We start from the raw sequence: 57,671 nt of genomic DNA on the forward strand, positions 1-57,671 counted from the left end.
CGCTGACCCTGGAGCGTGCTGCCCGTGTGAACGCTGACCACATCGAAAAGATCACCAACGGTGAAGTCAAGGGCAAGACCGGTTCGCTGACTGCACTGCCCGTGATCGAAACGCAGGCTGGCGACGTGTCCGCGTTCGTGCCGACCAACGTGATCTCGATTACCGACGGCCAGATCTTCCTGGAAACCGACCTGTTCAACGCTGGTGTTCGCCCCGCTATCAACGCCGGTATCTCGGTGTCGCGTGTGGGTGGTGCTGCGCAGACCAAGGTCATCAAGAAGCTGTCCGGTGGTATTCGTACCGACCTGGCCCAGTACCGTGAACTGGCTGCGTTCGCGCAGTTCGCTTCCGACCTGGACGAAGCGACCCGCAAGCAGCTCGAGCGCGGCCGCCGCGTGACCGAACTGCTCAAGCAGCCGCAATACCAGCCGCTGCAAGTGTGGCAGCTGGCCGCGTCGCTGTACGCAGCCAACAACGGCTTCCTCGACAACGTGGACGTGAAGGACATCCTGGCTTTCGAAAAGGGCCTGCACGACACGCTGAAGACGAAGTACGCCGATCTCATCAACCGCATCGAAGATACGAAGGATCTGTCGAAGGATGATGAGGCCGCCCTGCGTGCCGCGATCGAGGATTTCAAGAAGTCCGCCGCGTTCTAACCGCGTCATTCCTGGAGCTGACCACGCTTAGCCTGCGTGGTCAGGTCTGAACGGAGAGAGTGAAATGGCCGGAACAAAAGAAATCCGCACCAAGATCAAGAGCGTGCAAAACACGCGCAAGATCACCAAGGCGATGGAAATGGTCGCCGCATCCAAGATGCGCAAGGCGCAGGAACGGATGCGCGCTGCCCGCCCGTACGCCGAGAAGATCCGCAACGTGGCCGCGCACATGGCGCAGGCCAATCCGGAGTACAAGCACCCGTTCATGGTGGAGCGCGAAGTCAAGCGTGCCGGCCTGATCGTGGTGACGACGGACAAGGGCCTGTGTGGTGGCTTGAACACCAACGTGCTGCGTGCCGTCACCAACCAGTTGCGCGATCTGCAGAACAAGGGCATCGAGACGCAAGCTACCGCCATCGGTACCAAGGGTACGCAGTTCCTGGGCCGCATCGGCGCAAAGGTTGTGTCCAATGTCATGCATCTGGGCGACACGCCGCATCTGGAAAAGCTGATCGGCGCGATCAAGGTCCAGCTCGACGCGTTCAACGCGGGCGAGATCGACGCTGTGTATCTCGCATACACCCGCTTCATCAACACGATGAAGCAGGAGCCGGTGGTCGAGCAACTGCTGCCGCTGACCGCTGACAAGCTGACGCAGAGCGACGCCGAAAAGCAAGCCTACTCGTGGGACTACATCTACGAGCCGGACGCGCAGACGGTGGTCGACGAGCTGCTGATCCGCTATGTCGAGGCGCTGGTGTACCAGGCGGTGGCCGAGAACATGGCCTCCGAGCAATCGGCCCGGATGGTGGCGATGAAGGCGGCTTCGGACAACGCGAAGAACGTGATCGGCGAACTGCAACTGGTCTACAACAAGACCCGTCAGGCAGCGATCACGAAGGAACTGTCCGAAATCGTCAGCGGCGCAGCGGCAGTCTGATAGCCACGGCAAAGAATCAAGTTATTGGAGATACAAATGAGTATCGCAAACGGAAATATCGTGCAGTGCATCGGCGCCGTGGTGGACATTCAGTTCCCGCGTGACGCGATGCCGAAGGTTTACGACGCTCTGGTGCTGGATGACAGCAACGACGCATCGTTCGCCGAGAAGGGCCTGACCTTCGAAGTGCAACAACAGCTGGGCGACGGCGTGGTGCGTACCATTGCGCTGGGTTCGTCCGACGGTCTGCGCCGCGGCATGCGCGTGGCCACCACCGGCGCGCCGATCTCGGTGCCGGTCGGTCACGGCACGCTGGGCCGCATCATGGACGTGTTGGGTCGTCCGATTGACGAAGCCGGCCCGATCGCCTGCGACGAAAAGCGCGCGATTCACCAAAAGGCCCCGAAGTTCGACGAACTGTCGCCGTCGGTGGACCTGCTGGAAACCGGCATCAAGGTGATCGACCTGGTCTGCCCGTTTGCCAAGGGCGGTAAGGTGGGTCTGTTCGGTGGCGCCGGCGTCGGCAAGACCGTGAACATGATGGAGCTGATCAACAACATCGCCAAGCAGCACTCGGGCTTGTCGGTGTTTGCTGGCGTGGGCGAGCGTACCCGTGAGGGCAACGACTTCTACCACGAAATGAAGGACTCCAACGTGCTCGACAAGGTGGCCATGGTGTTCGGCCAGATGAACGAGCCGCCGGGCAACCGTCTGCGCGTGGCGCTGACCGGCCTGACGATGGCCGAGCGTTTCCGTGACGAAGGCCGTGACATCCTGTTCTTCGTCGACAACATCTACCGCTACACGCTGGCCGGTACCGAAGTGTCGGCACTCCTGGGCCGTATGCCTTCCGCCGTGGGCTATCAGCCGACGCTGGCTGAAGAAATGGGCAAGCTGCAGGAGCGTATTACGTCGACCAAGACCGGCTCGATCACGTCGATCCAGGCCGTGTACGTGCCTGCCGATGACTTGACCGACCCGTCGCCGGCTACGACCTTCCTGCACCTGGACTCGACCGTCGTGCTGTCGCGTGACATCGCTGCACTGGGTATCTACCCCGCAGTTGATCCGCTCGACTCGACTTCGCGCCAGCTCGACCCGCAAGTGGTCGGCCAGGAGCACTATGAAGTCGCCGACCGCGTGAAGAAGACGCTGCAGCGCTACAAGGAACTGCGCGACATCATCGCGATTCTGGGCATGGACGAACTGTCGCCGGAAGACAAGCTGGCTGTGGGCCGCGCCCGTAAGATCCAGCGTTTCCTGTCGCAGCCGTTCCACGTGGCAGAAGTGTTCACGGGTTCGCCGGGCAAGTACGTGCCGCTGAAGGAAACCATCCGCGGCTTCAAGATGCTGGTGGACGGCGAGTGCGATCACCTGCCGGAACAGGCGTTCTACATGGTCGGCTCGATCGACGAAGCCTTCGAGAAGGCCAAGAAGCTCCAGTAAGAGCAACGTCTGGCCCTGTGCGTAAGCCGGGGCCAGTACTGGCTTTCTGACATTCTCCGAAAGCCGCTTTTCTGAGCAAAGGAATCGAGATGGCAACCATTCATGTAGACGTCGTCAGCGCTGAGCACGAGATCTTTTCGGGCAATGCCAAGTTCGTGGCACTGCCGGGCGAGGCTGGTGAGCTGGGCATTCTGCCTGGTCACACACCGCTGATCACGCGCATCAAGCCGGGCGCCGTGCGCATCGAGAAGGAAGACGGCGGCGAAGAGTTCGTGTTCGTTGCCGGTGGCATTCTCGAAGTGCAGCCGAAGAAGGTGACCGTGCTGGCCGATACCGCAATCCGCGGTCACGACCTGGACGAAGCCAAGGCGAACGAAGCCAAGCGTGCGGCCGAAGAGGCGCTGCAGAACCAAAGCAGCGACATCGATCTGGCCCGTGCACAAGGTGAACTGGCGGTCGCCGCTGCGCAGTTGGCAGCAATCGCCCGCCTGCGTCGCAAGCGCTAAGGCAGTGTGTACCGGTTGGAGTCATCGACCGGTCCAGACGAAAAAGCAGCCCCGAAAGGGCTGCTTTTTTTTTCGCCCGTCCACGGTAACGGGCGGGCGTCAACGGTGCTCGCCTTCGTGTTTTTCGTCACCGCGGTTGCCACTCTGCGGATGCGGCTGGCCCTCATGGTGTTCCTGCCGCGGCGGTTGCGCCTGGGGTTGCGGTTGAGGCGGTCGGGCTTCTGGCGGACGCTGTTGAGGCTGTGGCTGCGGCGGGTGGAATTCCGGCGCGCGCGGCTGGGGTTGTGGTTGCGATGGGCGCATCTCCACAACGTGTGGTTGCGGCGCCGGACGCGGGGCTTCCGTGCGTGGCACAGGCGGACGCTGCTCGGGCTCGGGGCGTGCGTGCATCTGCGGCGGCTCGTTGTGCGGGCGCTCTTGCATCGTCGGGGCCGGATTGCCGGTAAAGCGATTCGGCTCTTGGCCTCCGCGCTGCGGTTGAGGTTGAGTTTGGGGTGCCGGCGTGGTGGCCTGCGGCGGTTGCGGGCGTGGCTCGAAGGCGCGGCGTTCGTCACGCGGTGTACCCGGTGCGCCCTCGTGTTGTGGTGGGCGGGTCGTCATCCCGGCCGGGCCTTGCGGTGCCTGTCCGGCTTGCGGTTGCCCCGGGCGCTCCTGCGGTGCGGCTGCGCCGGGCAGCGGGCGCGGGCGATTGATCGCGCCGGGCGCCATCAGCGCCTGCGGAGCGGTGCCCGGCTGAGCGCCGTGCGGTGCCTGTGCACCTTGAGGGTTCGGCGAACCCATCAGTCCCTGCGGACTATTCGGACCACTCGGACCGCGCTGTTCCTGTGGACGACCCGGTTCGTTGCCGGTGCGTGCAGGCCCATTGGACGTGGCGCGAGTTAAACGTAGACCCGCTGCCTGCGCAGCTGCTGGCACGGGCGGCATTGCCGCGTTGGGCTGGCCGCGCACCGGTGCAACGCGCGCGCCTGCGCTACCGCCGGTCCATGCGGGGCCGGCGCCGGGCAGTGTGCCGCCTTGCGAGTGGAAACGCTCGGCCAACGCGTCATGCCCGCCAGCGGGCACCTGCGGCGCGCGTACGGCAATGGCTTGACGCGAGAACACTTGGGCCGGCGGCAACGGATGCGCGCCATTGGCTGCGGCTGCGCCCACCAGGCTTGCCTTCACCGGTGCCAGCGCTGGGGTCGATACGATCTGCGCGTGCGCAAGCTGCGCTCGCATCTGCTCAGGGCGCAGCGTCGTCATCGCGGGGCCGACCGGCTGACCGCTTACGAACGTCTTGGCGGGTACGGCCGTCAGCGCAGCTGGGTTGTTGGCGTTGACGTACGTGACCCGGTTCACGTTGGTCACGTTGTTGTGGATGATGGTCTTATTGACCGTGATGTTGTTCACCACCACCGTTTTGTTGATGTTGGTGACGTAGGTGGGGCTGGCGGCATACACGGGGCGATACGCCTCGCCCGGCGCCAGCGGGAACCACGCGACGCCCGGCGAGCCAATCGAGATGTTGATCCCCCAGCTGACACCGCCGCCCCCGCCTCCGCCCACAAAGCCGACCAGCGCTGGTGCATATACCGGGCGCGGTACCACCGGCCCCGGGACCCAGCACCACGTCGCGCCGACATAGGCCCAGCGGCCATAGTGGAACGGCGCGAAACCCCACGGCTGATCGTCGACCCAGGTCCAGCCCCATGGCGCAACCCACGCCCAGTGGCCCGTGCGGTAGGGCGCCCAGCCGGCTGGTATCGCGCTCGGCACCCATACGGCGCCGTAGCCGTCTTCCTCGCGCCATGAGCCGTAGCCGTCCAGAGCTTCGTAGCCGGTCATTTCGCGGCCGACGTAGCGGGCTGAGATGGAGGCGTCTTCGCGAGCGTCGCGCGATTCCGCCCAGCGGTCGAAGCCGTCGCGGCCGGGGTTGTCCACACCGCCGGCCTCGGCCAAGTCCGTGCCGCCAAAGCGGATCTGCTGACCCGCGCCCAGCGGGGTCGAGCGGTCGTCGCCGTAGGCCGTGCCCTGACCGTGCCAGACGGTCACGGTGGTGCTGGAGCCATCAGGTGCCACGTCGAGGCGGTACTCGCCCGGCGCCTGCGGTCTGAACGCGAGGTTGGGCGTATCGATCTCGATGGTCTGGTCAGGCGGCAATGCCCGCACGCGTACCGACAACGCGCCTTGCGTCAGCTTGACTTGCGTGTTGCGATCATCCAGGTCGACCAGCGTGGCACCGGTGTTTTGCCCCAGGCGCAGGGCGGTGGAGCCAACGTGCAGCTCGCTGCGGCTGCCCTGATCGGACCACAGGCGGTCGCCGGTCGTGAAGGGGCGGTTGAGTGTGGCGCCGGCCCAGTCGTCGGAACCGGCAGGCGCGAAGCTGACCGCGCCAGAGAAATCGGACAGCCGCGCCACACGCGAGGCAGGATCGGCTGCCAGCGCAGCTTGTGAGCCGCACACCAGCAACACCGCAGCAACACCAACGGCACGCAGGACATGCGGCAATCGCAGGCCGGCCAGACGTACAGCACGACGGGAAGGAGCGGACATGATGAGCCCTCGTTTTTATGGCGGCATGCGCCGCGTGGATGTCTCCATTAAACGCTGCGGCGGCCGTCATGCCGACTTGGCTTTGTAAGAGCGTGTTTCGCGGAGGGGCGTCAGAAAGCGCTCCGGACAGAACGTCGGGCGCGTAAATTGCGCAGGCAAAAAAAAAGCGCGCGGGCCGGGGAGCGCCGCGCGGACGGGAAATCCCTTCGAGGGGTCAATTCGAAAGGAGGGGTAACTTGGCATTGCCGTGGTGCCCGTGCGCGGATGTCGGGTGGGATGCCCGTCTGGCGCACAACAATTGGACACAACTGCAAGGTGCGAAGGGCATTGTGGGCGACGAGGTAGGCCTCGGACGTAACAAAATGTGTCGGATTGCAATCGAATGCAAGTGTTGCAAACGATGCCGTGGCGTGATGCCAAAGACGCTTAAAGAGGCGTTTGCGGGAACGTCTGCTGCACCTGCTCAGTCCCACCAGTTTGTCTCGATGGCCGGCAAACCGCATGGAGCGCGGGCCTTCAAGGCGTGGCTAAGGCTAGGGTGCCGGTTTCAAGGAGGGAGGCATGCAGCAGCATGCGGCGGGTCGGGCAGCGCTGGCGTCGGTGGGCGCTGGCGTTTTTGTTACCTTGATGGGGGCAGTTGGCGGGGCGGGCGCTGCACATGCGGCCACGGAAGCGCCTTCGACAGCACCTCAGGCGCCATCAAGTGCGCCTGCCGCCTCCACACCTGTTGCGTCTGCGCCAACGGCGGCCCTTGCCAAATCCAGGATGCCGCGCGAACGCCACGCCGGCACGTTTTGGCAAGGCGCGGTCGGCAATGGTGCCGAAAGCCCGGGCTGGAATGTCTGGCTGAACGTGTATGAACCCGCGCCCGCCGACCAAGACAAGGATAAGGACCCCATCGCCGACACGCTCACTGGCGAGGCCTACGACGACCGCCCTCAAGGGCGCACGCTGTGGACCATCGAAGGCCGCAATGCGCCAGAGCGCCGCTTCATTTGGCGCGAACGCTCCGAGGCCACGGACGGCAGCGGCCGACCGATCGCACGCGAGGGCGGTACGCTCTCCGGTGCTTTCTCGGCGGACGGCAGCAGCGCCACCGGTACGTGGAGCGACGGCGGCCGCAGCCAGCCCTTCACGCTCAAGCGCATGGCGCGCTATCGCGAAGTCACCGGCACGGCAGGCCAGGCCACCCTCACCGAGCGTTATCCGGTGATGGGCGATGCGGCCATCGACACGCTGGTGCAATCGTTACGCGTCAACCGCTGCGATCAATACGACACCGAATGCGTTGTCCGCATCAGTGCCATCAGCGTGGGCGACACCGTAAGCCTGTTGCGCATGGTGTGGGCCTATAGCGGCGGCGCACACGGCAACTACGGCTTCACCGCCGGCAACTGGCGGCGCGGTGCGCAGGGCTTCCAACCCATCACCCTGGCCGACTTGCTGAACCCGACGCCGGCGTGCCTCCAAAGCTTCAACGCGCAGATCGTCGATGCGCTCAAGCGCGAAGGCGCACCCGATGCCGCACGCGGCGCGCTCAAGGAGAAGGACCTGCGCAACGCCACGTTTCCGTTTACGCTGCAAGGCAACCGCATCGTCGTGCACTACGGGCCGTATGAGGTGGGCCCATATGCATCGGGCGCATTTCGTGCGGCGGTGCGTGTGGATGATCTCGGGGCCGTGTGTAAGCGGCCCACTACCTGAATCGACTGCTGACCATGTCTGCCAATCCTTCCTACCTCGACGAACAAGCCACCATGCGCCGGCTGCTGTCGGGCAAGACCATTGCCGTAGTCGGGCTGTCGCCGCGCTCCACGCGGCCCAGCTATGACGTGGCGCGCTACCTGCAACAGGCCGGCTATCGCATCGTGCCCGTCAACCCGCAACACGCCGGGGAAGATGTACTCGGTGAGCCCTGCTACGCCACGCTCGCTGAGGCGGCGACCACACTCGCGGCTGCCGGCCAGCGCATCGACCTTGTCGATATCTTCCGCCGCGCCGAACACGTGCTGCCCGTCGTGCAGGAAGCGATTGCTGTGGGCGTGGGCGGCATCTGGGTGCAGCTTGGCATCGTCAACGATGAAGCGATGGCGTTGGCGCGTGCCGCTGGCATTCCGGCCGTGCAGGACCGCTGTACCAAGATCGAGCACTGGCGGCTCGACATCGGGCAGCGCAACTAGCCTCGCCCGTCACGACTGTTGACGGTCGGCAGCAGGCGTTGCTCCTAGGCTTTTGGCTCCCCCACTGTTACAGGAGCCCTTATGTTTTTTCGACATCGGATCTTGGCCGGAGCATTGGCGGCCGCGTCATCATTGGCCATGGCGGAAGGCCGCTTGAGCGTGCACGTGCTGGATCAGCAGACAGGCACGCCCGCAGCCGCGGTGCGCGTCACGCTGGAAGCGCGCACAGATGGCGCTTGGCGCATCATCGGCAGCGGCACGACGGATGCAGATGGACGCATCAAAGCGCTGGAGTCGACCGGCCAACCTTTTGCCGCCGGTGACTACCGCGTGACCTTCCACACCGGCGATTACTACAGCGCACGCCACACGCCCACGTTCTTCCCCGAAGTGCCGGTAGTCTTTCAGGTACAGGATGCCGCGCAGCACTATCACATTCCGCTGCTGCTGAGCCCCTTCGGGTTCTCGACGTATCGCGGTAGCTGACGCGCTACACTTCGGCGGTCATTGAACCTTGCACGCTTCTCCGCATCATGGCCGTCGATCCGCACATCCTGCAGTTCTATCAACGTATTGCCGAACGCTTTGGCGCCTTGCCACCACCGGAAGACCCGCCGGCGCAGCGTGCGCGTTTCGAGGCGATTGCAGCGCTGTCGAACCATCCTGATCCCGAGGGCGTGGAGGTCTCCGACCTGAGCTTGCCGTTGCCGGGTCGCACGCTCGATGCGAGCGTCTTCCGGCCCAAGCACGTGGTCAAGCCGCGCCTGCTGGTGTGGTTTCACGGGGGAGGGTGGGTGGTCGGCGCACCGCGTACCACGCATCGTCTGCTGGCTGCATTGCTTGCGCAGGACACGGGCTGCGCTGTCGTCAGCGTGGATTACCGCCTGGCGCCGGAGCACCCGTTCCCCATTCCGGCCGACGATGCACGCGATGCGCTGGCCTATCTCGCAGCGCAGCGCGAGCAGTTCGGTTTCGATCCCGCATTCCTCGCAGTAGGTGGTGACAGCGCGGGCGGTCACCTTGCAGCACAGGCCACGCAGGTGGTGCGCCCGGGGCTCGTCAGTGCGCAGTTGCTCGTGTATCCCGTCACCACGCCGGCATTCGGCAGCGAAAGCTATAACGCCTTCGCGCAAGGTCCGGGTCTCACGCGTGACGAAATGCGTTGGTATTGGACGCAGTTCATCGGCGCCGAAGCGCTGGCCAAACTGCCGTCTGAGCACGATCCGCGCGTCGACCTGATGGCGCAGCCGCCGGCGCACACGCCGCCCGATACGGTCGTCATCGTGGCCGCGCACGACGTGCTGCGGGATGACGGTCTGCGCTACGCCGATTACCTCGTCGAGCACGGCGCCCAGGTCGTCACCATCGAGGCGTCCGGCATGACGCACGGCTTTGCGCGCATGCAGTTCGAGGCCGAACGCGCACGCGAATGGATGCGCCGTGCGGCGCACGCCTTCGTGGGGATGATCAGCGAGGAATAAGCGAGCGCGGCAAGAAGTACGCCGAGGATCAGCGCGGCGGTGTGCGGCGCGGGCGGAACGCCGCCATCACGCGCCGCGTGACGAACAGCGAGAGGTAATCCTGCACGCGGGCATCGGCGGCCAGCATGCGTAGCGTTTCCTGATATTGAGCACGGACAAGATCGGCAGGTGCGCCGGTGTCGTGTGCGATTTTGTCGATCTGCTCGTCCTGGTCTGCGATGGCGGTGCCCATGGTTGCTTCCCGTCGTGGCGTTGGCAGTGGCGCGCGCGCCTGACTGGCGCGGCGAGTGACCACTATAGGTAACGGGTCGGAACAATCCAGCCTTGTTGCAAAGCTTTCAGCCGGCCGCTTGCCTCGCGTCAAAACCGGTGCGACTGCCTATGCAGAGACTGCACCGGCAAGCCTCATTTGCCCCAGTTTGCGGGCATGCTCTGCAGGCCGATGGCGGTACCGGACGCATCGGTCACGCGCGCCAGTTCACGATACGCAATGGCCTGCACGCGCTCGGGCAACGGCACAAACTTCGCACGCGCGGCGAGTTCGTCACCGTGGAAATAGCCCCACGTCAAAAACTTCAACGCGGCCAGCGTGCGCGGGCCTGAAGGGCTCACGGCCGGCACCACGATGAAGGTGCCCATGGTGATGGGCCACGTATCTGCGCCGGGCAGGTTGACTAGCGGTGCGGTGAAGTCGCCCTTGCGGTTCCACGCGCTCTGCACCACGGCTTCGCGGAAGCCGCTCACCTGCGCGCTGACGAAGCGGCCTGCAGCGTTGCGCAACTGCACGGCGTTGAGGTCGTTGTCGAGCACGTAGTTGTAGTCGACATAGCCGATGGCGCCGGGCGTGGCCTGCACGGTCTTGACGACGTCGCCACTGCCCTTGGCGGCAAGCGTATCCGCCGGCCAAGCGATGGTCGATTTGGTGCCGTAGGCCGTCTTCCATTCCGGGCTGACCGCGCTCAGATAATCGGTGAAGTGGTACGTGGTGCCCGAACCGTCCGCGCGCACCACGGGGCGGATCTTCAGCTTGGGCAGCGTCACGCCGGGGTTGAGCGCGCGCACTTCGGGCGCGTCCCAGCTTTCCACCTTGCCGAGGAAGATGTGCGCGAGCACTTCACCCGTCAGCTTGAGCTGCCCGCGCGCCACGCCCGGCACGTTGATGAACGGTACCGCGCCCGTCACCACAGACGGCACGCATACCAGGCCTGCCTTGGCGGCATCGGCGCTCGACAGCGGCACGTCAGACGCGCCGAAATCCACCGACCCCGCGCGAATACGTTTGAGCCCCTCGCCTGAGCCTACCGCGTCATAACTGAGCGTGACACCCGACGCCGCGGCATACCCCGCTGACCAGACGCGATACACCGGCGCGGCGGCGGTCGACCCCGCCCCGCGCACTTGCGCCTGGGCGAGAACGGGCAGGCCCGCAGCGGCAACCGCCAGGGCAACAACAACGTGCTTGAACATGGAAAGACGGGCGAACAGCGGTGGGAACGAAGCTGGCGATTGTAGCGATGCCTGCGTGACAACACCGGGTGTCGGGCCTATGTGGGATCTCTATTACAGGGGCGGGCGTTGTAATTCGTTCCGCAAACGTTGGGTAGATTGGAGTCGTCAGACATTTCCAATATAGTGGAAATATGGAAGAAGCCGACGTCATCCGTGCCCTTGCAGCACTCGCACACAATCTACGCCTGCGCGTGTTCCGCCTGCTCGTCGTCGCCGGCCCTGCGGGGCTGACGCCTGGGGCGATGGCCGAGCAGCTTGACGTGCCCGGCGCGACGCTCTCATTCCACCTGAAGGGGCTGATGCACGCGCAGCTCGTGACGCAGGAGCGCGACGGCCGCAACCTTATCTACCGCGCCGCGTTCGATCACATGCAGGGCGTGCTGACTTTCCTGACCGAAAACTGTTGCCAGGGCGAGCCGTGCGGCGTAGACGGCGCCGCCTGCCCGTGCTGACGGTGCACCCATGACCACCAACGTTCTGATCCTCTGTACCCACAACTCCGCGCGCAGCGTGCTGGCCGAGGGCATGCTGAACCACTGGGCGCAGCAGTTGGGCAAAGACGTGCGCGCGTACAGCGCCGGCAGTGCACCCAGCGGCCGCCTGAACCCGTTCGCGCTGGAGGCGCTCGCCAATGCCGGCGTCGACACCACGGGCTATCACAGCAAAAGCTGGGACGCGTTCGCGGCCGAGGGGGCACCGCCGATGCGCATCGTCATCACCGTCTGCGACAGCGCGGCCGCTGAGGCCTGCCCGTACTGGCCCGGCAGTCCCGTGAAGGTGCATTGGGGCTACCCCGATCCGTCCAACGCATTGGGTGGCGATGCGGGTAAGCGCCAGGCCTTTGAGCTGACGCGTCAGGCCATCGGCTATCGGATGCTGCAACTGCTGATGCTGCCGCTCGACACGCTGAGCCATGCCGAGCTGCAGGCCCATCTCGAACGCATTGCGCGCAGCTGAACACCATGGCGGATTGGCGCAACCGATGGCTTGCCGAAATGCTGGGTACGGCCTTGCTGCTCGCAGTCGTCATCGGCTCGGGGATCATGGCCGAGCGGTTGGCGGGCGGGAACGCCGGGCTGGCGCTGCTGGCCAACACAGCGGCCACGGTGTGCGGACTCTATGTGCTGATCGAAGTGTTCGGGCCCGTGAGCGGGGCGCATTTCAACCCCGTGGTGTCGGCCGTGATGGCAGTGCGGGGCGAGTTGCCGGGTGGCGTGCTTGTGCTCTACATCACGGCACAGTTGGTAGGCGCGGTGCTGGGTGCTTGGCTGGCGCACGCCATGTTCGACATGACGCTGCTGCAGTTTTCCGCCAAGGTGCGCAGCGGCCTCGGCCAGTGGATTGCCGAAGCCGTGGCGACCGCTGGCCTGGTGCTGGTGATCGTGCGTGCGCCGAACGGGCGTGCCGCTTCGCTGGTGGCCGCGTATATCGGCGCGGCGTACTGGTTCACGGCTTCTACGTCGTTTGCCAACCCGGCGGCGGCGTTCGGGCGCATGTTCAGCGATAGCTTTGCCGGCATCGCCCCGGCGAGCGTGCCGGGCTTCATCGTCGCCGAGTGTGTTGGCGCAGCCATCGGGCTGGGCGTGCACGTCGCGCTGCAGCCGCGCAAGGGCGGCCGCGCCCAGCCCAACATCATCGAACGTTCAGGCGACTGAACTGGCGGCGTCTTCCTTCACCAAGCCTTCCGCGCGCAACGCGGCTTGCACGGCCGGGCGCGCCGCCACGCGCTCCATATAAGCCAGCACGTTCGGGTACGCCGTCATGGGCAGCGACAGGACGTTCGCCCAGTTCAGCACGGTGAAAGCGTAGGCATCCGCCACGCTGTAGTCGCCGGCCAGATAGGGCTGCTTGGCGAGGCGCGCGTCGAGCTCCGCAAAGCGCTTGGCGAGCTTGTCCTTGGCGCCCTGGCGGGTGGCCTCGGGCGTGTCCTTGTACCAGAGCGGCCCAAAACCCTTGTGCAGCTCGGTGCTGACAAAGGTCAGCCATTCGATCACCGACATACGGTGCGTGCTGCCGGTCCGGCCGATCAGCGCTTGTGCGGGGTCGAGGTCAGCCACGTATTGCAGCAGTGCGGCACCTTCGGTGTGGCGCGAACCATCGTCCAGCTCCAGCAGCGGCACATAGCCACGCGGCGAGATCGTGTAGTAATCCGTGCCGTCAGCAGTGCGGTGCTGGGCCAGGTTGACGGCGGTCAGGTCAAACTGCGCGCCCACTTCACGCAGGGCGATGTGCACGGCCAGCGAGCATGCGCCGGCGGAGTAGTAGAGCTTCATAGTCGTTTGATCTCCAGGTTGGAACAGCCACTGCGCACGCGGGCAGCAGCGGCATTGGCGACACTGTAGGATTGCGTTCACGCCAATGGAATAAGCATCAAGGAAAGTCATGCTTGCACAAACGCAATACCGCCTGAGCGCGGCCGACCTAGAGGTGGTGCTGGCGATGGCGCGTACCGGCACGCTGGCGGCAGCGGGGGAACGGCTGGGCGTGGATGCGTCTACGGTGTTCCGCGCGGTGCAACGCATCGAGCGCGGGCTCGGGCAACGGCTGTTCGCACGCTCGCGCACGGGGTATCTCGCCAACGAACTGGCGCTGTCGCTGGCCGAACGCGCGGAGCAAGTGGAGGCCGCGTTAGAGTCGGCACGGACGGTGGTCAATGCGGCGCCCGATCAGGTTTCGGGCACGGTGCGCATCACCACCACCGACACCATCCTGGTGGGCTTGGTCGCCCCCGCGCTACAGGCCCTGCACGCCGTGCACCCAAACCTCGCCTATGACTTGCGCGCCAGCAATGAACTGGCCAGCCTCACGCGCCGCGACGCCGATATCGCCGTACGTGCCACGCGGCGCCCGCCGCAGCATCTGGTCGGCAAGCACCTGGGCTCCATTCGCGTGGGGCTGTATGCGGGGCAGGGGAGTGGCATGACCCTCGCCGACGTGGAAGCGGGCCGCACGCCGTGGCTGGCCATTGACGACGCAATTCCCGATCACCCCTCCGTGGCTTGGCGCAAGCGGCATTTCCCCAAGGCCATGCCCACGTATTTTTTGAACAGCCTGCAGATCGTGGCCGAGATGGTGGCGATGGGCATGGGGGTCGGCATCCTGCCCTTGCTGATGGGCCGGGCGTGCCCCGACCTGATGTTGTTGCGCGATTTGCACGATGCCAACCAGTCGGAACTGTGGCTGCTGACCCATCCGGAGTCCCGCCACCTGCGGCGGGTGGCGGTGGTGTACGGGCATCTGGCGCAGACGCTGCGCCTGCCGTGATCGCAACCCAGCGACCCGGCTGGCGGCCGCTGGCTTACTTGATGAAGAAGACCGTTTCGACGACGTCGTTAATCAGTACGAAGTCGGTCGTCGTAATGTCGTCGAAGTAATACGTGTAGGTGGTCTTGGTGCCGAACGTTCCGGTCTTGACGGGGTTGCCCAGCATTTTGGTGAGCGTGACGACGTCATCGCCGATATGGACGCCACCCACACTGCCTTTGAACGGCGCATCGACACGGTAGGTGGTGACGCGGTCTTTCTCGAAGAACACCCAGATGCCCTTGGTCTTGAGGCGCAGTTGCTTCTTCTTGGGCAAGTTCGGAATGGATTGATCCATCTGTTCGGGGTCCAGCGCCGTGCCAAGCGCGCGTTTGACGTCCTCGACGGAGTCGCCCAGCTTGATGGGCAGATCGGTCACCGTGGGCGCAGCGAATACCGTGCCGTGGCAGGTGAAGAGCAGGGCGGCTACTGTGGCGGCACAGCGCAATGAGCGTCGGATAGACATCAGCATGGTGTGGGCGGGTATGAGAACGCGTGGATCGTGAAAGCAACGGTCGAGGCTAGCAGAAAGCCGTAGAGCTGCCTCGTGCCCCGAAGAGGGGGTGTCACGAAGACGCAACGGCGCGTTCGCCCGCATCGGGTGACGCGCTTTCGGGCGCGCCGGTGGCCAGCGCAGCGCGGCGGCGCAGGTCTTCCGTTGTCTCGCCATTGCCGTCGGGCCGCCAGCCCGGCGGGCGCAGCAGATAGCCGAACACTTCAGCGGCCGAGCGCGCCGTCTTCAGGTCCTGCCAGAGCGCGCGCCAGTGCGCGAACTCGATCGTCAGCAGGTTGTACGTACGCATCGGGCGGACAAGGCCGTAGCGGCAGGGCACGTCGTTGCGTTCGGGGATGTAGGTGCCGAACAGCCGGTCGAAGAGGATGAGCACGCCGCCGTAGTTGCCATCGAGGTATTCGAGGTTGGCAGCGTGGTGGACGCGGTGCGCCGACGGCGTGTTCAGGACCCACTCCAGCGGCCCGAGGCGTGGAATCCAGGTGGCGTGAATCCAGAACTGGTACAGCAGGTTCAGCGACAGCAGCATCAGCACGATGCGCGGCGGCATGCCTAGCAGCGGCGCCAGCGCGAAGAAGGCGAGGGTGCCAGTCAGCTTGCCCGTCCACCCGAAGCGGTAGGCGGCGGACAGGTTCAGATCATTCGGCGAGTGGTGGATGGCGTGCGTGCACCAGAACCAGCGCACGCGGTGCGCGGCGCGGTGGTACCAGTAGTAGCAGAACTCTTGGCCGAGAAAGCAGGCAGCCCAGCCGGTCCAGTGGTCCATCGGCAGCGTCCACAGGCGGTGCTGGTAGATCCATTCCAGGCCCTGCGTCCAGAACGCCAGCGGCAGCAGCCAGCGCAGTGGGTACTCGCGTACGAGGAAATCGACCGCCGATATGCCGGCGGCCTTCCAATCGTAGCCGGCCCCGCCGTTTCTCAATGAGAGCACGATCGCCTCGGCCAGCGATGACACCAGCACGATGACAACGGCGATCTTGAGGATGGTCAGCAGCACGGCCATGGCGCTGGGCTCCGGTGAGGGGTGCCGGCGACGGTACTGCAAACGGTGCCAAGGCGGCAATTGGGAGCAATGCCGGTGTGCGTTACAGCGTATTCACCGCGCCCAGGCGTTGTTCCGGTTGTGCAGAAAGACATGCACACCGCCACTCTTGTCTTGCGCCACGCCCGCGCTGCCCCATGGGTAGTTCGTCAGCCCGCCGGGGTCCTGGCCCAGCTTGCGGGTAATCCAGCGGCGGTGCCGTTGTTCCACCACGTCGATGTCGTCGTATGAAGCGGCCTGCTCCAGTTGAAAGAACACGCCGACGAGCGCGCCGCATTCGAACCGCAGGCTAACGGTTACGGGTGCGGCGGCGTCCAGCGCGGTCATGGTGGCGAACTGGCAAGGCACCTCCTTGCCGCAGACGCTTACCAGTCGGACAGGCCCAACGGCAAAGCGGCTCGGAAGTGCCTCGGCACGTGTTTCGGGGGTGATGCGCAAATCGGCGAGTCCGACTTCGCCGTTGGTCGGGTCAATGTGGAGGGCGTCGTGCATGAGCGTGGTTTGGCAAAAGCGAAGGGCCTAGCCATCAGCGGGTAGGTTCTTGTTATAGCAGCACCCCCTCGGAAGGGCGGGTTTCACCGGCTCAAGTTCGCCCAGCCGATGCCGTAGCAGCTTGAGTGGCCCCGACAGCCGGCAACCAATCTGGAGGGCGCTACGGTCATACCCGTACGCAGACTGATTCACGCAGGACGTTCACCTAAGAAGAATCATGATTTCCTCGCTCCGCACCCGCATCCTCCTGATCTCATCGGCCACCGTGGTTGGCGCCCTGGCCCTGTCCGGCGCCGCCACGTATTCCATTGTGCGCAGCAACACGATGGAATCGATTGACCAGAACCTTGCCGCCATCGCCAGCGGCAACACCCTCGCCATCGACAAATGGGTGGCTGCCAAGGCCCAGGCCGTCAAGGCCACCGCCGAGGTGATCGAACACGGCGACCCGCAAGGCTTCGGCAAACACATGGGGAATGCCAACGGCTTTCCCATCATCACGGTCGGGTGGACGGACAAGTCGTTCATCTCCACCAGCGCCACCACACCCAAGGACTACGACCCGACCGCCCGCCCCTGGTACAAGCAGGCCATTGCTGCGGGCAAGCTGCTTGTCACCAAGCCGTATGGCGACGTGTCGACGGGGGTGCCGTACGTGTCGTTTGCCGCGCCGCTCATGAAGGGCGGCGAGGCCGCCGGCGCGCTGTCGGGCGCCGTGCCGCTCGATGGTGTGCGCGAGGTGGTGTCCGCCGTGCACCCCACGCCGTCGAGTCTGGCCTTCGTGGTCGCCAAGGACGGCCAGGTGATCGCCCACCCCGACGCCAAACTGATGCTCAAGCCGGCCACCGACGTGGCGGCCGCGCTCAACGCCGATGCGCTCGCCAAGCTGGCCACTGCCACCGCACCGCTTGAGCTTGAACTCGCGGGTGCGCCCAAGCTGCTCAAGGCCCAGGCCGTGCAGGGCACCGACTGGTATCTGGTGATTGCGCTGGACAAGGCCGAAGCCACCGCCGGTTTGCGCAACGTCGTCAAGGCGCTGGCCGTGGCCATGGTGCTGCTGACGCTGGCCGCCGTGGGCATTGCCGCGTTCTTCACGTCGCAATCGTTTCGCCGCCTGTCGCAGGTGCGCGATGCGATGGACACCATCGGCGCCGGCGGCGGTGATCTCACGCATCGCCTGCCCGTGGTCGGCAACGACGAGGTGGCGCAGATCAGCGCCTCGTTCAACACCTTCATCGACAAGATCGGCGAGGTGCTGCTGGAAGTGCGCGCCAGTGTGGACAGCATGAAGTCGGCCACCGGCGAGATCGAGATGGGCAACCGTGACCTGTCCAACCGCACCGAAGTTTCGGCGAGCAACTTGCAGGAAACCTCCGCCGCGCTCACCGAGCTGACCACCAGCGTGAAGAACTCCGCCGACGCGGCCGTGCAAGCCACGCGCTTGGCCAGTGCAGCCAGCGAGGCCGCCACGCGCGGCGGCGAGGTGGTCTCCAGCGCCGTGAGCACGATGGATGAGATCGGCAAGTCCTCCGCGCGCATCACCGAGATCATCGGCGTGATCGACAGCATCGCGTTCCAGACCAACATCCTCGCGCTGAACGCTGCGGTGGAAGCCGCCCGCGCCGGCGAGAACGGTCGCGGCTTTGCCGTGGTGGCCGGCGAGGTGCGCACGCTGGCCCAACGCAGCGCCACTGCCGCACGCGAGATCAAGGACCTGATCCAGGCCTCGGAAGCCAGCGTGCAGACCGGCGCGCAGCGCGTGCAGGCTGCCGGCGCGACGATGCAGGAAATCGTGCAGGGCATCGAGCGCGTCGCGCGCATCATCGGTGAGATCGACGGTGCGATGCACGAGCAGAGCGCCGGCATCAGCCAGATCGACCGCAGCGTCGCCGAGATGGACCAGGCCACGCAGCAGAACGCCGCGCTGGTGGAGCAGTCGACCGCCGCATCGGCGATGCTCAATGAGCAGGCGCAGGGCCTGGCGCGCACGGTGGGCTTGTTCAAGCTGCGCGCGAACTAAAACCGCTAGCGCAGTACCCCTCTTCATCACGCCCGGGCCGGGTGCTCCTTTGCCTAGAATGGAGCCCCGGCAACGTTCCCCGCGCCTCTTCCTTTCGGCGGACGTTGCCTGACCTCAACGCTCCGCCCGTATGCCCAATGTGCTGATCCTCGGTGGACGCGCGCCTGTCGCGCTCGACCACGCCCGCCGTTTTGCCCACCAGGGGTGGACGGTCTGCATTGCCGACAGCATTCCGTGCCAGATCAGCGGGGCGTCCAAGGCGGTGACGGCGACGTTGCGCCTGGCTCCGCCGCGCTATGCGCCAGCGCAATTTGTGGCGGACCTTGCGCGCATCGTGCGTGAGCACCGCATCGATCTGGTGGTGCCGACGTGCGAGGAAGTCTTCTACGTGTCGCGCTACCGGCATCACTTGCCGGCGCACGCGCGCGTGCTGGCCGAAGATTTCGACAAACTGCGCGCGGTGCACAGCAAATGGCAGTTCCTTGAACTTGCGCAGGATTGCGGCGCCGATGTGCCAGTCTCCGCGCGCGTGCAGTCGCTGGACGAAGCGCGCGCCTGGGCAGCCGGTCGGCCCGTGGTGCTCAAGCCGGAGTTCTCACGCTTTGGCGTGCATGTGCGCCTGTATCGCAACGGCATCCCCGACGATGCGCCGCCGCTGCCTGATCTGGGCGCGTGGGTGGTGCAAACGCTGGTCACGGGGCAGGAGTTCTGCTCGTACAGCGTGGCCGATCGCGGCCGGCTGGTGGCGCATGCGCTGTATCGCCCGGATTGGCGGATGTCGAGCAGTGCCAGCTTCTACTTCGCGCCCGCACGCATCGATGCCGTGCGCCACTTCGTCGCCAACTTTGCGCGCAAGCTCGAGTTCACGGGGCAGCTTTCGTTCGACTGGATCCAGCAGGCCGATGGCCGCGTGAGCCCGCTGGAATGCAACCCGCGCGCGACCAGCGGTAGCCATCTGTTTGGCCCGGACGATGCGTTGCCCGCCGCACTGGCCGGCACGCTGGAGGGCTGCATCGAGCCCTCGCCCGGCGCGCCGCGCATGGCGGCTGCGGTCATGGCGTCGGTGGGGCTGTTTGAGGCACTACGCCGCGGCAAGCTGAACCAATGGCGCCACGACTGGCATGCCGCCACCGACGTCCTCGGCACGCCGGGCGACCGCGGTCCGCTGTGGGGCGGCGTGCGCAATCTCGCTGCGTATGCGCGCTTGGCCATCGCCCAGGGCTGCAACATGCGCGAAGCTGCCACGCAGGACATCGAATGGGACGGCCAGGAGCTGCCCGAGGTATGAACGCGCCTGGCGCCGTGCCGCATGCGTGTTTTGCCGACAAGGCGGGTGCGTTCTTGCACGTGCATCGCGGGCAGGCATCGCGGCCGTTCGTTGCCAATCTCGTCACACAGGTCGATGTGGTGGAAGCGGGCGGCTTGCCGTTGCCAGTGACCATCAATGGCACCGATGACCGCCCCGGTCATGACGATAGCGCCTGGATCTGCTCGCCCAACACCACGTACGGCCGCTATGCGGTGGAAGAATCCGAGCGCTTGATGCCGCGCATGCTCCGGCCGCTCTTGCGTGGTGCGATTGGCTTGGCCGATGCGTGGATGCGGCATGCGCAGTTGGATCGCGCCGTTGCCGTCAACAACTGGCTGGTGAGCACGAACCTGTATCCATCGGCGGCAGCGTTTGACCTCGAAGCGCTGGTGCGCACATGCCAAGCACGCTGGCCGGATCGCGCGATCTGGCTGCGCTCGCTCAACACGTTGCAGCATGCCGACTGGCTGCGTGCTACCGCTGCTGCGGGCTTCGACCTGATCCCCACGCGGCAGGTCTACGTGTTCCGCGATCTGCGCGACACACTCCAGCATCAGAATCTGCGGCGCGACCTGCGCTGGCTCGACAAGACGCCGCTGACCTTCGTGTCGCACGACGCCTTTACCGACGCCGATTTCGTGCAAGCCGAGCGGCTGTATGCGCAGCTGTATCTCGACAAATATTCCGCGTTGAACCCGCGCTACACGGCGGCGTTCCTGCGGGCCTGGCATGCGGCGAGGCTGCTCGACTGCGCGGGCTTTCGGGATGCGCAGGGCGTGCTGCGCGCGGTGGTCGGCGTGTTCGGGCAGGGGCCGCTGCTGACGGCGCCCATCGTCGGTTACGACACGACGTGGCCGCAGTCTGCCGGCCTGTATCGCCTGCTGATGGCACACGTGCTGCGCCTGACGATGACGCGTCACGCCGAGTTGAACCTCAGCGCCGGCGCCGCCCACTTCAAGCGCCTGCGCGGTGGCGTGCCGGCCATCGAGATGAGTGCCGTCTACACGCAGCACTTGCCGTCTGCCACGCGCCGCGCGATCGGCGTGTTGCGTAGCCTCACCACCCGGATCGGGGTACCGATCATGCAACGCTTTCAGCTATGACTGCCGCTGTTTGGAACCCCACGCTGCTGCGCGGTTGGTATCCCGTGGCCGAGGCGCACCGCCTGCGTGACACGCCGATGCGTGTGATGCTGTTTGGCCGAGCTGTGGTGCTGGCCCGTTTGCCATCCGGCAAGCTGCTCGCGCTGGACGATCGCTGCCCACATCGGCAGGTGCCGTTGTCGGATGGCGCGCTTGTGGGCGAGACGCTGCAATGTAAGTACCACGGCTGGACGTTCGGGGCCGACGGCCGGTGCACCGCCATACCCGGTCTGTGCCCGAGCGCCGCTGTACCCACCGTGCAGGTCAGTGCATGGCACGTCTTTGAGCACGACGGGCTGATCTGGTTGAGTGCGCGGCCACCCGGCGAAGCCGGCTCTGCTGCGCTTCCCCCGTTCCTGAGTCGCCTGCCAACCGGCAGCCGGCGCTTTCTGTGGAGCAGGCTCTGGCTGGCACGCCCGGCAGATGCGTTGGAAAATTTTCTCGACCCGCTGCACACACATCTCGTGCATCCGGGCCTCGTGCGCAGCCACGGCGCGCGCCAGCCGGTAACGGTTGCCATCACGCAATCCGCCGAGGGCCTGCAGGTGGACTACACCGGCCAGCCGCAGCAAAGCGGGTTGCTGTACCGGTTGTTCGAATCGCCCCGCACGGTGGAATGCGCACACTTCGGCATCGCCACCCCCGCGACGGCCCAGATCGAGTACCGCTATGCCAACGGCAGCGCGCTGGTTTTCACGCTGCATTTCACGCCCGAAGACGAGATGCGCACGCGCGTGTTCGCCACGCTGCATGTAGAGAACCGCTGGGCGCCGGCCTGGGCGGTGCGCTGGTTCGTGTGGCCGTTTCTCTATCGCGTGGCAGAGCAGGACCGCCGCATCGTCGAAGCCCAGGCCGCGAACAGCGTGCGCTTTGGGCGGCAGGATGGCATCTCCACCGAACTGGACCTGGTGCGGCCGATGCTCGATGCGGTGTGGATGCCGAATGGCGAACCGGTGAGGGCAGGGCAGCGGGTCGTGCAGATGTGGCTGTAGCGCCGGAACTGGCTTACCTCGACCGCCCGTCGAAGTGCGTCACGGGCACGCTGTCCAGATCGATGTCTTCCAGGCAGCGCACGTTCACTGCAATCATCGGCGTGCCATCGGGCATGGCACCTTCGGCATACGGATGGATGCCGCAAGTCGGGCAGAAGCGGTGGTTGATCACGTGCTTGTGGAAAACGTAGGTGCTGGCGTTGCCCTCGGGTGTGAGTAGCCTCACCTTGTCGCGCGGCACGAACCACAGCAGCGACCCCTTGCGCTGGCAGATCGAGCAATTGCACGCCATGGCGCTGTCCGGATGGCCCTCGACCTCGAAGGCGATGTGTCCGCAGTGGCAGCTTCCCTTGTGTGTCATGCCGGTCTCCTGTTCGGGCGGGGATGGGTGCCATCCACTATAGGCAAGCCACAGGGCGACGGACGACGCGCTCTTGGGAGTCGCCCTAGTCTCCGCGCCCGCGCACCGATGCGACAATCGCCGCCATTGCGCCACACCGGAGGAGATGCCATGCGCCACCATCGTTCTGTTGCTGTCTTGCGGGCGGTTTGCTTTGCCGCCGGCTTCCGGGGATGTGTCGGTGCGTTTGCGCAAGCGTCGGCGCCGGTGGCTGTGCCCGCCACACCAGCCGCACCGCCTCTTGCAGCGCAGCTCATCAACATGGGCAGCATGACGCCGGACGAAATCGGCCCCGTCATCGCCGAGATGGGCACGCTGCGCACCAAGACGCTGGTGAGCACCACCAGCGGCACGGTGGGCATCCAGGTGGGCACCGTGGCCAAGCACACGCATACCTATTCGGACGAGATCCAGTACGTCATGTCCGGCACGGCCACTGTCTGGCTGGACAACGGCCCGCGCGAGGTCAGGGCGGGCGATCTGCTGGTCATTCCGCATGGCGTGGTGCACGGCACCCTGACCACCAGCACGGACTTCAAGGCCATGGCGATCAAGCTGCCACCGCAGCGCGCGGGCGATACGCACAAGGTGCCGTGACACGCGTAGGCGCTTGGTCTGGATCAGGGCGGGGTGAAAACGCCTTCCCTTACAATGGCGCCCTCATCCAGAGTCCTCCGCCATGTCCGCACCGCTCGCCAACGACACCTTCCTGCGCGCTCTGCGCCGCCAGCCGACCGACTACACACCGCTGTGGCTGATGCGCCAGGCGGGCCGTTACCTGCCCGAGTACAACGCCACGCGCGCGCGCGCCGGCAGCTTCCTCGGCCTGGCCAAGTCGCCGGCGTATGCAACGGAAGTGACGCTGCAGCCGCTGGACCGCTATCCGCTGGATGCCGCCATCCTGTTCTCCGACATCCTGACCGTGCCCGACGCCATGGGCCTGGGCCTGTCGTTCGCGCAGGGCGAGGGCCCGCGCTTTGCCAAGCCGGTCCGTACCGAGGCTGACGTGGCGGCGCTGTCGGTGCCGGACATGTCGCAATTGCAATACGTGTTTGATGCCGTGGCCGAAATCCGCCGCGCGCTGGTGCAGGACGGCCGCCAGCGCGTGCCGCTGATCGGCTTCTCGGGCAGCCCGTGGACGCTGGCCTGCTACATGGTCGAAGGCGCCGGCTCGGACGACTTCCGCACCGTCAAGTCGATGCTGTACGCGCGCCCGGACCTGATGCACCGCATCCTGGAGATCAACGCCCAGGCCGTGATCGATTACCTGAACGCGCAAATCGATGCCGGCGCGCAGGCCGTGATGGTGTTTGACACCTGGGGCGGCGCGCTGGCCGATGGCATCTATCACCAGTTCTCGCTGGCCTACATGCAGCGTGTGGTGCAAGGCATCCGCGCCGGGGCCGACGGCCAGCGCGTTCCGGTCGTCCTGTTTACCAAGGGCGGCGGCCTGTGGCTCGAAGCTATGGCCGAAACCGGCGCCGATGCGCTGGGCGTGGACTGGACCGTCAACCTGCAGTTGGCGCGCCAGCGCACGGGTGGCCGCGTTGCCCTGCAGGGCAACCTGGACCCGACCGTGCTGTTCGCCGAGCCCGAAGCGATCCGTACCCAGGTGCGCCGTGTGCTGGATGACTACGCTGCCGGCGGCGGCAGCGACGGCCACATCTTCAACCTCGGCCACGGCATTTCGCAGTTCACGCCGCCCGAAGCGGTGACGGTGCTGGTGGACGAGGTGCACAACTACAGCCGCGCGTTGCGCGCCAACACCAAGTCACAGATCAATGCTGCAGTGCGATAGCGTTTGAATCGACCTGCTACGGTGCGTGCAGCCGACGGCACGAGTGGAATCGTCGCCGCTTTGGTGCAGTTAGGGTGAGTGGCCACTCGCGTGCGGGTGGCCCAAGCTGGCCCAGAACCCCTGTCAAGCGATTTATTTCGCACGTTTTTGTGCAGACTTAAGCTGTCAAGACTTGACTTATGCACAAAGCTGTCCCGGCTGGTTTTTTTCGCGGCGCAGCAGCAGATGCTTCGCGCACACATCGCATAAGTGTTTGATTTTTTTGAGATAAACGCGAACGCGCAGAAATCGCGGAAGCCAGAAAACCGCTGTGTTGACGGCCTTCCACGAGCAGAATCGGCGACTTTTCAACAAAGTTATCCACAGCCTGTGTGGACAGATCAAAAATGCGCCATCGATCAGGGCGCCAAGACGCAAACCTCAAGTAATACTTGAGCATTGGCGGCCGGTGGAGTCACTGCGCTGGCAAGGGGCGACGGGCCAGCCGCTTTTTTCAGGTGCACGATAGATCGCCGCAACGCAACAAACTCTTTGCAATTCAACCGTTTGCGCTCCGCATGACCACCACCCACGTCGACGCCGCGTTCTCCGATGCCAAAGCGTCGGCCGCCATCGCGCGCGTGGTGATCGATACACCGCTCGATGCCGTGTTCGACTACCGGTGCGGCCCGACCTTGCCGCTGGCTGTGCCCGGACAACTCGTCGTCGTGCCGTTCGGCAATCGCCGCGTGGTGGCGCTGGTCGTGGAAACCGCGGCCACCACGGAGGTGCCGCAAGACAAGCTGCGTGATATCGAACGCGTACTCGATTGGGTGCCGCCGCTCGATGCCGAATGGCGCGCGCTGGCCGAGTTTGCTGCGGGCTACTACCACCGGGCGCTTGGCGAAGTGACCTTGCCGGCGCTGCCGCCGCTGTGGCGCACGCCCGGCAGCTGGGACAACCTCGCCCGGCAGGCCACCGAAACCGTCTACGTGATGGTTGAAACGGCGCGGGCGGCGTTGCTGGACAGCGTTCCGAAGCGGGCCACTGGCGCTATGCGCTTGGCCGAAGCGCTGACTGGCGACGGTGAGTTGTCCACCAGCGCTGCCGTTGCCCTACACGGGCAGGCGGTGGCCAAGCTGCGCGACTGGGCCGCCGTCGGTTGGCTACGCGCCGAACTGCGGCCGAAGGTGCTCCTGCCGCAGCCGCTTGAATTGCCCGAACCGTCCGTCGCGCCCGCCCTGAATGCCGAGCAGGCCACCGCCGTCGCGGCCATCGCGCAGGGTGGGGCGAGTGGCACGTTCAGCCCATTCCTGCTCTACGGCGTGACCGGCAGCGGCAAGACCGAGGTCTATCTGCACGCCATCGCCGATGCCCTGGCGCGCGACCCCGCCGCGCAGGTGCTGATGCTGGTGCCCGAGATCAACCTCACGCCGCAGCTCGAAGCGCGCATCGCCGCGCGTTTTCCGGGCGTACCCATGGCCGCGCTGCACAGCGGCCTAGCTGAGCAACCGCGTGCGCTGAACTGGCTGGCCGCCCATCGGGGCGAGGCGCGCATTGTGCTCGGCACACGGCTGGCGATGCTGGCGTCCTTGCCCAACCTCGCGCTCATCCTCGTCGACGAGGAGCACGACACCTCCTACAAGCAGCAGGAGGGGCTGCGCTATTCGGCGCGGGACCTGGCGTTGTGGCGGGCCAAGCAGCGCAATATCCCGGTTGTGCTGGGCTCGGCGACACCCTCGCTGGAAACCTGGTGGCGGGCGGAACAGAACGTCACCGTGCGCCTGACGCTATCCCAACGCGCGCAGGCCGAGGCGGTGCTACCGCGCGTGTCGCTCATCGACCTGAACCTGGAGCGCCGCGCCGGGCGTGAAATCCGCGATGGGCTGTCCAAACCGCTGGTCGATGCGATTGCCGATCGCCTCGCGCGCGGCGAACAGAGCCTGCTGTTCCTGAACCGCCGGGGCTATGCGCCGGTGCTGTCATGCGATGCTTGCGGATGGTTGTCGGGCTGCCCGCGCTGCTCGGCGTACCTGGTGCTGCACAAGCCCGAACACCGTCTGCGTTGTCACCACTGCGGTTACGAATCGCGCATCCCGCATCACTGCCCGGACTGCGGCAACGTCGACATCGCCCCGCTCGGGCGCGGCACGCAGCGGATTGAAGAGACGCTGCGTGCATTGTTTCCCGAGGCGCGCGTCGCCCGCATCGACGCCGATTCCACCCGCCGCAAGGGCAGTGCTGAAGCGCTGTTCGATACCGTGCACGAAGGCAGCGTCGACATCCTGATCGGCACGCAGATGGTCGCCAAGGGGCACGACTTCCAGCGCGTGACGCTGGTGGGCGTGGTGGCGCCGGACCCCTCGCTGTTCTCGCATGACTTTCGGGCTGGCGAGCACCTGTTTGCCTCGCTGATGCAGGTGGCGGGGCGCGCAGGCCGGGCTGGGCTGGCGGGGGAAGTGCTGATCCAGACGCGCTATCCGGATGCCCCCGCGTTGCAGGCGCTGGTGCGGCACGACTATGGCGGCTTTGCGCGGCAGCTTCTGCGTGAGCGCAAGCAGGCGGGGTTGCCGCCGTTTGCGTACCAAGCGCTGCTGACCACCGAGCACAAGGAAGTGGCCCGGGCGCTGGAATTTCTGGCGGCCGCGCGGGCGCTGGGCGAAACCTTGGTCGCAGAACTGGGGGCGCCGGTGTTCCTGCACGATCCGGTGCCCATGACCATGGTGCGATTGGCCAACCGCGAACGGGCGCAACTGCTGGTGGAATCGGCCTCTCGCGCTGCCCTGCAGAAGCTGTTGTCCGCCTGGACCGAGCGGTTTGGTGAGATTACGAAAGCAGTGAAAGGCGTGCGCTGGCAGTTGGAGATCGATCCGCTGCGGATCTGACGCCAACACGCACCACCAAAGGCCACCAACCGCCCCAAAACCAAGCACGCATCACGTGCGGTTGCACCAAACTTACCCCTTTCGTAGCAAGGGGTTGTACTAGGTTGCACCTTTCAAACCGTCGGGCGTATGATCCGCTCCGATTTGCCGGCCACAAGCTTTGGCAATGGCAGCTACGGATAGGAACCCACATGGCTACAACCACCCTCGGGGTCAAGCTGGACGATGCTTCGCGTGAACGCCTCAAGCGCGTTGCGCAGTCCATTGACCGCACGCCGCACTGGCTGATCAAGCAGGCGATCTTCACGTATCTGGATCAAGTGGAGCGGGGGCAGCTGCCAAATGAAAACGGCCCGGCGGCGGATGGCCTCCCGTCTGCCGCCGCAGCCGTCTCGGATGTGCACGATGGCGAAGATGCCGTGGTGCAACCGTTCCTCGAATTCGCGCAGAGCGTGCAACCGCAATCGGTGCTGCGCGCTGCCATCACGGCCGCCTATCGCCGGCCGGAAACCGAGGCCATTCCGATGCTGCTGGAGCAGGCCCGCCTGCCGGGTGCGCTCGCCTCGGAAGCCAAGCAGCTTGCACGTGATCTTGCCGGCAAGCTCCGCACGCAGAAGGTCGGCACCGGCCGTGAAGGACTGGTGCAGGGCCTGATTCAAGAATTCTCCCTGTCGAGCCAGGAAGGCGTGGCGCTGATGTGCCTGGCCGAGGCGCTGCTGCGCATTCCGGACAAGGCCACGCGCGATGCCCTCATCCGCGACAAGATCAGCAACGGCAACTGGCACTCGCACCTGGGCCAGAGCCCGTCGTTGTTTGTGAACGCCGCCACCTGGGGCCTGCTGCTGACGGGCAAGCTGGTCGCCACGCACAACGAAGCCGGGCTGTCGAAGGCGCTCACGCGCATCATCGGCAAGAGCGGCGAGCCGTTGATCCGCAAGGGCGTGGACATGGCGATGCGCCTGATGGGCGAGCAATTCGTCACCGGCGAAACCATTTCCGAAGCGCTGGCCAACGCGCGCAAGTTCGAGGCCGAAGGCTTCCGCTATTCCTACGACATGCTCGGCGAGGCCGCCATGACGGAGGAAGACGCGCAGCGCTACCTCGCGTCGTACGAGCAGGCCATCCGCGCGATCGGGCAAGCCTCGGGCGGGCGCGGCATCTATGAAGGGCCGGGCATCTCGATCAAGCTCTCGGCGCTGCACCCGCGCTACAGCCGCGCGCAGTACGACCGCACGATCAACGAGCTGTACCCGCGGGTGAAGGCGCTTGCGGTGCTGGCCCGCGAATACGACATCGGTATCAACATCGACGCGGAAGAGGCGGACCGCCTGGAACTGTCGCTCGACCTGCTGGAACGCCTGTGCTTCGCGCCCGAGCTAGCCGGCTGGAACGGCATCGGCTTCGTGGTGCAGGGCTACCAGAAGCGCTGCCCGTTCGTGCTCGACTTCATCATCGATCTGGCACGCCGCAGCAAGCACCGCCTGATGATCCGCCTGGTGAAGGGCGCGTATTGGGACAGCGAGATCAAGCGCGCCCAGGTCGACGGCCTGGAGGGCTACCCGGTCTACACGCGCAAGGTCTACACCGACGTGTCGTACCTGGCGTGTGCACGCAAGTTGCTGGCCGCGCCGGACGCGATCTTCCCGCAGTTCGCCACGCACAACGCCCACACGCTGGCCGCGATCTATCAGATGGCCGGCCAGAACTACTACCCCGGCCAGTACGAATTCCAGTGCCTGCACGGCATGGGTGAGCCGCTGTACGAGCAGGTCGTCGGCAACAAACCGGGCAAGCTGAGCCGCCCGTGCCGCATCTACGCACCGGTCGGCACGCACGAAACGCTGCTGGCCTACCTCGTGCGCCGTCTGCTGGAAAACGGTGCTAACACCTCGTTCGTCAACCGCATTGCGGACGAGTCGATTCCGCTGGACGACCTCGTCGCCGATCCGGTGGCGGTGGTGGAGAAGATGCACGCCGATGAAGGGACGCTCGGCATGCCGCATCCGAAAATTCCGCTGCCGCGCCACCTCTACGGTGACGTTCGCGCAAACTCGTCGGGCATTGACTTGGCGAACGAGCAGCGCCTGGCGTCGTTGTCGTCCGCCCTTCTTGCCGGCACCAGCACCGTCTGGGCTGCCGAGCCGACCATCGGCGATGCGCCGTACAACGGCGGCACGCCGCAGCCGGTGCGCAATCCGTCGGACCTGCGCGATGTGGTCGGCCACGTGACCGAAGCCACCGAGGCCGATGTTGACGCCGCACTCGCAGCCGCTGCTGCCGCGGCGCCGATCTGGCAAGCCACGCCGCCCGAAGCGCGCGCCGCGCTGCTCGATCGCGCCGCCGACCTAATGGAAGGCGAGATGCAGCACCTGATGGGGCTGATCATCCGCGAGGCGGGCAAGACACTGTCCAACGCCATCGCCGAAGTGCGTGAAGCCGTGGACTTCCTGCGCTACTACGCAGCGCAAGTCCGTGGTGGCTTCTCGAACGACACGCACCGCCCGCTGGGCCCGGTGGTCTGTATCAGCCCATGGAACTTCCCGCTGGCGATCTTCACCGGTCAGGTAAGCGCGGCGCTGGCCGCTGGTAACCCGGTGCTGGCCAAGCCCGCTGAGCAGACCCCGCTGATCGCCGCCCAGGCCGTGCGCATCCTGCGCGAAGCGGGCGTGCCGGCCGGCGCCGTGCAACTGCTGCCGGGCCGCGGCGAGACCGTCGGCGCCGCGCTGGTGAAAGATACGCGCACCAAGGGCGTGATGTTCACCGGTTCGACCGAAGTCGCGCGCATCCTGCAGCGCACGCTGGCCGGCCGCCTCGACGCCAACGGGGCACCGATTCCCCTGATTGCCGAAACCGGCGGTCAGAACGCGATGATCGTGGATTCGTCCGCGCTGGCCGAGCAGGTGGTGGCGGACGTGTTGTCGTCTGCGTTTGATTCGGCGGGGCAACGTTGCTCCGCACTGCGCGTGCTATGCGTGCAGGACGACGTGGCCGACCGCGTACTCACGATGCTCAAGGGCGGCATGGCCGAACTGGCGATGGGCAACTCGGATCGCTTGTCCACCGACGTGGGCCCGGTGATCGACGCCGAAGCGCGCGACAACATCGTCGGCCATATCGAGGCTATGCGCGCCAAGGGCCGCCGCGTGCATCAGGCGCCGGTGCCGGCAGCCTGCGCACACGGCACCTTCGTACCGCCGACCATCATCGAACTCGACAGCCTGTCGGACCTGACGCGCGAGATCTTCGGCCCGGTGCTGCACGTGGTGCGCTGGAAGCGCTCGACGGACAACGCGGGCCTCACCAAGCTGATCGAGCAGATCAACGGTACCGGCTACGGCCTGACGCTGGGCATCCACACGCGCATCGACGAGACCATCGCGCACGTGGTGGACCGCGCCCACGTCGGCAACCTGTATGTGAACCGCAATATCGTGGGCGCCGTGGTGGGCGTGCAGCCGTTCGGCGGCGAAGGCCTCTCGGGCACCGGCCCGAAGGCGGGCGGCCCGCTGTATCTGCTGCGCCTGCTGTCGACGTGCCCGCAGGACGGCATGCGCACTGCGCTGCAGCTGACAGCAGGCACGGGTACGGAAGTCGATACCGATGCCCGCCGCGCACTGCTGGCGCCGTTCGATGCGCTGGTCGACTGGGCGCGCAAGCAATCGACTGCGCAGTCTGCCGATCTGGCGGCACTGTGCGAACGCCTGGCGGCGGCTTCGGCCACCGGCGCCACGGCCACGCTGCCGGGCCCGACGGGCGAGCGCAACACCTACACGCTGCTGCCGCGTGAAGCGGTGCTCTGCGTGGCAGCCGATCCGGCTGACTGGCTGCGCCAGTTGGCCGCCGTTCTGGCCGTCGGCAGCACGGCGGTTGTGCAGGAAAACCCTGCCATTGAAGCGGTACTGCGGGGCTTGCCGGCGGCAGTACAATCGCGCGTCCGCGTGGTCGGGTCAACCGACGAAGCGGCGTTTGATGCGGTGCTGCACCACGGCGATTCGGACCATTTGCGCGCCATCTGCGAAGGGCTGGCACGACGCACCGGCCCGATCGTAGGGGTGCAAGGCCTGCCGCATGGCGGGGAAGGGCTGGCGCTGGAGCGTCTGCTGATCGAGCGTTCGCTGTCGGTCAATACGGCCGCGGCGGGTGGTAACGCCAGCCTGATGACCATCGGCTGACGGGGAGCACGAGCAGGATTCGCGGTTTCATCCACACGACGGGTGCGGGTGGAATGCGAAGCGGGAGGAGGGCGATGGTGATCCCGTCGCGCTATTGATCCAAATTGCGTTTGAACTAGGAGACGCACAAATGAAATTGAAGCAACTGTGTCTGGCCGCCGCACTGTGCGCGCTGGGGGGTGCCGCATCGGCCCAGGAAGTCATCAAGCTGGGCTTTGCTGCCCCGATGTCGGGTCCGCAAGCGCAATACGGCACGGACATGAAGAACGGTGCGACCCTGGCCGTTGAAGAGTTCAACGCCACGCACCCGAAGATCGCCGGCAAGGAAGTCAAGTTCCAGCTCATGGCCGAAGACGACCAGGCTGACCCGAAGACGGGCACTGCCGTCGCACAGAAGCTGGTGGATAGCGGCATCAAGGGCATGCTCGGCCACTTCAACTCGGGCACCAGCATCCCGGCGTCGCGCGTGTACAACCAAGCCGGCATCGCGCAGATCGCCATGGCGACGGCCCCGGAATACACCAAGCAAGGCTACAAGACGACCTTCCGTATGATGACTTCCGACACCCAGCAGGGTTCGGTGGTCGGCTCGTTCGCCGTCAAGAAGCTGGGCTACAAGAACATCGCCATCGTTGACGACCGCACCGCCTACGGCCAAGGTCTGGCTGACGAGTTCGAGAAGGCTGCCAAGGCTGCCGGCGCGAACATCGTGCGTCGTGAGTACACCAACGACAAGGCCAGCGACTTCAAGGCCATCCTGACGCAGATCAAGAGCAAGAGCCCGGACGCTGTGTTCTACGGCGGCGCCGAAGGCCAATCCGCGCCGCTGCTCAAGCAGATGCGCGAACTGGGCATCAAGTCCACGCTGATGTCGGGCGAAATGTCCAAGACCGACGAATTCATCAAGCTGGCCGGCCCGCAAGCGGCCGAAGGCATGGTGGCATCGCTGGCTGGCCTGCCGCTGGAGCAGATGCCGGGCGGCGCGGGCTACAAGCAGCGCTATGAGAAGCGCTTCGGCACGCCGGTGCAGACGTATTCGCCGTACGCCTACGACGGTGCGATGGCCCTGATGAAGGCCATGGTGGCTGCCGGCTCGTCGGATCCGGCCAAGTACCTGCCGATCCTGGCGGCTACCAACGCGCAAGGCGTGACCGCCAAGCACTATGCCTACGACGACAAGGGCGACCTGAAGGACGGAGGCATCACCGTCTACAAGGTCACCGGTGGCAAGTGGGCACCGCTGGAAAGCGTCGGCGGCAAGTAAGCCGATCGGTTTCCTCCATTCGCAGTATGAAAACCGCCCTCCGGGGCGGTTTTTCTTTGGCGGCGACGATCCCTCCAAACACAGAGTTGCAGGCATCTGCATCGAAAATCTTCGATCTATTATTAAATATCGTGTAACGCGATCTTATCGCGTGTCAGTGCTTGGCTGACTTTTCCGAATGGGGGCTTCGGGTACCATGTCGGCCATGACAGGACTTCACGATCTCTTCCCTTCGTGGCCTCCCGCTCCGGGCGGCCTGTTCTGGATCGGGCTGGCGCTGGTGGGTGCGGCGCTGTGCGGCGAATTCGCGCGGGCGGCGCTCAAGCTGCCACGCATCGTGGGCTACGCGGCAGCGGGCCTGGCGGCGGGCGTGCTTGGGCGTCCGCTGATCGACGCCGACATGCTCGACCAGACCCACATCCTGATCGAGATGGCGCTGGCGCTGGCGCTGTTCGAGTTGGGGCATCGGCTCTCATTCGAGTGGCTGCGTGCCAATCGTTGGCTGCTGCTGACCAGTGGTTTCGAGAGCCTGCTGACATGGGGTCTCGTCACCTGGGTGCTGCAGACGTTTGGCGTGGCGACGCCGGTGGCTGTGGCGGCGGGTGCCATTGCGGTGGCGACATCCCCCACGGTGCTGTTGCAGCTCAAGAACGAACTGCGCGCCGAAGGTCAGGTGACAGAGCGGCTGCTTTCGCTGGGCGCGCTCAACAGCATCTACGCCAGCGTGCTGGTGCCGCTCACCGCTGGGTGGCTCCACAGCGAGTATGGGCATTGGGGGGCGGCGCTGCTGCATCCGCTATACCTGCTTGTGGGGTCGGTGGCGCTGGCCTGGGTGGTCGGCAAGGTGGGCCACGCGCTGTATCACCGCATGGCGGGCGATGACCACTATGCCTTCCTGGTACTGGTCGGCCTCGTGCTGTTTGCCTTGGCGCTGGCCAAGTTACTGAAGCTCTCGGTGCCGCTCACGCTGCTGCTGGCCGGCGTGGTCTTCAAGCACCAGGACGACCACCCGCGCGTGTGGCCGTCGCACTTCGGCAGTGCGGGCAGCATTTTGATCGTGGTGATGATCGTGTCGCTCGGCCTGCCGCTGAAGGCGTCGGATTGGGCGATCGGCGGTGTGGCAGCCGTGGCGCTGGTGCTGGCGCGCTTTGTCGCCAAGCTGGCCGGCGCCACCGCGCTGGGCTCGTTCTCGGGCCTGTCGATGCGCCAGAGTGTGGCGCTGGGCCTGGCGCTTGGGCCGATGTCGGGATTGTCATGGTTGCTGATGCACGATACGGCGGCGCTGTACCCGCAAACCGGTGGTCCGCTGGCGGCCATCATCCTGTGCACGCTGGCGATCCAGCAAATCGTCGCTCCCATCCTGACCGCGCGTTCGCTGCGCTGGGCGGGTGAGGTGCGACAAGACGAAGGGAGGCGTTGAGCCCCATGTCCCTCGAACCGTTCTCGAAATCCGAAGCTCTGACGTTTGGCGTTGAGCTGGAACTGCAACTCGTCAATCGCCACGACTATGACCTGGCCTCGGCGTCGCCGGACCTCCTGCGCATGCTCAAGGGCAAGGAGCACCCTGGTGACATCAAGCCGGAGATCACCGATTCGATGATCGAGATCTCCACCGGTATCTGCCACAGCCACGACGAGGCGCTGTGGCAACTGCGCGAAATGCGCGACCGCATGGCGGAAGCGGCGACGGCGCTGAACATTGGCATCTGCGGGGGCGGCACGCATCCGTTCCAGCAGTGGAGCCAGCGCCAGATTTCGCAGTCGCCGCGCTATCAGTACATCTCAGATCTGTACGGCTATCTGGCTAAGCAGTTCACCGTGTTCGGGCAGCACGTGCACATTGGCTGCCCGAACCCCGACGACGCGCTGTACCTGCTGCACGCCATGTCGCGCTACGTGCCGCACTTCATTGCGCTGGCCGCGTCGTCGCCGTTCGTGCAGGGCGTGGATACGGGGTTTGCTTCGGCGCGAATGAATTCCGTCAGCGCCTTCCCAATGTCGGGCCGCGCGCCGTTCGTGCTGACGTGGGACGCCTTCATCGCGTACTTCGACAAGATGCACGCCACCGGCGTGATCGAGAGCATGAAGGACTTCTACTGGGACATCCGGCCCAAGCCCGAATTCGGCACCATCGAAGTGCGCGTGATGGACACCCCCCTCACCGTTGAGCGCGCCGCCGCCATCGCCGCCTACATCCAGGCGCTGGGCCGCTGGCTGCTGTTGGATCGCCCGTTCACGCCGGTGGAAGATGACTACCTGGTCTACACCTTCAACCGCTTTCAGGCGTGCCGCTTCGGGCTGGCTGGGGAATACGTCGACCCGGCCACGGGCAATCGCGGCGCGTTGGCCGATCACATCCTCGAGACGAGCAAGGTGCTGTCGCATCACGCCGAGGCGCTATCGTCCGAAGGTGCGCTCGACATGGTGCGCGAGGTGGTGGAGGCGCGCGATACGGATGCCGAGTGGATCCGCCGCGCCCAAAACGAAACCCGCAACCTGCACGAGACCGTGCGACGTGGTTGCGGGCGTTGGACGCAGGCCTTGGTGCAACCCGCGTAGTTGCCGATCCGTTATAACTTGCTCACGACCCTACTGCGCGGCCCGGGTGGGGCACATTCGGGGGTGCATGCGCTGCTCGGAATCCTCATGGACTTGAGTCCATTCCGGTTCCTGCGCTGCTCTTCACCCCGCTGAGGGCCGCTCGCTACGGATCGTGAACAGGTTCTTAGTGCGTGGGGCGCACCGCCAGCACGCGGCGCGCAAACGCCCAGCACACCAGCGCAAACACGATCAGCCCCAGCCATTGCGCCGTGCCTTCAAACGACGCGCCGACAATCGCCAGCGGCGCATCCTTGCCCGTGCCGCCGATGACGGCCGCCATCAGCACCCCGACCAGGCTTTCGCCCACGATCAGGCCCGAAGCCAGCAGCACGCCGTGGCGGTTCGGCACTTCGGCATAGCGCTCGTAGGGCACGCCGGCCGCCTGCGCGCGCTTGGCCAGAATCTTCTCAATGATCCAGGCCAGTACCGCGCCCGTGACGAGGACCGTGCTGATCGTCGGCGGCAGGTAGATGCCGATGCCCACTGCCAGTACGGGCAGACGAGCGACGCCACCCCGTTGCTTGAGCGCCCAGTCGATAGCGATCAGGATGACGCCGATGACGATGCCGGCAATCACCATGTTCCATTCGAGCTGGTGCGTGAAGATGCCGGTGGCAATGGCCGTCATGAGCGTGGCCTGCGGCGCGGACAGCGCCTGTGCCGCGTCCATGCCGGCACGCGGTAGCGCACCCGGGAAACCGTACGCGTTGTAGAGCAGCTCCAGCACCGGCGAGATGACCGCCGCACCCGCCACGCAGCCGATCAGCAGGGCCACCTGCTGGCGCCACGGCGTGGCCCCAACCAGCCAGCCAGTTTTCAGATCCTGCAGGTTGTCGTTGGAGATGGTCGCCACGGCCACCACGGCGGATGTCGTAAAGATCGCCAGCGCAATGCCGAGCTTGCTGGCCTCCGGTGAACCCATCAGCCCGTTGTCTGCGCCAATGGCCAACAACAGCAGCGACACCAAGGTGATGGCGATGATGCCGATGCCTGAAATCGGGCTCGACGACGAACCGATCAGCCCGGCCATGTAGCCGCACGCCGCCGCCACCAGAAAGCCGAACACCACAGCGAAGATCACTGCACAGGTAATCAGCGTCCAGCGCGAACCGGGCGACAGCATGGTCGGCGCCAGGAACGCTGCAAAGGTGATCACCAGCACCACCACCATCGCCAGCGTGACCAGCAGAATCCAGCGCGGCGCCATGTCTTGCTCGGTGCGCTGTTTGGCGTCGCCTTGCGGGCGCAGGCTGCCGAAAGAACGCTTCACGCCCTGCACCACGGGGCCGATCAGCGTGGCCAACGTCCACACGGCCGCCACCGCAATTACGCCTGCCCCGATGAAGCGCACCTGCGTACGCCATATGTCCGTACCGAACGCAGAGAGCGCCTTGCCGGCCGGCATTGGCGTGATGGACGTCAGGTACGGCACGGCGATGCCCCAGGCAATCACCAGGCCCACTAGCATCGCCAGCCCGGCGACGAGGCCGATCAAGTAACCCGCGCCCAGCAGTGCCGTCGAAAAACCGAGCGGCAAGCGCACGACCGCGGCACCTGCGGCGAACCACCAGCTCGCGCCTTCGCCGAGCAGCCGCAGGCCACTGGTCGCAAACGCGACGATGGCCGCAACGATGCCGCCCGCCGCCAGGTCTCGCATGCCCGTGGCGGCCGGCACGGCATCGTCGTCGGCTGCATCCGCGCCGTCTGCCGACTGGCCGCTGCCCACGCGCAGGATTTCCGCCGCTGCCACGCCTTCGGGGTAGGGCAGGTCGCTCTGCACCACCATGGCGTGCCGCAGCGGAATGGTGAACACCACGCCCAGCATGCCGCCGGCCATGCAGACCCCAAACGTTTGCCAGAACGGAAAACCTTGCCAATGCCCGATCATCATCAGGCCGGGCAGGATGAAGATGATGGAAGACAGCGTGCCAGCCGCAGACGCCTGCGTCTGCACCATGTTGTTCTCGAGGATGTTCGTGCCGCCGAGCATGCGCAGCACCGCCATCGAGATCACCGCCGCGGGAATCGCTGAAGAAAACGTCAGGCCGACTTTCAGGCCGAGGTACACATTGGACGCGGTGAAGATCACGGTGATAAGCGCGCCGAGGATCATGCCGCGCAGCGTCAACTCCGGCAGCGCTGCCGCCGAAATGTGTTTGGGGGGATGGAGGGATTGCATCCTGCGGGTCTCCAAAGAGGGGGCTTGTGGCGCGGATTATAGGAGCGGGGCGAGGCGGTGGCTTGTTGGTTTTTGTTTGGTGTTTCCTCTAATTTTTTTGTTTGTGGGGCATCCCTTGTTTCGTCCTCTGCCGAGGCTGGTCTTGGTGGTCCACTCCCCCTTTCGTTCCCTGCCGGGACCGACTCACTTTCTTTGGTCTTGCCCAAAGAAAGTAAGCAAAGAAATGCGCGCCCGAGATGGCGACCCATCCCTTGAATTTCCGTAACCGGACGGAGATGGGGAAAACTCGCTTCGCTCAGACAGGCCTCCTTCCTTTATCCGCCCGCCCCCAGAAATTCAAGGCGCCATCAAGGGCAAGAACGTCAAAAGACAAAAGCCAACCCATCGCGAGGTTGGCCTTGTCGTTTGGGATGGTGCCCAGAGGGTTTGGCTTTTGTCCTTTGACTTTCCCTGCCCTATGCGGCGCCTTGAATTTTTGTTGCAAGGAGGAAAAAGAGGGGAGGCTTGTCTGAGCGAAGCGAGTTTGCCTCCCCTCCCTCCTTGCGACATAAATTCAAGGAGTCTTTCGCCGCATCGGGCGCGCCTTTCTTTGCTTACTTTCTTTGGGCAAGACCAAAGAAAGTGAGTCAGCCCCGGCAGGGGATGAAACAAGGGATGGACCACAAACACAAAACCAGAAGCTCAGCACTCCACGATATTGACAGCCAAGCCACCCCGCGCCGTCTCCTTGTACTTCGTCTTCATATCCGCCCCCGTCTCCCGCATCGTCTTGATGACGGAGTCGAGCGACACATAATGCGTGCCATCCCCCCGCAACGCCATGCGCGCAGCATTCACAGCCTTCACAGAGGCCATCGCATTCCGCTCAATACACGGAATCTGCACCAGCCCGCCGACCGGGTCGCACGTCAGGCCGAGGTTGTGTTCCATGCCGATTTCGGCGGCATTCTCGACCTGCGCAGGCGTACCGCCCAGCACCGCAGCCAGCGCGCCAGCAGCCATTGAACACGCCACACCCACTTCACCCTGGCAGCCGACTTCCGCGCCGGAGATGGACGCGTTCATCTTGTAAAGCATGCCGATTGCCCCAGCGGTGAGGAGGAAATCCACGATGCCGTTGTCATTCGCGCCAGGCACGAAGCGGTCGTAGTAATGCAGCACGGCGGGGATGATGCCGGCCGCACCGTTGGTCGGCGCCGTCACCACGCGCCCACCCGCAGCGTTCTCTTCGTTGACGGCGATGGCGTAGAGGTTCACCCAGTCGATGACGGAGAGCGGGTCAGACAGCGTGCGTTCCGCCTGCCCCGTGAGCCGTGAATACAACTCAGCCGCGCGGCGGCGCACGTGGAACGGGCCGGGCAATTCGCCCTCGGTGCGGCAGCCGCGCGTCACACAGGCCTGCATCACGTGCCAGATGTTGAGCAGGCCGCTGTGCACTTCGGCTTCGGTGCGCCACGTCAGTTCGTTTTCCAGCATCAGGCGCGCGATCGATTTGCCTGTCGATGCGCACATCGCCAGCAGTTCCTTGCCGCTGCGGAAGGGATGCGGCAATTGGTCGTGCGCGGCCAGCACTTGCGTATTCGGCGCGCCGGCCGTGACGACAAAGCCGCCGCCCACCGACAGATAGCGTGCCTCGCGCAGCCGCTCGCCGGCCGCATCGAAGGCGTGGAACTTCATGCCGTTCGGGTGCTCGGCCATCGCCTCGCGGCGATAGAAGGCGATGTGCTCCTTCTCGGTAAAGCGCACCGCATGACGGCCCAGCAACGACAGCGACTGCGAGGTGCGCAGCGCCGCGAGCTTGTCTTCGATGGTATCGGGATCGATGGTATCCGGCGCCTCGCCCATCAGGCCGAGGATGACGCCGCGATCGGTGCCGTGGCCCTTGCCGGTGGCGCCGAGCGAGCCGTACAGCTCCACGCGCACGCTGGCGACTTGCGGCATCAGCCCATCGGCTTCGAGCGCCGTGGCGAACATCAGCGCAGCGCGCATTGGCCCAACGGTGTGCGAGCTGGACGGGCCAATACCGATCTTGAAGAGGTCGAAAACGGAAACAGCCATGGGGTAGGGCTCCGGGGGTGTTTTGCAAAAGGGGCGGGCGGCTTGTGGCCACCACGCACGGGGTATTCAGATGCAAACGGCCGCCCCGTGGTGCGAGGCGGCCGCCTGTGGCGTAGCGCGATCATGAGCGCGCCCGAATTGCCGGCTTAGTCTTGCGCGTACTCGCTCATCGGCACGCAGGCGCAGAACAGGTTGCGATCGCCGTAGACGTTGTCCGCACGGCCGACCGGCGGCCAGTACTTGCGCGCGCGCAGCGATGCCACGGGGTAGGCAGCCTGCTCGCGCGTGTACTTGTGTTGCCAGTCATCGGCCATCACCACGTTGGCGGTGTGCGGCGCGTGCTTGAGCGGGTTGTCCTCGCGGTCGAATTCGCCCGAGATCACCTTGTCGACTTCGCCACGGATGGCGATCATCGCGTCGATGAAGCGGTCGAGTTCCACCTTGGGCTCGCTCTCAGTCGGCTCGATCATCAGCGTGCCCGGCACCGGGAAGCTCATCGTCGGTGCGTGGAAGCCGAAGTCCATCAGGCGCTTGGCGATGTCTTCGTTGCTGATGCCCGATTCCTTCTGCAGCGGGCGGATGTCGAGAATGCACTCGTGCGCGACCAGACCGTGCGCGCCCGTGTACAGCACCGGGTAGTACGGCGACAGGCGCTTGGCCACGTAGTTGGCCGACAGGATGGCTGTCTCGGTCGCAGCGGTCAGGCCGGCGGCGCCCATCATGGCGATGTACATCCACGAGATCGGTAGGATCGACGCCGAACCGAACGCAGCAGCCGACACGTTGCCGATGTTCTGGCTCGCGTCTTCACCCGACGCCGCGCGCCCCGGGAGGAACGGTGCGAGATGCGCGCCCACGGCCACCGGACCGACGCCCGGGCCGCCACCGCCGTGCGGAATGCAGAACGTCTTGTGCAGGTTCAGGTGCGAGACATCGCCGCCGAAGTGGCCCGGTGCAGCGGTACCGACCATGGCGTTTATGTTGGCGCCATCCACATAAACTTGGCCGCCGTGGCTGTGCACGATCTCGCACACGCGCTTCACGCCTTCCTCGAACACGCCGTGCGTGGACGGGTACGTGATCATGATCGCGGCGAGGTTCTTGCTGTGCTCGGCGGCCTTCTTTTCCAGATCAGCCAAGTCCACGTTGCCGCGCTCATCGCACGCCACAACAACGACTTGCATGCCAGCCATCTGCGCCGATGCCGGGTTCGTGCCGTGCGCCGACGACGGAATCAGGCACACGTTGCGGTGGCCTTCGCCGCGGCTGGCGTGGTAGGCGTGGATGATCAGCAGGCCGGCATATTCGCCCTGCGAGCCGGCGTTCGGCTGCAGGCTGATCGCGGCATAGCCAGTGGCGGCGCACAGCATCTGTTCGAGCTGGTCGATCATCTCGCGGTAGCCCACGGTCTGGTCGGCGGGTGCGAACGGGTGGATGTTCGAGAACTCGGGCCACGTCACCGGCAGCATTTCTGCGGTGGCGTTGAGCTTCATCGTGCACGAACCCAGCGGGATCATCGTGCGGTCGAGCGCCAGGTCCTTGTCAGCCAGGCTGCGCAGGTAGCGCAGCATTTCGTGCTCGGAGTGGTGCGCATTGAACACCGGGTGCGTGAGGTACGCGCTTTGGCGGATGAGCGATGCCGGGTACGCATCGGCAACGCCCGCTTCGGTCTTGTCGAAGTCCGGCGCAGCCGCGTGAGCGGCGTGTGCGAAGACATCCCACAGCGCGACCACATCGGCGCGCGTGACGGTCTCATCCAGCGAGATGCCCAGGCGCGCATCGTCAATCTGCCGCAGGTTGATGCCATGCGCCTGTGCAGCGATGTGCAGGTTGGCCGTGCGCGGGCCGGTGGCGACCGTTAGCGTATCGAAGAAGGCGTCGGATTCCAGCGTGTAGCCGATCGCGCGCAGGCCGGCGGCCAGCGTGGCGGTCAGGCGGTGCACGCGCTGGGCGATGCGCTTCAGGCCTTGCGGGCCGTGGTAGACGGCGTACATCGATGCCATCACGCCCAGCAGCACCTGCGCGGTACAGATGTTCGAGGTGGCTTTCTCGCGGCGGATGTGCTGCTCGCGCGTCTGCAGCGCGAGGCGGTAGGCGGAGTTGCCTTGCGCATCCACCGTTACGCCAACGAGGCGACCGGGCATCGAGCGCTTGAATGCATCGCGCACAGCCATGTAACCGGCGTGCGGGCCGCCAAAGCCGAACGGCACGCCAAAGCGCTGCGTGTTGCCGATGACCACATCGGCACCCCATTCGCCCGGGGCCACCAGCAGCGTGAGCGCCAGCAGGTCAGCGGCTGCAACCACCAGACCGCCCGCAGCATGCACGGCATCGGTCAGCGCTTGGTATGTCGACAGATCACCCAGCAGCGCACCGTTGGCGCCGGGGTATTGCAGCAGCACGCCAAAGGCGTCGTGCTTGGCAGCGTCAGCAGCGGGGCCGGTTACCACTTGCACGCCGATCGGCTCGGCACGCGTGCGCACGACTTCCAGCGTTTGCGGCAGCACGTCGTCGGCCACGAAGAACACGGTCGACTTCGACTTGCCAATGCGTTGCAGCAGCGTCATCGCTTCCGCAGCGGCGGTGGCTTCGTCCAGCATCGACGCGTTGGCGATGTCCATCGCCGTGAGGTCGATCACCATCTGCTGGAAGTTCAGCATCGCCTCCAGGCGGCCCTGCGAGATTTCGGGCTGATACGGCGTGTAGGCCGTGTACCAAGCCGGGTTCTCAAGGATGTTGCGCAGGATCACGCCCGGCGTGTGCGTGCCGTAATAGCCCTGGCCGATCAGGCTCTTGACCACGCGGTTCTGCCCGGCGATGCCGCGCAGCTTGGCCAGCGCCGCTTCTTCAGTCAGCGGTTGCGTGAATTCGCCCAGCGGCATGCCGTCTTGGCGACGAATGGCGGGCGGGATCACGGCGTCGATCAGCGCGGCGCGGCTGTCGTAGCCGAGCGCGGCAAGCATCTGCGCTTGCTCGTCGGCCGACGGGCCGATGTGGCGATGTGCGAAGGCGTCGCGCGCCTCCAGGTCAGCCAGGGTGGGGCGTTCGGCAGCAAGCGCCGAGGAAGCGGGGTGCGGAGCGTTCATGGCAAGGGCTCGAAATTCAGGCAAAAAGCCGACACGGCGCAGGTCTGAGCGCGCATCGGCTTGGGGACCGGCTTAGCCGATCTTGGCTTCGTACTGCGCAGCCGACATCAGGGCGTTCACGTCGTCGGCGTTGGCCGGCTTGATCTTGAACAGCCACGCGTCGTAAGCACCAGCGTTGACCGACTCCGGCGCGTCGACAGCATCCTCATTCTTGGCGACGATTTCGCCCGACACCGGCGCGTAGATGTCGGAAGCCGCCTTGACCGATTCCACCACGGCAATCGCTTCGTCCCTGGCGACGGTGCGGCCAGCGTCCGGCAACTCGAGGAACACGATGTCGCCCAACGCATCTTGCGCGTAATCGGTGATGCCGATGGTCAGCGTGCCGTCGGCTTCAACGCGGATCCACTCGTCGTGTTCGGTGTACTTCAGATCGGCGGGGACGTTGCTCATGAAAGGTTTCTCCGGAAGATTGGAATGATGGGAATTCGGGTTCAGCTGACCAGCGCCTTGCCATTGCGCACGAACGGCAGTTTAACCACAGTCGCGGTCAACTTGCGGTCGCGGATCTCGACCTGCACGTCGGTGCCGATGGCGACATCCTTGGGCAAGCGCGCCAACGCGATGGAGAGCGACAGGCTCGGGCTGAAGGTGCCGCTGGTGATCTCGCCGTCACCGGCGGGGGTGATGACTTTCTGGTGGGCGCGCAGTACGCCGCCCTTGTCACGCAGGATCAGGCCGACGAACTGGTCGCGCTGGCCGCCGGCTTGCAGCGCAGCCTTGCCGATGAAGTCGCGCTCGCTTTGCAAATCGACCGTCCAGGCGAGGCCGGCGTCGAGCGGCGAGACGTGCTCATCCATGTCCTGGCCATAGAGGTTCATGCCGGCTTCCAGACGCAGCGTGTCGCGTGCGCCGAGGCCTGCCGGGCGCACGCCGGCCTGCAGCAGGCGCTCCCATACGCCGGCGATCTGCGCGGCGGGCACGACCAGCTCAAAGCCGTCTTCACCGGTGTAGCCGGTGCGCGCGACCATGATTTCGCCCACGCCGTCGACGGTGACAAAGCCCGCGTTGAATGGCTTGAGCGCCTCGCCCACGGCCTGCGTGCCGGGCAGCGCGGCATAGGTCTTGGCGCGCGCGTTCGGGCCCTGCACCGCGAGGATGCCCAGCGGCTCGGCGCCGGCGTTGTTATCGGAGCGGCGCGGGGTGATGGTCACGCCTGTGCCGGCGGCTTCGTTCTGCGCGACGATCCATTCGAGATCAGTCGGTGCGGTGCCGGCGTTCACGACCAGGCGGAACCAGTCTTCACGGAAGAAGTAGACGATCAGATCGTCGATCACGCCGCCCTTGGGGTTGAGCATGCAGCTGTAGAGCGCCTTGCCCGGGGTTTGCAGCTTGTCGACGTTGTTGGCGAGCAGCCCACGCAGGAAGTCGCGCACGCGCGCGCCGGTGAGGTCGACCACGCACATGTGCGAGACGTCGAAGATACCGGCGTCTTGCCGCACAGCATGGTGTTCTTCGATCTGGGAGCCATAGTTGACGGGCATGTCCCAGCCGCCAAAGTCGACCATGCGGGCGCCCAGCGAGCGGTGGATGGCATTGAGCGGCGTGTGTTGGAGCGTCATGGAATCTCTCGGCTTGGGCGCCGCCGGTGGCCTCGGCGTGGCGCGTTATTCGGGACCAGAAAAGCAAAAAGGCCACCTGCGCAGCCTGATGCCTCATGGTGACGCCATGAAGATGCAAGCCGCGCAGATGGCCCCTCTGTCCTTGGTACCTGAGAGATTGCGAAGCGCGGTACGCATAGCGGTGCGCGCCGGTTCGTGAGCCCCTTCGGTGGGCGCCTGCAGTGGTCGTGCAGCGCCAGCTCTCCAGAGTGCGGTCAGACGCATGTCTGGCCGATCCACCCGGTCCTGGATGCCTGAGAGTTTTCGGGTGCTACCCCTTCGGCGGCGACAGACCTGATGTGGCTGGCGCGCTCTCCCGGATGGATGCGCGGAATGTACGGAAGGGGGCTGGGATTGTCAATCAGGACAAATCGGCGGCGTTTTTTGGCGGTCACGCTGTCCAAAAAACTGGCCGCACCTCGCGCGGCGTGTCGATATCGCCCAGCCCGAGGTGCGGCCGATCGCGGGTCGTCGGAAACGCGGCTCAGTTGCCGCTCACTTGCCGATCTGGCGGCTCACCTGGTTTTCCTGCTGGTTCAGCGTGCGTTGTTCCTGCTTGGTGATGTGGCCCCCGTTCTGGGCGGCCATGTCGCGCTCTTCCTGACGGATCTGGCGATCCTCCTTGTGCAGCGCCTTGGCTTGGCTCTTGGTGATTTCGCCTTCCTTCACCTCGTTATGGATGCGCTTGTTCTGGTTGGCCAAGCGGTGGTTGACCTCGGCGCGGCGCGGGTGATCTTTCTGCCATTGCGTTTGTGCGAAGGCGCCAGTGGTGGCGGACAGGGCGACGGCAGTGACAGCCAGGACTTTGACGATGCGGTTCATGGTTTTCCTCCGGTGGGCGGCTGACCGATTCAGCCGCTGTCCTGTCTATAACGAAGCGTTCCGGCGCAAAGCTGACTGCGGTCGTGTAACAGCGCGTAAGCCGTGTAACGCCAACGGAGAAAGCGAGGGGCACAAACGATTGCGTGCGACGTGCAAGTCGGCGCGCAAACAAAAACGGACGCGCCCGTGAGGTACGCGTCCGCAAACTTCAAACAATCAACGCCGTTGGGTTACCAGCCGAAACCAGCGCCCACGCCCACGTTGTACTCCTTGCCGCCAGCGGTGGAGCCGCCGATCGTTACCGTGGCGCGCGAGCCGATCTTGCGCTGGTAGCCGATCGCCAGTGCCGTTTCACCGCGATACAGACCCGTGCCGATCGCCATGCGGTTGTCGGTCTGCAGACCGGCCGCGCTGGCCACCATGGTCGACATTGCAGCGTTCATGGCGCCCACGCGGTTGACCTTGCCGTCGATCTGGTTGACCTGGCTCTGCAAATTGCCCACGGCTTGTTGGGTGGCGTCAGCTTGCGCCTTGACGTCCTTGAACTGGCCGTAGTTGACTGCATCGGTATCGTTCACGCCGGCCTTCACATTGGTGATGATGCGTTCGTTACCGACAGAACCCACGGACACGGTGTTCTCGCGGTCTGCGACCGAGTTGGCGCCCAGGGCGACGCTGTTCGCCGCCGACGCCACCGCGTTGGCACCTGCTGCCGTCGCGTAGTTGCCGGTAGCCTGCGCCTCCTCTTTCGGGCCACGGATTTCGCCGCCGCCGCTGCCGACAAATCGGGGGTTGTCTTGGCCGCCGCCCGTCGAGCCGCCTTCCAGGCTGAAAACGCGCTTGTCCAGGTTGTCGAGTGCACCGCCGACATCATGGTACTTGTCCCCGTTTTGGAACGAATACGTTGGGCCTGTCCACACGCCGTTGTTGAAGGAAGCGCCACCGCCCAGTGCGCTGCCAACGCCATTGAGCTGGCTGAAGTTGACGGCATCGTTGGCATTCACGCCATTGGCGATGTTCGACAGCTTGACCGGCGCCGTTGCAGGAACCATGGTGCCCGTGCCGTCGTCCTTCAGGCCACCCAGCGTGACGCTGTCTTTCTTATCGCTGTCGTATGTCACGGCGTTGGCCAGCTTGCCATCATTGCCCACTAGGCCTGCGTCTTTAAGCTGCTTGAAGTTTACGGCGTCGGTGTCATCCGTACCCGCTTTCACGTTCTTGATCTGCACTGGGCCAGTGCCACCAGTCGGATTCTTGAGCGTGATAGTGTCACCGGCTGCGTCGTACTGAACAGAATTGGCGGCAGCCTTTGCAGCCTGCTCAGCCGTGCTCTTGACGTCGAACAGTTGACCACCGTTGACGGCGTCCTTGCTGTCCTTGGCCACATCGCCATTGGCGACGTTATGGATGGCGACACCCGTCGTGCTGGTGCCGCTGTCGAGTGTGACGGAGTTCAGCTTGTCGCCCGTGGTCGGGTCGGTGTCGTACTGAACAGAGTTGGCGGCAGCCTTTGCAGCCTGCTCAGCCGTGCTCTTGACGTCGAACAGTTGGCCACCGTTGACGGCGTCCTTGCTGTCCTTAACCACATCGCCGTTGGCGACGTTATGGATAGCGACACCCGTCGTGCTGGTGCCGCTGTCGAGCGTGACGGAGTTCAGCTTGTCGCCTGTGGTCGGGTCGGTGTCGTACTGAACAGAATTGGCGGCAGCCTTCGCAGCCTGCTCAGCCGTACTCTTGACGTCGAACAGTTGACCACCATTGACGGCGTCCTTGCTGTCCTTGGCCACATCGCCATTGGCGACGTTATGGATGGCGACACCCGTCGTGCTAGTGCCGCTGTCGAGTGTGACGGAGTTCAGCTTGTCCCCGGTGGTCGCGTCGGTGTCGTACTTGACGGCGATGTTGTCCAGGTTGTTGACTTTGGTGGTGTTGGTCTTGATGCGATCGTCGAGGTTACCCAATGCCCCAGGCACGGTGGAGTACGTTGTTCCACCCGTGCTGTCTGGGCCCAACGTGTAGCTCGGGGGAATGACAGCTCCATTTACGGTGCTGATGCGAGCGCCTAGGTAATTGAGAGTGCTATTGAGCTGATTGACAGTCACGGCATCGGATGACGCGACGCCATTTTCAATGCCAGTAAGGCGACGAGTATTGTTCCCTTGGTTTGTAAAGTCGACGACTGCGCCGGTGGCATTTCTACCAAAAGAGATTGGTCCATCAGCATCAGGCTGCTCAATCAAGACTTGGGCAATCGCCCCAGGTGCGGAAAGCGAAGCTGCACCCGCAATTAGTGCAGAGCCAACCGCCTTCACCGCAGTCCGCCCCTTCCCGCGCCCACGCGCAATCTCAGAAACCGCTGCCCATACGCCGGTCGCTTTGTTGAAAACGACACGATATGCCTTGTTCATTTCAATACCTCTGCAGAGATAAAAGTGGAATTCCGCGCCAATCCAAGACGATGGATGGCGACTGCAGAGTTTGTAGAAATCAATGAATCAATTTTTCAAGTTTTTGCACCAATGGCAATAAATTGTGGATTTTCTGATATCAGAATAGTCTTACAAGAAAGTCAGGGAACAACGCTGAAATATGGATCGTGGCAACATGTGTATAGCATATTAATCATGGATCACCTCAACAGTAAATCTCAAACATTGGGAAATTCTTATTTCCAGATTTGACGCCGATCAATAATTTGCCCACATACACGGAATCTCATTCATCACGCAATTGGAAAACGCCGCATTTTTCAGCCGGCCGGCCGACCTTTTGCTAAGAATGAATAAGAAAACGCTGATCCACTACTGCGCTTGAAAGGGTGCAATCCGCGGCGGACCGGGGTGTTCAGGGCGACGACCCACGCGTGCTACCATCGCCCTCCGCTGTACCTTCCCGCCCGCTTTTCTCCGCCTGTCCCCATGTCTTCTGGTCTCGCCCACGGGCTCAATGCTGCCCAATCCGAAGGTGTGCACTACCTCGACGGCCCGTGCCTGGTGCTGGCCGGAGCGGGCTCGGGCAAGACGCGCGTGATCACGCAGAAGATCGCGCACCTGATCCTGGACAAGGGCTTCGAACCCAAGCACATCGCCGCTGTCACGTTCACCAACAAGGCGGCCAAGGAAATGCAGGAGCGCGTGGCCAAGCTGATGGAGGGCCAGACGCGCGCCGACGGCAAGCGCATCCCCATCAAGCAGTTGACGGTGTGTACGTTCCACTCGCTGGGTGTGCAGATCCTGCGCGCCGAGGCCGAGCACGTGGGCCTGAAGCCGCGTTTCTCGATCATGGATTCGGACGACTGCTTCGGCATGATCCAGGAGCAGCTGGCGACCACCGACAAGCAACTGATCCGCCGCGTGCAGAGCACGATCTCGCTGTGGAAGAACGGTCTCGTCGACCCGGAAGCCGCGATTGCCGAGGCACTCGCCAGCAACAACGTCGACGACCACCAGGCCGCGCTGGTCTACCGCAACTACGTCGCCACGCTGCACGCGTATCAGGCGGTGGATTTTGACGACCTGATCCGCATTCCCGCCGAGCTGTTCGCGCGCAATGAAGAGGTGCGCCTGAAGTGGCAGAACCGCCTGCGCTACTTCCTCGTCGACGAATACCAAGACACCAACGCCTGCCAGTACCAGTTGCTGAAGCTGCTAGCAGGCGGCTCGCACCTGCGCGCGCCGGCCTTCACGGCGGTGGGCGACGACGACCAGGCCATTTACGGCTGGCGCGGTGCCACGCTCGACAACCTCAAGCTGCTGCAGACGGATTTCCCGAACCTCAAGGTCATCAAGCTGGAGCAGAACTACCGCTCCACGGTGCGCATCCTGAACGCCGCCAACGCGGTCATCGCGCAAAACCCGAAGCTGTTCGAGAAGACGCTGTGGAGCGAGCACGGCATGGGCGATGCCATCAACGTGACGAGCGCCAACGACGAGGAGCACGAGGCCGAGAGCGTGGTCTTCAAACTCTCCGCGCACAAGTTCGAGCGCCGCGCGCAGTTTCGGGATTACGCGATTCTGTATCGCGGCAATTTCCAGGCGCGGCTGTTCGAGCAGATCCTGCGGCGTGAGCGCATTCCGTATGTGCTCTCGGGCGGGCAGAGCTTTTTCGACAAGGCCGAGATCAAGGATCTGTGTGCGTACCTGCGCCTGATCGCCAATGCGGATGACGACCCTGCGTTTATCCGCGCGATTACCACGCCCAAGCGCGGCGTAGGCAATGCGACGCTGGAAGTGTTGGGCGCGTTTGCGGGGCAGGCGAAGGTGTCGTTGTTCGAGGCGGCGATGATGGGCGGCATCGAGGCACAGCTCGCGCCGCGCCAGTTGGAGCCGCTGCGCGTGTTCTGCGAATTCATCGTGCGGCTGTCGGACCGCGCCGCAAAGGAACCCGCCGGCACGCTGCTCGACGAGATGATGGAAGGCATCCACTACGAGGCCTACCTGTACGACACGTACGACGAGCGCCAGGCCCAGAACAAGTGGACCAACGTGCTGGAGTTCCTCGACTGGCTCAAGCGCAAAGGCACCAAGCCCGAGAAAGAAAGCGACGAAGGTGACGACAATGCGGCCACCGGTTTCGACAACGCCGATGGGCTGATGGATACCGGCAAGAACCTGCTGGAGCTGACGCAGACCATCGCGCTGATCAGCATGCTCGAAGGCAGGGAAGAGGATCCGGATGCGGTGCGACTCTCAACGCTGCATGCAAGCAAGGGGCTGGAGTATCCGCACGTGTTTCTCGTGGGCGTGGAGGAGGGCATCCTCCCGCACTGCCGCGAAGACGACGACCTGACCGACGAGAAGATCGAGGAAGAGCGCCGGCTGATGTATGTGGGCATCACGCGCGCGCAGCGCAGCCTGCATATCAGTTGGTGCAAGAAGCGCAAGCGCGCGCGCGAAACGGTGGTGTGCGAGCCGTCGCGTTATATCGCGGAGATGAAGCTGGACGACGATGCCGGCCCGACGCCCGAAGACACCATGCCCGCCATGTCCCCCAAGGACCGGCTCGGTGCGCTGAAGGGGCTGCTGGCCGCCAAGAAGCCGGTGGCGACGTAGCAGCGCAGATGGCGCACCCGCTAGCGCGTTGATCAACGTTGACGCATATCAACGTGGCGCCCAAGGCGGCGTTTTACGATGAAACATCGCCCCCATACTCTTCGCGCCCATGTTTCCGTTTGCCAAGCCGGCCGACGCTCCGTCTGCCGCAAACGACGCGGCTTTCTGCTGGTCTGCGCCGCAAGTGCGCGACCTTGCCCAGCGCTTTGATACGCACGGCCCGCGCTACACCTCGTACCCAACAGCAGACCGGTTTCACAACGGCTTTGACAACGCCGACTACCTCGACGCGCTGCACCGCCGTGCGGCGATCGCGCCCGCGCTGCACGCGCCGCTGTCGCTGTACATGCATCTGCCGTTCTGCCAGAACCTTTGCTACTACTGCGGGTGCAACAAGGTCATCACGAAAGACCGCTCGCGCAGCGCTCGCTACGTGCAGACGCTGGCGCGCGAGATGGCGCTGGTGGCCGAGCACATTGGCCCGCTGCGGCGAGTCAAGCAACTGCACTGGGGGGGCGGCACGCCCACCTTCCTCGCCCATGATGAGATGCGCGCCGTCATGGCCGCCACGCGCCGGCATTTCGACGTGGCAAGCGACGGCGAGAGTTCCGTCGAACTCGACCCGCGCCAAGCAGATGACACCACGCTCGCCGTGCTGGCCGAGATCGGCTTCAATCGCGCGAGCCTCGGCATTCAAGACTTCGACCCCGACGTGCAACGCGCCGTCCACCGCATCCAGAGCGTGGAAGAGACGCGCCGTGTGGTCGACACCGCGCGGCGGCTCGGCTTCGAGTCGATCAGCTTCGACCTGATCTACGGCCTGCCGCATCAGCGCACCGAGACCTTTCACGCCACGCTCGACCGCGTGCTGGAGATGGTGCCGGATCGGCTCTCCGTCTACAGCTATGCGCACCTGCCGCATCTCTTCAAGCCGCAGCGCCGCATCGATCTGTTCGCGCTGCCCTGCGCCGACGAAAAGCTCGACTTGCTCGCGATGACGGTGGAGCGCCTCGTCGCCGAGGGCTATGTGTATATCGGCATGGATCACTTTGCGCGCCCTGACGACGCACTCGCCATTGCGCAGCGCGAAGGCCGGTTACAACGCAATTTCCAGGGCTACTCCACACACGCCGATTGCGACATGCTGGCCTTCGGCGTGTCCGCCATCAGCCGCGTGGGCGATGTGTACGCGCAGAACGAGAAGAACCTCGACGCGTACTACGCGCGCATTGATGCTGGCGAACTGGCGGTGCTGCGGGGGATGGCACTCACACCCGACGACCACGTGCGCCGTGCGCTGATTGGCGAGCTGATGTGCGGGTGCGAGCTGGACATGCACGCGTTCGGCGCCCGCCACGGCTTGGATTTCAAGCACACCTTCGCCGATGAGTTGAAGGCGCTCGCACCGTTGGAAGCTGCCGGGCTTGTGAAGGTGGGTGATGAGCGCATCGTCATCTCGCCGCAGGGACGATTGCTGGTGCGACGCATCGCCATGGTGTTCGATGCGCACCTGCAAACAACAGGCACTGAGCGCGTTGTCGAGGCCGAGGGCAAGCCCGTGGCCGTCGTCCCGCGCTACTCCAAGGTGGTCTGACCTGCGTCAGACCGTTGCCGGTTCGCGCTGCTGCGTCATGGTTTCTGTTTGCGCGGTGGCGAGCGTCTGCGGCCAGATTTCCGCCAGGCGCAGCAGGTTGGTTGAGCCCGCTTGACCGAATGGCATACCCGCTGTGATGGCGATCTGATCGCCCGACACGGCAAAGCCTTCGCGCGCAGCGGCGCGACACGCCGCATCCACCATCTCATCCACGCTCGTCACATCCGCGCTGACCGTGCTGTGCACGCCCCACGCGATCGCCAAACGGCGTGCCGTGTCCAGGCGCGGCGTGATGCTGACGATGGGCGCCAGCGGACGCTCGCGTGCAGCGCGCAGGCTCGTCTTGCCGCTCGACGTATAGGTGACGGTGGCCACAGCCCCCAGGATGTGTGTGACGTCGCGCAGTGCGGCGCAGATCGCGTCCTGGCGCGTGGGCAGCGGGGCCTGGTGTTGTGCGTCGATGAGGTTGCGGTACAGCGGGTCCCGCTCGGTCTCGGCAATGATGCGGTTCATGATGCTGACCGCCGCCACCGGATGCTTGCCGCTGGCCGATTCGGCTGACAGCATCACCGCATCGGTGCCGTCGTACACGGCGCTGGCCACGTCGGATGCTTCCGCGCGCGTCGGCACCGGCGCCTCGATCATCGATTCCAGCATCTGCGTGGCCACGACCACCGGCTTGCCGTGCTGACGCGCAATGCGCAGGATGCGCTTCTGCACGCCGGGCACGCGCTCGGGCGGCAGTTCCACGCCCAGGTCGCCACGTGCCACCATCAGCGCGTCGGAGGCCTGCACGATGTCTTCCAGGTGCAGCAGCGCGGCGGGCTTCTCGATCTTGGAGAGCAGGCCGGCGCGGTCGCCGATGATCTCGCGCGCGGCGATCACATCCTCAGCGCGCTGCACGAACGACAGCGCAATCCAGTCCACCCCCAGCGACAGCGCGAAGTCTAGGTCGCGCAGGTCTTTCTCGGTGAGTGCGGGGATGGGGATGACGGCATCCGGCACGTTCACGCCCTTGCGATCCGACAGCGGGCCGCCGTCGACCACGCGGGTGATGATGGCCGTTGGGTCCGCGGCCTCCACGGCCAGGCGGATCTTGCCGTCGTCGAGCAGCAGCGACTGGCCCGGCGCCGTGGCGGCGTACAGCTCCGGGTGCGGCAGGTGCACGCGGGTGACATCGCCCGGCGTCGGGTCACGGTCGAGGACAAAGCGATCGCCGTTCTTGAGCACGACGCGGCCATCGGCAAATGTGCCGATGCGCAGCTTCGGGCCTTGCATGTCGGCGAGGATGCCGATGGGGCGGCCGGTCTCGGCTTCCACCGCGCGCACGGTGTCGTAGCGCTTGCGGTGGTCTTCGTGCGATCCGTGGCTGAAGTTCAGGCGGAAGACGTCCGCGCCGGCGTCGAAGAGGGCGCGGATGGTGTCTTTGTCGCTGCTGGCGGGGCCGAGGGTGGCGAGGATTTTGGTGTTGCGGAAGCGGCGCATTTTGGGTTGCTCCGGTGGGTGGTTTGTTTGGACCTTGGTGGTCCACTCCCTTTCACCCCCTGCCGGGGGCGACTCACTTTCTTTGTCTTGCCAAAGAAAGTAAGCAAAGAAAGGCGCCATCTAGGGCGGCACGGTCACACAATCTGTATGCCGCCCGTGGCGCTGCGTTCACCGTCGTCCCCGCGTAGGCGGGGACCCAGTGTCGTTGGTGTTCATGCTTCGTTAAAACGCCGCTGGGTTCCCGCCTTCGCGGGAACGACAAAACCGCGATGGTTTGGCCGTTTGAGCCCTTGATGGCGCCTTGAATTTCTGTTGCAAAGAGGAAAAAGAGGGGAGGCTTGTCTGAGCGAAGCGAGTTTGCCTCCCCTCCCTCCTTGCGACATAAATTCAAGGGGAAGTCGCCATCTCGGGCGCGCCTTTCTTTTGCTTACTTTTCTTTGGCAAGACAAAGAAAAGTGAGTCAGCCCCGGCAGGGGATGAAACAAGGGATGAACCAAAAACATCAAAAAATCCAAGCCTCAAACCAAATCACCCCGTAATCAAAATCGCCCGAAAATCATTCACGTTGGTCCGGGTCGGCTTGGTGACAATCAAGTCGCCGAGCGCATCAAAGAACCCATACCCATCGTTGTTGTCGAGCAGTTGTTTGGGCTTCAACCCAAGCGCCTCGGCACGGGCAAGGCTATCCGGCGTGAGGATGGCACCAGCGTTGTCTTCCGAGCCATCGATGCCATCGGTATCACAAGCAATCGCATACACGCCCGGCAGGCCGTCGAGTGCCACGCCCAGCGCGAGCAGGAACTCAGCATTGCGCCCACCACGCCCATGGCCCCGCACGGTGACGGTCGTCTCTCCGCCCGACAGAATCACGCACGGCTTGGCGAACGGCTGGTTACGCGCCACGATCTGCCGCACGATGCCGGCATGCACTTCCGCCACATCGCGCGCCTCGCCTTCGATGCTGTCCGACAGGATGTGCGCTTCGTAACCGAGTGCGCGTGCCTGTGCGGCAGCCGCTTCCAGCGCGTCCTGCGCCGTCGCGATGACATGACTGCGATGGCCTTCGAAGCGCGCATCGCCGGGCTTGGGCGTTTCACCCGCGCCGCTTTCCAGATGACGGCGCACCGCTTCCGGCACGTCGATGCCATATTTGTTGATCACGGCCAGCGCATCCGCGCACGTGGTGGCGTCGGGCAGCGTCGGGCCGCTGGCGATGAGCGTCGGGTCATCGCCGGGAATGTCGGAGATGAGCAGCGTCTCCACGCGCGCCGGCGCGCAGGCCAACGCCAAGCGCCCGCCCTTGATCGACGACAGGTGCTTGCGCACGCAGTTCATCTCGCCGATGCTCGCGCCGCTCTTGAGCAGTGCGCGGTTGACGGTCTGCTTGTCGGCCAACGTCAAGCCCTTGGCCGGTGCGGCCAGCAGCGCCGAGCCGCCACCCGAGATCAGGCAGAGCACGAGGTCGTCTTCGGTGAGGCCATCGAGCAGTTCAACCATGCGTTGCGCGGCCCGTTGGCCCGCCGCATCGGGCACCGGGTGCGAAGCTTCGACAACTTCAATGCGGCCAGTCGTACCTGGTGCACGACCATGTTCATAACGCGTGACGACCAGGCCCGACAACTCGCCTTGCCAATGTTGTTCAACCGCTTCCGCCATGGCTGCAGCGCCCTTGCCCGCGCCAATGACGATGGTGCGACCGCGCGGCGGTTCAGGCAGATACGGCGGCAGGCACTGCGCAGCACTGACCACGGCCACAGCGGTATCAAACAAGCCGTGCAGCAGGGCGCGCGGCGACGGATTAGGCAAGGCGGCACGCAAAGCGGCCTGGGCGGAGGAGTCGTTGTGCATGGCAGAAAGCGTGGAGGCGACAAAAAGAACTGCCGCCACCCGAAGGCAGCGACAGTGCACACAACTTAGGCATGCATTTAGGCGATCGCGTGGTTCGACATGATCTCGATCGCGCGGCACAGCGCCGAGTGATCTTGCTTGCCGAGACCATTGGCCGCACACGTGTTGAACAGCTCCTGCGCAGTCGCCGTGTTGGGCAATGCCACGCCCAGCGTCTTCGCACCTTGCAGCGCAAGGTTCAGGTCCTTCTGGTGCAGTTCGATGCGGAAGCCCGGATCAAACGTACGCTTGACCATGCGCTCGCCGTGCACTTCCAGAATGCGCGAGTTGGCAAAGCCGCCCATCAGTGCCTGACGCACCTTCGCCGGGTCCGCACCGGCCTTCGATGCAAACAGCAGGGCTTCCGACACCGCCTGAATGTTCAGCGCCACGATGATCTGGTTGGCCACCTTGGTGGTCTGGCCGTCGCCGTTGCCGCCCACCAGCGTGATGTTCTTGCCCATCAGTTGGAACAGCGGGACCACGCGGTCGAAAGCAGCTTGCTCGCCGCCAACCATGATCGTCAGCGAAGCAGCCTTGGCACCCACTTCGCCACCCGACACCGGGGCGTCCAGGTATTGCGCGCCGGTCTTGTTGATGCGCGAAGCGAAATCCTTCGTCGCGATCGGCGAGATCGAGCTCATGTCGACCACGATCTTGCCGGCGGCCACGTCCTTGCCTGCGTCCTTCAGCGCCTTGGCGACGCCCTTTTCGCTGAACAACACCGCTTCAACGTGCGGGGTGTCGGGCACCATGATGAAGATGATGTCGGCGCGCTTGGCGACTTCTTCTGCGCTCGTGCAGACGGTCACGCCAGCTTCCACCAGTACGGCCGGCGCCGGGTTGACGTCGTGCACGAAGAGCGTGTGGCCTGCTGCGCGCAAATGGCCCGCCATGGGGGCGCCCATGATGCCGAGGCCGATGAAACCGAGGTTGAGATTGTTTGCCATGGTGAGGGGTCTCCTTGGGGTTGAATGGTTTGTGTGTGTTGGATTGGGCCTTGGTGGTCCACTTCCCTTTCACCCCCTGCCGGGGGCGACTCACTTTCTTTGTCTTGCCAAAGAAAGTAAGCAAAGAAAGGCGCGCCCGAGATGGCGACCCCTTCCTTGAATTTGTGTAACCGGGCGGAGACGGGGAAAACTCGCTTCGCTCAAACAGTTCCCCGTCTTTTTTCCGCCCGCTTACACAAATTCAAGGCGCCATCTAGGGCAGGGTACGGCCACACAATCTGTGTGCTGCCCAAGGTGGCTCTTGTTTGGTGCTGTTGTTGCTCGCTTCGCTTCGCGTTGTGCTGCTACTGCTGCTGCGGTCGTGCTTCGATGGTTTGGCCTTTGACGTTCCTGCCCTTGATGGCGCCTTGAATTTCTGTTGCAGAGAGGAAAAAGGAAGGGAAACTGTTTGAGCGAAGCGAGTTTTTCCCTTCCCCTCTCTGCGACATAAATTCAAGGAGTCTTTCGCCATCTCGGGCGCGCCTTTCTTTGCTTACTTTCTTTGGCAAGACAAAGAAAGTGAGTCAGCCCCGGCAGGGGATGAAACAAGAGGCGCACCACCAAGGCAAAAAACCAAACACAAAAACATCAAGCAACGTTGTAAGCATCACGCCAGCCGAGACCTTCAACCGTCCCAGCCTTAGGCTTGTACTCACACCCCACCCAGCCCTTGTACCCAATCTCATCCAGCCACTTGAACAAGAACTGGTAGTTGATCTCCCCAGTACCCGGCTCATTACGCCCCGGGTTATCCGCCAACTGCACATGCTTGATCCTGTCCAGATGGCGCTTGAGCGTGTTCGCCACTTCGCCTTCCATCCGTTGCATGTGATAGATGTCGTACTGCACGTACAGGTTGGACGCATCCACGTCGTTGATCAGGTCCAGTGCCTGCTGCGTGCGGTTCAGATAGAAGCCCGGAATATCAAACGTGTTGATCGGCTCGATCAGCAGATCGATCTTCTCGGCCTTCAGCGCCTTGGCCGCAAACTTCAGGTTCTCCACCAGCGTCTTGCGCGCGGCGTCTTCGCTCACGCTTTCGGGGCGAATGCCCACCAGGCAGTTGAGTTGCTTGACGCCGAGCACCTTGGCGTACTTGATGGCTTCGCCCACGCCTTCCTGAAACTCGCCCACGCGATCGGGCAGTACGGCGATACCGCGCTCACCGCCGTCCCAGTTGCCGGCCGGCAGGTTGTGCAGGACCAGGTCGAGCTGGAAGCGGTTCAGGCGATCCGCGATCTGGTCTGCGTGAAACGCATACGGGAACAGGAACTCCACGCCGCGGAAGCCCGCACGCGCGGCGGCTTCAAAGCGATCGAGGAAGGCCTGCTCGTTGAAGAGCATGGTCAGGTTGGCTGCCAGCTTTGGCATGTTGGTCTCCTTGCGCTTGTCGTCCCCGCGCAGGCGGGGACCCAGTGGCTTTATGCATGCAGTAAAACGACGCTAGGTTCCCGCCTACGCGGGAACGACGGGGTCTGTTAGGCGGTGGCGCCTTCGGCTTCCGTGAGGGTGCCTTCCAGGTCGAGCACCTCTTCAAACTCGACCACGTTGTCGATCTCCGTGCCCATGGCGATGTTGGTCACGCGCTCGAGGATCACTTCCACCATCACCGGCACCGAGAATTCGGCCATCAGCTTGCGAGCCTGTGCGAAGGCCGGTTCGATGTCTTCCGGCTTGAACACGCGGATCGCCTTGC

At 64.7% G+C, this 57,671-nt stretch carries 45 protein-coding genes, 1 pseudogene and 2 riboswitches (1 of these 48 running past the window's edge); of the genes and pseudogenes, 26 read left to right on the forward strand and 20 right to left on the reverse strand.

The window, feature by feature from the left end:
* From AB0305_RS01175 to AB0305_RS01190, 4 genes and pseudogenes are all read left to right on the forward strand, one after another.
* A pseudogene (locus AB0305_RS01175) lies at positions 1 to 659 on the forward strand (F0F1 ATP synthase subunit alpha); the annotation flags it as partial.
* Between the two features lie 64 nt (positions 660 to 723).
* Entirely contained in the window at positions 724 to 1,599 is an 876-nt protein-coding gene (gene atpG, locus AB0305_RS01180) for a F0F1 ATP synthase subunit gamma (RefSeq protein ID WP_366170671.1), read from the forward strand.
* A gap of 36 nt (positions 1,600 to 1,635) precedes the next feature.
* Positions 1,636 to 3,045, forward strand: coding sequence for a F0F1 ATP synthase subunit beta (atpD, locus tag AB0305_RS01185; protein ID WP_004628637.1), 1,410 nt, complete (start codon positions 1,636 to 1,638; stop codon positions 3,043 to 3,045).
* An 89-nt stretch (positions 3,046 to 3,134) separates the two neighbouring features.
* Positions 3,135 to 3,551: a F0F1 ATP synthase subunit epsilon gene (locus AB0305_RS01190; protein ID WP_021197165.1), complete on the forward strand. Its 417-nt coding sequence runs from the start codon at positions 3,135 to 3,137 to the stop codon at positions 3,549 to 3,551.
* A 99-nt stretch (positions 3,552 to 3,650) separates the two neighbouring features.
* Here the strand turns inward: AB0305_RS01190 and AB0305_RS01195 are convergent, their stop codons facing one another.
* Positions 3,651 to 6,083 carry a DUF6600 domain-containing protein gene (locus tag AB0305_RS01195; RefSeq protein WP_366170674.1) on the reverse strand — a complete coding sequence of 811 codons (2,433 nt, stop codon included), beginning with the start codon at positions 6,081 to 6,083 and terminating at the stop codon, positions 3,651 to 3,653.
* Positions 6,084 to 6,848: 765 nt separating this feature from the next.
* On the opposite strand from AB0305_RS01195, the gene AB0305_RS01200 reads away from it, so the two are divergent.
* From AB0305_RS01200 to AB0305_RS01215, 4 genes are all read left to right on the forward strand, one after another.
* Positions 6,849 to 7,787, forward strand: a complete 939-nt coding sequence (locus AB0305_RS01200; protein ID WP_366170676.1) for an RsiV family protein — start codon at positions 6,849 to 6,851, stop codon at positions 7,785 to 7,787.
* A 14-nt stretch (positions 7,788 to 7,801) separates the two neighbouring features.
* Positions 7,802 to 8,263, forward strand: a complete 462-nt coding sequence (locus AB0305_RS01205) for a CoA-binding protein (protein ID WP_366170678.1) — start codon at positions 7,802 to 7,804, stop codon at positions 8,261 to 8,263.
* A 138-nt stretch (positions 8,264 to 8,401) separates the two neighbouring features.
* The gene (gene uraH / locus AB0305_RS01210) at positions 8,402 to 8,749 is read left to right on the forward strand and encodes a hydroxyisourate hydrolase (protein ID WP_366171065.1); all 348 of its coding nucleotides are present in this window, start codon (positions 8,402 to 8,404) and stop codon (positions 8,747 to 8,749) included.
* A gap of 47 nt (positions 8,750 to 8,796) precedes the next feature.
* Entirely contained in the window at positions 8,797 to 9,744 is a 948-nt protein-coding gene (locus tag AB0305_RS01215) for an alpha/beta hydrolase (RefSeq protein ID WP_366170680.1), read from the forward strand.
* A gap of 28 nt (positions 9,745 to 9,772) precedes the next feature.
* Here the strand turns inward: AB0305_RS01215 and AB0305_RS01220 are convergent, their stop codons facing one another.
* Entirely contained in the window at positions 9,773 to 9,976 is a 204-nt protein-coding gene (locus AB0305_RS01220) for a DUF3562 domain-containing protein (RefSeq protein ID WP_366170682.1), read from the reverse strand.
* Between the two features lie 173 nt (positions 9,977 to 10,149).
* Positions 10,150 to 11,211 carry a phosphate ABC transporter substrate-binding protein PstS gene (gene pstS / locus AB0305_RS01225; RefSeq protein WP_366170684.1) on the reverse strand — a complete coding sequence of 354 codons (1,062 nt, stop codon included), beginning with the start codon at positions 11,209 to 11,211 and terminating at the stop codon, positions 10,150 to 10,152.
* Positions 11,212 to 11,384: 173 nt separating this feature from the next.
* On the opposite strand from pstS, the gene AB0305_RS01230 reads away from it, so the two are divergent.
* From AB0305_RS01230 to AB0305_RS01240, 3 genes are read left to right on the forward strand one after another with little or no spacing between them, the layout of a single operon-like run.
* A complete protein-coding gene (locus AB0305_RS01230; RefSeq protein ID WP_366170686.1) occupies positions 11,385 to 11,705 on the forward strand; it encodes a metalloregulator ArsR/SmtB family transcription factor in 321 nt (106 codons plus the stop codon).
* Positions 11,706 to 11,715: 10 nt separating this feature from the next.
* A complete protein-coding gene (locus tag AB0305_RS01235) occupies positions 11,716 to 12,210 on the forward strand; it encodes an arsenate reductase ArsC (RefSeq protein WP_366170688.1) in 495 nt (164 codons plus the stop codon).
* Between the two features lie 5 nt (positions 12,211 to 12,215).
* A complete protein-coding gene (locus AB0305_RS01240; protein ID WP_366170690.1) occupies positions 12,216 to 12,908 on the forward strand; it encodes an MIP/aquaporin family protein in 693 nt (230 codons plus the stop codon).
* On the opposite strand, the gene gstA is transcribed toward AB0305_RS01240, so the two are convergent.
* On the reverse strand, positions 12,897 to 13,526 hold the full coding sequence (gene gstA, locus AB0305_RS01245) for a glutathione transferase GstA (RefSeq protein WP_366170692.1): 630 nt from the start codon (positions 13,524 to 13,526) through the stop codon (positions 12,897 to 12,899). The two genes, AB0305_RS01240 and gstA, sit on opposite strands and share 12 nt — an antisense overlap.
* A gap of 109 nt (positions 13,527 to 13,635) precedes the next feature.
* Here gstA and AB0305_RS01250 point away from each other — a divergent pair, with 109 nt between their 5' ends.
* Complete coding sequence (locus AB0305_RS01250) at positions 13,636 to 14,517, forward strand: LysR family transcriptional regulator (protein ID WP_366170694.1); 882 nt, start codon at positions 13,636 to 13,638, stop codon at positions 14,515 to 14,517.
* A gap of 34 nt (positions 14,518 to 14,551) precedes the next feature.
* On the opposite strand, the gene AB0305_RS01255 is transcribed toward AB0305_RS01250, so the two are convergent.
* From AB0305_RS01255 to AB0305_RS01265, 3 genes are all read right to left on the reverse strand, one after another.
* Positions 14,552 to 15,022: a hypothetical protein gene (locus AB0305_RS01255; protein WP_366170696.1), complete on the reverse strand. Its 471-nt coding sequence runs from the start codon at positions 15,020 to 15,022 to the stop codon at positions 14,552 to 14,554.
* A 100-nt stretch (positions 15,023 to 15,122) separates the two neighbouring features.
* Positions 15,123 to 16,070 (reverse strand): sterol desaturase family protein, encoded by a 948-nt coding sequence (locus AB0305_RS01260; RefSeq protein WP_366170698.1) that lies wholly within the window; start codon positions 16,068 to 16,070, stop codon positions 15,123 to 15,125.
* Positions 16,071 to 16,163: 93 nt separating this feature from the next.
* Complete coding sequence (locus tag AB0305_RS01265; RefSeq protein WP_366170700.1) at positions 16,164 to 16,601, reverse strand: hypothetical protein; 438 nt, start codon at positions 16,599 to 16,601, stop codon at positions 16,164 to 16,166.
* Positions 16,602 to 16,818: 217 nt separating this feature from the next.
* Between AB0305_RS01265 and AB0305_RS01270 the strand changes: the two genes are divergently transcribed.
* The 4 genes from AB0305_RS01270 to AB0305_RS01285 all read left to right on the forward strand — a co-directional run bounded on the left by AB0305_RS01270 (position 16,819) and on the right by AB0305_RS01285 (position 22,064).
* The gene (locus AB0305_RS01270) at positions 16,819 to 18,621 is read left to right on the forward strand and encodes a methyl-accepting chemotaxis protein (protein ID WP_366170702.1); all 1,803 of its coding nucleotides are present in this window, start codon (positions 16,819 to 16,821) and stop codon (positions 18,619 to 18,621) included.
* 130 nt (positions 18,622 to 18,751) lie between these two features.
* Positions 18,752 to 19,909 (forward strand): hypothetical protein, encoded by a 1,158-nt coding sequence (locus AB0305_RS01275; protein ID WP_366170704.1) that lies wholly within the window; start codon positions 18,752 to 18,754, stop codon positions 19,907 to 19,909.
* On the forward strand, positions 19,906 to 21,033 hold the full coding sequence (locus tag AB0305_RS01280; protein WP_366170706.1) for a hypothetical protein: 1,128 nt from the start codon (positions 19,906 to 19,908) through the stop codon (positions 21,031 to 21,033). Before AB0305_RS01275 ends, AB0305_RS01280 begins: the two co-directional genes overlap by 4 nt.
* Positions 21,030 to 22,064 (forward strand): aromatic ring-hydroxylating dioxygenase subunit alpha, encoded by a 1,035-nt coding sequence (locus AB0305_RS01285; protein ID WP_366170708.1) that lies wholly within the window; start codon positions 21,030 to 21,032, stop codon positions 22,062 to 22,064. Before AB0305_RS01280 ends, AB0305_RS01285 begins: the two co-directional genes overlap by 4 nt.
* Before the next feature lie 13 nt (positions 22,065 to 22,077).
* On the opposite strand, the gene AB0305_RS01290 is transcribed toward AB0305_RS01285, so the two are convergent.
* Complete coding sequence (locus AB0305_RS01290; RefSeq protein ID WP_366170710.1) at positions 22,078 to 22,425, reverse strand: GFA family protein; 348 nt, start codon at positions 22,423 to 22,425, stop codon at positions 22,078 to 22,080.
* 309 nt (positions 22,426 to 22,734) lie between these two features.
* Here AB0305_RS01290 and AB0305_RS01295 point away from each other — a divergent pair, with 309 nt between their 5' ends.
* The 7 genes from AB0305_RS01295 to AB0305_RS01325 all read left to right on the forward strand — a co-directional run bounded on the left by AB0305_RS01295 (position 22,735) and on the right by AB0305_RS01325 (position 35,121).
* Complete coding sequence (locus AB0305_RS01295; protein ID WP_366170712.1) at positions 22,735 to 23,061, forward strand: cupin domain-containing protein; 327 nt, start codon at positions 22,735 to 22,737, stop codon at positions 23,059 to 23,061.
* 82 nt (positions 23,062 to 23,143) lie between these two features.
* Positions 23,144 to 24,262: a uroporphyrinogen decarboxylase gene (gene hemE / locus AB0305_RS01300; protein ID WP_366170714.1), complete on the forward strand. Its 1,119-nt coding sequence runs from the start codon at positions 23,144 to 23,146 to the stop codon at positions 24,260 to 24,262.
* Positions 24,263 to 24,819: 557 nt separating this feature from the next.
* A complete protein-coding gene (locus tag AB0305_RS01305; protein WP_366170716.1) occupies positions 24,820 to 27,126 on the forward strand; it encodes a primosomal protein N' in 2,307 nt (768 codons plus the stop codon).
* A gap of 191 nt (positions 27,127 to 27,317) precedes the next feature.
* A complete protein-coding gene (putA, locus tag AB0305_RS01310; RefSeq protein ID WP_366170718.1) occupies positions 27,318 to 31,298 on the forward strand; it encodes a trifunctional transcriptional regulator/proline dehydrogenase/L-glutamate gamma-semialdehyde dehydrogenase in 3,981 nt (1,326 codons plus the stop codon).
* Between the two features lie 130 nt (positions 31,299 to 31,428).
* Complete coding sequence (locus tag AB0305_RS01315) at positions 31,429 to 32,562, forward strand: branched-chain amino acid ABC transporter substrate-binding protein (protein ID WP_366170720.1); 1,134 nt, start codon at positions 31,429 to 31,431, stop codon at positions 32,560 to 32,562.
* A gap of 205 nt (positions 32,563 to 32,767) precedes the next feature.
* Entirely contained in the window at positions 32,768 to 33,982 is a 1,215-nt protein-coding gene (locus AB0305_RS01320; RefSeq protein WP_366170722.1) for a cation:proton antiporter, read from the forward strand.
* Positions 33,983 to 33,987: 5 nt separating this feature from the next.
* Positions 33,988 to 35,121 (forward strand): YbdK family carboxylate-amine ligase, encoded by a 1,134-nt coding sequence (locus AB0305_RS01325; protein WP_366170724.1) that lies wholly within the window; start codon positions 33,988 to 33,990, stop codon positions 35,119 to 35,121.
* A 166-nt stretch (positions 35,122 to 35,287) separates the two neighbouring features.
* Here the strand turns inward: AB0305_RS01325 and AB0305_RS01330 are convergent, their stop codons facing one another.
* The 7 genes from AB0305_RS01330 to AB0305_RS01360 all read right to left on the reverse strand — a co-directional run bounded on the left by AB0305_RS01330 (position 35,288) and on the right by AB0305_RS01360 (position 47,377).
* The gene (locus AB0305_RS01330) at positions 35,288 to 37,342 is read right to left on the reverse strand and encodes an oligopeptide transporter, OPT family (protein ID WP_366170726.1); all 2,055 of its coding nucleotides are present in this window, start codon (positions 37,340 to 37,342) and stop codon (positions 35,288 to 35,290) included.
* A 681-nt stretch (positions 37,343 to 38,023) separates the two neighbouring features.
* Complete coding sequence (locus tag AB0305_RS01335; protein ID WP_366170728.1) at positions 38,024 to 39,400, reverse strand: L-serine ammonia-lyase; 1,377 nt, start codon at positions 39,398 to 39,400, stop codon at positions 38,024 to 38,026.
* A 146-nt stretch (positions 39,401 to 39,546) separates the two neighbouring features.
* On the reverse strand, positions 39,547 to 42,486 hold the full coding sequence (gcvP, locus tag AB0305_RS01340) for an aminomethyl-transferring glycine dehydrogenase (RefSeq protein WP_366170730.1): 2,940 nt from the start codon (positions 42,484 to 42,486) through the stop codon (positions 39,547 to 39,549).
* 72 nt (positions 42,487 to 42,558) lie between these two features.
* The gene (gene gcvH / locus AB0305_RS01345; RefSeq protein WP_366170732.1) at positions 42,559 to 42,939 is read right to left on the reverse strand and encodes a glycine cleavage system protein GcvH; all 381 of its coding nucleotides are present in this window, start codon (positions 42,937 to 42,939) and stop codon (positions 42,559 to 42,561) included.
* A 41-nt stretch (positions 42,940 to 42,980) separates the two neighbouring features.
* Positions 42,981 to 44,108, reverse strand: coding sequence for a glycine cleavage system aminomethyltransferase GcvT (gcvT, locus tag AB0305_RS01350; protein ID WP_366170734.1), 1,128 nt, complete (start codon positions 44,106 to 44,108; stop codon positions 42,981 to 42,983).
* Positions 44,109 to 44,234: 126 nt separating this feature from the next.
* Positions 44,235 to 44,365, reverse strand: a riboswitch (glycine riboswitch).
* A 13-nt stretch (positions 44,366 to 44,378) separates the two neighbouring features.
* A riboswitch (glycine riboswitch) is annotated at positions 44,379 to 44,476 on the reverse strand.
* A 166-nt stretch (positions 44,477 to 44,642) separates the two neighbouring features.
* Positions 44,643 to 44,969, reverse strand: a complete 327-nt coding sequence (locus tag AB0305_RS01355) for a hypothetical protein (protein ID WP_366170736.1) — start codon at positions 44,967 to 44,969, stop codon at positions 44,643 to 44,645.
* Between the two features lie 230 nt (positions 44,970 to 45,199).
* On the reverse strand, positions 45,200 to 47,377 hold the full coding sequence (locus AB0305_RS01360; protein ID WP_366170738.1) for an ESPR-type extended signal peptide-containing protein: 2,178 nt from the start codon (positions 47,375 to 47,377) through the stop codon (positions 45,200 to 45,202).
* Positions 47,378 to 47,431: 54 nt separating this feature from the next.
* Between AB0305_RS01360 and AB0305_RS01365 the strand changes: the two genes are divergently transcribed.
* The 3 genes from AB0305_RS01365 to hemN all read left to right on the forward strand — a co-directional run bounded on the left by AB0305_RS01365 (position 47,432) and on the right by hemN (position 51,614).
* Positions 47,432 to 47,650, forward strand: a complete 219-nt coding sequence (locus AB0305_RS01365; protein WP_366170740.1) for a hypothetical protein — start codon at positions 47,432 to 47,434, stop codon at positions 47,648 to 47,650.
* 237 nt (positions 47,651 to 47,887) lie between these two features.
* Positions 47,888 to 50,020 carry a UvrD-helicase domain-containing protein gene (locus tag AB0305_RS01370; protein WP_366170742.1) on the forward strand — a complete coding sequence of 711 codons (2,133 nt, stop codon included), beginning with the start codon at positions 47,888 to 47,890 and terminating at the stop codon, positions 50,018 to 50,020.
* A 109-nt stretch (positions 50,021 to 50,129) separates the two neighbouring features.
* Complete coding sequence (hemN, locus tag AB0305_RS01375; protein ID WP_366170744.1) at positions 50,130 to 51,614, forward strand: oxygen-independent coproporphyrinogen III oxidase; 1,485 nt, start codon at positions 50,130 to 50,132, stop codon at positions 51,612 to 51,614.
* A 6-nt stretch (positions 51,615 to 51,620) separates the two neighbouring features.
* On the opposite strand, the gene pyk is transcribed toward hemN, so the two are convergent.
* From pyk to gcl, 5 genes are all read right to left on the reverse strand, one after another.
* A complete protein-coding gene (gene pyk, locus AB0305_RS01380) occupies positions 51,621 to 53,099 on the reverse strand; it encodes a pyruvate kinase (protein WP_366170746.1) in 1,479 nt (492 codons plus the stop codon).
* A gap of 528 nt (positions 53,100 to 53,627) precedes the next feature.
* Complete coding sequence (locus AB0305_RS01385) at positions 53,628 to 54,947, reverse strand: glycerate kinase (RefSeq protein ID WP_366170748.1); 1,320 nt, start codon at positions 54,945 to 54,947, stop codon at positions 53,628 to 53,630.
* 77 nt (positions 54,948 to 55,024) lie between these two features.
* Entirely contained in the window at positions 55,025 to 55,936 is a 912-nt protein-coding gene (glxR, locus tag AB0305_RS01390) for a 2-hydroxy-3-oxopropionate reductase (RefSeq protein ID WP_366170750.1), read from the reverse strand.
* 627 nt (positions 55,937 to 56,563) lie between these two features.
* Positions 56,564 to 57,346 carry a hydroxypyruvate isomerase gene (gene hyi / locus AB0305_RS01395; RefSeq protein ID WP_366170752.1) on the reverse strand — a complete coding sequence of 261 codons (783 nt, stop codon included), beginning with the start codon at positions 57,344 to 57,346 and terminating at the stop codon, positions 56,564 to 56,566.
* Between the two features lie 107 nt (positions 57,347 to 57,453).
* On the reverse strand, positions 57,454 to 57,671 hold the 3' end of the coding sequence (gcl, locus tag AB0305_RS01400; RefSeq protein ID WP_366170754.1) for a glyoxylate carboligase. 1,558 nt of this gene lie beyond the right edge of the window; only the last 218 of its 1,776 coding nucleotides appear in the window; the start codon falls outside the window, past its right edge; its stop codon occupies positions 57,454 to 57,456.

The organism is Arthrobacter sp. NPDC080086 (assembly GCF_040702285.1).

Bases quoted from the DNA above. Each gene is read 5' to 3' on its own strand.
- atpG (WP_366170671.1), top strand. From the start codon at position 724: ATGGCCGGAACAAAAGAAATCCGCACCAAGATCAAGAGCGTGCAAAAC.
- atpD (WP_004628637.1), top strand. From the start codon at position 1,636: ATGAGTATCGCAAACGGAAATATCGTGCAGTGCATCGGCGCCGTGGTG.
- AB0305_RS01190 (WP_021197165.1), top strand. From the start codon at position 3,135: ATGGCAACCATTCATGTAGACGTCGTCAGCGCTGAGCACGAGATCTTT.
- AB0305_RS01195 (WP_366170674.1), bottom strand. From the start codon at position 6,083: ATGTCCGCTCCTTCCCGTCGTGCTGTACGTCTGGCCGGCCTGCGATTG.
- AB0305_RS01200 (WP_366170676.1), top strand. From the start codon at position 6,849: ATGCCGCGCGAACGCCACGCCGGCACGTTTTGGCAAGGCGCGGTCGGC.
- AB0305_RS01205 (WP_366170678.1), top strand. From the start codon at position 7,802: ATGTCTGCCAATCCTTCCTACCTCGACGAACAAGCCACCATGCGCCGG.
- uraH (WP_366171065.1), top strand. From the start codon at position 8,402: ATGGCGGAAGGCCGCTTGAGCGTGCACGTGCTGGATCAGCAGACAGGC.
- AB0305_RS01215 (WP_366170680.1), top strand. From the start codon at position 8,797: ATGGCCGTCGATCCGCACATCCTGCAGTTCTATCAACGTATTGCCGAA.
- AB0305_RS01220 (WP_366170682.1), bottom strand. From the start codon at position 9,976: ATGGGCACCGCCATCGCAGACCAGGACGAGCAGATCGACAAAATCGCA.
- pstS (WP_366170684.1), bottom strand. From the start codon at position 11,211: ATGTTCAAGCACGTTGTTGTTGCCCTGGCGGTTGCCGCTGCGGGCCTG.
- AB0305_RS01230 (WP_366170686.1), top strand. From the start codon at position 11,385: ATGGAAGAAGCCGACGTCATCCGTGCCCTTGCAGCACTCGCACACAAT.
- AB0305_RS01235 (WP_366170688.1), top strand. From the start codon at position 11,716: ATGACCACCAACGTTCTGATCCTCTGTACCCACAACTCCGCGCGCAGC.
- AB0305_RS01240 (WP_366170690.1), top strand. From the start codon at position 12,216: ATGGCGGATTGGCGCAACCGATGGCTTGCCGAAATGCTGGGTACGGCC.
- gstA (WP_366170692.1), bottom strand. From the start codon at position 13,526: ATGAAGCTCTACTACTCCGCCGGCGCATGCTCGCTGGCCGTGCACATC.
- AB0305_RS01250 (WP_366170694.1), top strand. From the start codon at position 13,636: ATGCTTGCACAAACGCAATACCGCCTGAGCGCGGCCGACCTAGAGGTG.
- AB0305_RS01255 (WP_366170696.1), bottom strand. From the start codon at position 15,022: ATGTCTATCCGACGCTCATTGCGCTGTGCCGCCACAGTAGCCGCCCTG.
- AB0305_RS01260 (WP_366170698.1), bottom strand. From the start codon at position 16,070: ATGGCCGTGCTGCTGACCATCCTCAAGATCGCCGTTGTCATCGTGCTG.
- AB0305_RS01265 (WP_366170700.1), bottom strand. From the start codon at position 16,601: ATGCACGACGCCCTCCACATTGACCCGACCAACGGCGAAGTCGGACTC.
- AB0305_RS01270 (WP_366170702.1), top strand. From the start codon at position 16,819: ATGATTTCCTCGCTCCGCACCCGCATCCTCCTGATCTCATCGGCCACC.
- AB0305_RS01275 (WP_366170704.1), top strand. From the start codon at position 18,752: ATGCCCAATGTGCTGATCCTCGGTGGACGCGCGCCTGTCGCGCTCGAC.
- AB0305_RS01280 (WP_366170706.1), top strand. From the start codon at position 19,906: ATGAACGCGCCTGGCGCCGTGCCGCATGCGTGTTTTGCCGACAAGGCG.
- AB0305_RS01285 (WP_366170708.1), top strand. From the start codon at position 21,030: ATGACTGCCGCTGTTTGGAACCCCACGCTGCTGCGCGGTTGGTATCCC.
- AB0305_RS01290 (WP_366170710.1), bottom strand. From the start codon at position 22,425: ATGACACACAAGGGAAGCTGCCACTGCGGACACATCGCCTTCGAGGTC.
- AB0305_RS01295 (WP_366170712.1), top strand. From the start codon at position 22,735: ATGACGCCGGACGAAATCGGCCCCGTCATCGCCGAGATGGGCACGCTG.
- hemE (WP_366170714.1), top strand. From the start codon at position 23,144: ATGTCCGCACCGCTCGCCAACGACACCTTCCTGCGCGCTCTGCGCCGC.
- AB0305_RS01305 (WP_366170716.1), top strand. From the start codon at position 24,820: ATGACCACCACCCACGTCGACGCCGCGTTCTCCGATGCCAAAGCGTCG.
- putA (WP_366170718.1), top strand. From the start codon at position 27,318: ATGGCTACAACCACCCTCGGGGTCAAGCTGGACGATGCTTCGCGTGAA.
- AB0305_RS01315 (WP_366170720.1), top strand. From the start codon at position 31,429: ATGAAATTGAAGCAACTGTGTCTGGCCGCCGCACTGTGCGCGCTGGGG.
- AB0305_RS01320 (WP_366170722.1), top strand. From the start codon at position 32,768: ATGACAGGACTTCACGATCTCTTCCCTTCGTGGCCTCCCGCTCCGGGC.
- AB0305_RS01325 (WP_366170724.1), top strand. From the start codon at position 33,988: ATGTCCCTCGAACCGTTCTCGAAATCCGAAGCTCTGACGTTTGGCGTT.
- AB0305_RS01330 (WP_366170726.1), bottom strand. From the start codon at position 37,342: ATGCAATCCCTCCATCCCCCCAAACACATTTCGGCGGCAGCGCTGCCG.
- AB0305_RS01335 (WP_366170728.1), bottom strand. From the start codon at position 39,400: ATGGCTGTTTCCGTTTTCGACCTCTTCAAGATCGGTATTGGCCCGTCC.
- gcvP (WP_366170730.1), bottom strand. From the start codon at position 42,486: ATGAACGCTCCGCACCCCGCTTCCTCGGCGCTTGCTGCCGAACGCCCC.
- gcvH (WP_366170732.1), bottom strand. From the start codon at position 42,939: ATGAGCAACGTCCCCGCCGATCTGAAGTACACCGAACACGACGAGTGG.
- gcvT (WP_366170734.1), bottom strand. From the start codon at position 44,108: ATGACGCTCCAACACACGCCGCTCAATGCCATCCACCGCTCGCTGGGC.
- AB0305_RS01355 (WP_366170736.1), bottom strand. From the start codon at position 44,969: ATGAACCGCATCGTCAAAGTCCTGGCTGTCACTGCCGTCGCCCTGTCC.
- AB0305_RS01360 (WP_366170738.1), bottom strand. From the start codon at position 47,377: ATGAACAAGGCATATCGTGTCGTTTTCAACAAAGCGACCGGCGTATGG.
- AB0305_RS01365 (WP_366170740.1), top strand. From the start codon at position 47,432: ATGGCGACTGCAGAGTTTGTAGAAATCAATGAATCAATTTTTCAAGTT.
- AB0305_RS01370 (WP_366170742.1), top strand. From the start codon at position 47,888: ATGTCTTCTGGTCTCGCCCACGGGCTCAATGCTGCCCAATCCGAAGGT.
- hemN (WP_366170744.1), top strand. From the start codon at position 50,130: ATGTTTCCGTTTGCCAAGCCGGCCGACGCTCCGTCTGCCGCAAACGAC.
- pyk (WP_366170746.1), bottom strand. From the start codon at position 53,099: ATGCGCCGCTTCCGCAACACCAAAATCCTCGCCACCCTCGGCCCCGCC.
- AB0305_RS01385 (WP_366170748.1), bottom strand. From the start codon at position 54,947: ATGCACAACGACTCCTCCGCCCAGGCCGCTTTGCGTGCCGCCTTGCCT.
- glxR (WP_366170750.1), bottom strand. From the start codon at position 55,936: ATGGCAAACAATCTCAACCTCGGTTTCATCGGCCTCGGCATCATGGGC.
- hyi (WP_366170752.1), bottom strand. From the start codon at position 57,346: ATGCCAAAGCTGGCAGCCAACCTGACCATGCTCTTCAACGAGCAGGCC.